This is a genomic window from Streptomyces sp. NPDC037410, from assembly GCF_055602235.1.
In genome coordinates this window covers 472,997-530,374 of the sequence record NZ_JBVJWR010000002.1, presented here as the reverse complement: position 1 = coordinate 530,374, position 57,378 = coordinate 472,997, and the positions used below count along the sequence as shown (strand labels likewise).

43 protein-coding genes and 3 pseudogenes (1 of these 46 running past the window's edge) are annotated in these 57,378 nt (G+C 71.6%); 28 read left to right on the top strand and 18 right to left on the bottom strand.

The window, feature by feature from the left end:
- The 6 genes in view from ACZ7HT_RS05250 to ACZ7HT_RS05225 are tightly spaced (at most 44 nt apart) and all read left to right on the top strand, a layout consistent with a single transcriptional unit that may run on beyond the window.
- Positions 1–120, top strand: partial view of an amidohydrolase family protein gene (locus ACZ7HT_RS05250; RefSeq protein WP_471159954.1) — the final stretch only. Its footprint begins 906 nt before the window's first position; the window shows 120 of its 1,026 coding nt (coding positions 907–1,026); the start codon falls outside the window, past its left edge; it ends in the stop codon at positions 118–120.
- A 44-nt stretch (positions 121–164) separates the two neighbouring features.
- The gene (ligK, locus tag ACZ7HT_RS05245; RefSeq protein WP_471159951.1) at positions 165–854 is read left to right on the top strand and encodes a 4-carboxy-4-hydroxy-2-oxoadipate aldolase/oxaloacetate decarboxylase; all 690 of its coding nucleotides are present in this window, start codon (positions 165–167) and stop codon (positions 852–854) included.
- Between the two features lie 9 nt (positions 855–863).
- The gene (locus ACZ7HT_RS05240) at positions 864–1,784 is read left to right on the top strand and encodes an amidohydrolase family protein (protein ID WP_471159950.1); all 921 of its coding nucleotides are present in this window, start codon (positions 864–866) and stop codon (positions 1,782–1,784) included.
- A gap of 24 nt (positions 1,785–1,808) precedes the next feature.
- Positions 1,809–3,113: a protocatechuate 4,5-dioxygenase subunit alpha gene (gene ligA, locus ACZ7HT_RS05235; protein ID WP_471159947.1), complete on the top strand. Its 1,305-nt coding sequence runs from the start codon at positions 1,809–1,811 to the stop codon at positions 3,111–3,113.
- Position 3,114: 1 nt separating this feature from the next.
- Positions 3,115–4,089 carry a Gfo/Idh/MocA family oxidoreductase gene (locus ACZ7HT_RS05230; RefSeq protein ID WP_471159944.1) on the top strand — a complete coding sequence of 325 codons (975 nt, stop codon included), beginning with the start codon at positions 3,115–3,117 and terminating at the stop codon, positions 4,087–4,089.
- Positions 4,086–5,093, top strand: a complete 1,008-nt coding sequence (locus ACZ7HT_RS05225; RefSeq protein WP_471159942.1) for an aldo/keto reductase — start codon at positions 4,086–4,088, stop codon at positions 5,091–5,093. Before ACZ7HT_RS05230 ends, ACZ7HT_RS05225 begins: the two co-directional genes overlap by 4 nt.
- Before the next feature lie 55 nt (positions 5,094–5,148).
- Here ACZ7HT_RS05225 and ACZ7HT_RS05220 read toward each other — a convergent pair whose 3' ends face one another.
- Complete coding sequence (locus tag ACZ7HT_RS05220) at positions 5,149–6,234, bottom strand: tyrosine-protein phosphatase (RefSeq protein ID WP_471159939.1); 1,086 nt, start codon at positions 6,232–6,234, stop codon at positions 5,149–5,151.
- Between the two features lie 168 nt (positions 6,235–6,402).
- On the opposite strand from ACZ7HT_RS05220, the gene ACZ7HT_RS05215 reads away from it, so the two are divergent.
- Entirely contained in the window at positions 6,403–7,134 is a 732-nt protein-coding gene (locus ACZ7HT_RS05215) for a hypothetical protein (protein WP_471159936.1), read from the top strand.
- The gene (locus ACZ7HT_RS05210; protein WP_471159934.1) at positions 7,131–7,457 is read left to right on the top strand and encodes a transcriptional regulator; all 327 of its coding nucleotides are present in this window, start codon (positions 7,131–7,133) and stop codon (positions 7,455–7,457) included. Before ACZ7HT_RS05215 ends, ACZ7HT_RS05210 begins: the two co-directional genes overlap by 4 nt.
- On the opposite strand, the gene ACZ7HT_RS05205 is transcribed toward ACZ7HT_RS05210, so the two are convergent.
- A complete protein-coding gene (locus ACZ7HT_RS05205; protein ID WP_471159931.1) occupies positions 7,454–8,134 on the bottom strand; it encodes a DUF6445 family protein in 681 nt (226 codons plus the stop codon). The genes ACZ7HT_RS05210 and ACZ7HT_RS05205 overlap by 4 nt on opposite strands.
- A gap of 130 nt (positions 8,135–8,264) precedes the next feature.
- Positions 8,265–9,347 carry a hypothetical protein gene (locus ACZ7HT_RS05200; RefSeq protein WP_471159929.1) on the bottom strand — a complete coding sequence of 361 codons (1,083 nt, stop codon included), beginning with the start codon at positions 9,345–9,347 and terminating at the stop codon, positions 8,265–8,267.
- Positions 9,348–9,924: 577 nt separating this feature from the next.
- Between ACZ7HT_RS05200 and ACZ7HT_RS05195 the strand changes: the two genes are divergently transcribed.
- The 7 genes from ACZ7HT_RS05195 to ACZ7HT_RS05165 are packed head-to-tail and all read left to right on the top strand — an operon-like array spanning position 9,925 to position 18,178.
- On the top strand, positions 9,925–11,706 hold the full coding sequence (locus tag ACZ7HT_RS05195; protein WP_471159927.1) for a GMC family oxidoreductase: 1,782 nt from the start codon (positions 9,925–9,927) through the stop codon (positions 11,704–11,706).
- Entirely contained in the window at positions 11,699–12,454 is a 756-nt protein-coding gene (locus ACZ7HT_RS05190; protein ID WP_471159924.1) for a hypothetical protein, read from the top strand. Before ACZ7HT_RS05195 ends, ACZ7HT_RS05190 begins: the two co-directional genes overlap by 8 nt.
- Positions 12,451–12,951: an NAD(P)-binding protein gene (locus ACZ7HT_RS05185; protein WP_471159922.1), complete on the top strand. Its 501-nt coding sequence runs from the start codon at positions 12,451–12,453 to the stop codon at positions 12,949–12,951. The genes ACZ7HT_RS05190 and ACZ7HT_RS05185 overlap by 4 nt, the downstream gene beginning before the upstream one ends.
- Complete coding sequence (locus ACZ7HT_RS05180; RefSeq protein ID WP_471159920.1) at positions 12,930–14,399, top strand: GMC oxidoreductase; 1,470 nt, start codon at positions 12,930–12,932, stop codon at positions 14,397–14,399. Before ACZ7HT_RS05185 ends, ACZ7HT_RS05180 begins: the two co-directional genes overlap by 22 nt.
- 5 nt (positions 14,400–14,404) lie before the next feature.
- Positions 14,405–15,541, top strand: coding sequence for a ferritin-like domain-containing protein (locus ACZ7HT_RS05175; RefSeq protein WP_471160081.1), 1,137 nt, complete (start codon positions 14,405–14,407; stop codon positions 15,539–15,541).
- The gene (locus ACZ7HT_RS05170) at positions 15,538–16,482 is read left to right on the top strand and encodes a hypothetical protein (RefSeq protein ID WP_471159917.1); all 945 of its coding nucleotides are present in this window, start codon (positions 15,538–15,540) and stop codon (positions 16,480–16,482) included. The genes ACZ7HT_RS05175 and ACZ7HT_RS05170 overlap by 4 nt, the downstream gene beginning before the upstream one ends.
- Positions 16,472–18,178: an NAD(P)/FAD-dependent oxidoreductase gene (locus tag ACZ7HT_RS05165; RefSeq protein ID WP_471159915.1), complete on the top strand. Its 1,707-nt coding sequence runs from the start codon at positions 16,472–16,474 to the stop codon at positions 18,176–18,178. Before ACZ7HT_RS05170 ends, ACZ7HT_RS05165 begins: the two co-directional genes overlap by 11 nt.
- Positions 18,179–18,234: 56 nt before the next feature.
- On the opposite strand, the gene ACZ7HT_RS05160 is transcribed toward ACZ7HT_RS05165, so the two are convergent.
- Positions 18,235–19,716: an FAD-binding oxidoreductase gene (locus tag ACZ7HT_RS05160; protein WP_471159912.1), complete on the bottom strand. Its 1,482-nt coding sequence runs from the start codon at positions 19,714–19,716 to the stop codon at positions 18,235–18,237.
- Positions 19,717–20,135: 419 nt separating this feature from the next.
- Between ACZ7HT_RS05160 and ACZ7HT_RS05155 the strand changes: the two genes are divergently transcribed.
- Positions 20,136–21,419, top strand: coding sequence for an extracellular solute-binding protein (locus tag ACZ7HT_RS05155; protein WP_471159909.1), 1,284 nt, complete (start codon positions 20,136–20,138; stop codon positions 21,417–21,419).
- 142 nt (positions 21,420–21,561) lie between these two features.
- Here ACZ7HT_RS05155 and ACZ7HT_RS05150 read toward each other — a convergent pair whose 3' ends face one another.
- The 3 genes and pseudogenes from ACZ7HT_RS05150 to ACZ7HT_RS05140 all read right to left on the bottom strand — a co-directional run.
- Positions 21,562–22,146: an SMI1/KNR4 family protein gene (locus ACZ7HT_RS05150; RefSeq protein WP_471159907.1), complete on the bottom strand. Its 585-nt coding sequence runs from the start codon at positions 22,144–22,146 to the stop codon at positions 21,562–21,564.
- An 18-nt stretch (positions 22,147–22,164) separates the two neighbouring features.
- Positions 22,165–22,578, bottom strand: a pseudogene (locus tag ACZ7HT_RS05145) (DNA/RNA non-specific endonuclease); the annotation flags it as partial.
- A 46-nt stretch (positions 22,579–22,624) separates the two neighbouring features.
- Positions 22,625–25,978, bottom strand: a pseudogene (locus tag ACZ7HT_RS05140) (DNRLRE domain-containing protein); the annotation flags it as partial.
- 514 nt (positions 25,979–26,492) lie between these two features.
- Between ACZ7HT_RS05140 and ACZ7HT_RS05135 the strand changes: the two are divergent.
- From ACZ7HT_RS05135 to ACZ7HT_RS05115, 5 genes and pseudogenes are all read left to right on the top strand, one after another.
- Positions 26,493–27,179, top strand: a complete 687-nt coding sequence (locus ACZ7HT_RS05135) for a VanZ family protein (RefSeq protein WP_471159904.1) — start codon at positions 26,493–26,495, stop codon at positions 27,177–27,179.
- 45 nt (positions 27,180–27,224) lie between these two features.
- The gene (locus tag ACZ7HT_RS05130; protein ID WP_471159902.1) at positions 27,225–27,902 is read left to right on the top strand and encodes a response regulator transcription factor; all 678 of its coding nucleotides are present in this window, start codon (positions 27,225–27,227) and stop codon (positions 27,900–27,902) included.
- Positions 27,895–28,974, top strand: coding sequence for a sensor histidine kinase (locus ACZ7HT_RS05125; RefSeq protein ID WP_471159899.1), 1,080 nt, complete (start codon positions 27,895–27,897; stop codon positions 28,972–28,974). The genes ACZ7HT_RS05130 and ACZ7HT_RS05125 overlap by 8 nt, the downstream gene beginning before the upstream one ends.
- An 85-nt stretch (positions 28,975–29,059) precedes the next feature.
- Positions 29,060–30,280: an NAD(P)/FAD-dependent oxidoreductase gene (locus tag ACZ7HT_RS05120; protein ID WP_471159896.1), complete on the top strand. Its 1,221-nt coding sequence runs from the start codon at positions 29,060–29,062 to the stop codon at positions 30,278–30,280.
- A gap of 12 nt (positions 30,281–30,292) precedes the next feature.
- A pseudogene (locus tag ACZ7HT_RS05115) lies at positions 30,293–31,251 on the top strand (sigma-70 family RNA polymerase sigma factor).
- A 15-nt stretch (positions 31,252–31,266) separates the two neighbouring features.
- Here ACZ7HT_RS05115 and ACZ7HT_RS05110 read toward each other — a convergent pair.
- Together ACZ7HT_RS05110 and ACZ7HT_RS05105 are read right to left on the bottom strand one after the other, a co-directional pair.
- The gene (locus ACZ7HT_RS05110; RefSeq protein ID WP_471159893.1) at positions 31,267–32,427 is read right to left on the bottom strand and encodes an amino acid aminotransferase; all 1,161 of its coding nucleotides are present in this window, start codon (positions 32,425–32,427) and stop codon (positions 31,267–31,269) included.
- Entirely contained in the window at positions 32,420–33,532 is a 1,113-nt protein-coding gene (locus tag ACZ7HT_RS05105) for a DMT family transporter (protein WP_471159891.1), read from the bottom strand. Before ACZ7HT_RS05105 ends, ACZ7HT_RS05110 begins: the two co-directional genes overlap by 8 nt.
- Before the next feature lie 157 nt (positions 33,533–33,689).
- Here ACZ7HT_RS05105 and ACZ7HT_RS05100 point away from each other — a divergent pair, with 157 nt between their 5' ends.
- Positions 33,690–34,178, top strand: a complete 489-nt coding sequence (locus ACZ7HT_RS05100) for an Lrp/AsnC family transcriptional regulator (RefSeq protein ID WP_471159888.1) — start codon at positions 33,690–33,692, stop codon at positions 34,176–34,178.
- 87 nt (positions 34,179–34,265) lie between these two features.
- Entirely contained in the window at positions 34,266–37,640 is a 3,375-nt protein-coding gene (locus ACZ7HT_RS05095; protein ID WP_471159885.1) for a pyruvate carboxylase, read from the top strand.
- Between the two features lie 48 nt (positions 37,641–37,688).
- Here the strand turns inward: ACZ7HT_RS05095 and ACZ7HT_RS05090 are convergent, their stop codons facing one another.
- Positions 37,689–39,296, bottom strand: coding sequence for a multicopper oxidase family protein (locus ACZ7HT_RS05090; RefSeq protein WP_471159882.1), 1,608 nt, complete (start codon positions 39,294–39,296; stop codon positions 37,689–37,691).
- A 75-nt stretch (positions 39,297–39,371) separates the two neighbouring features.
- Complete coding sequence (locus tag ACZ7HT_RS05085; protein WP_471159879.1) at positions 39,372–39,845, bottom strand: hypothetical protein; 474 nt, start codon at positions 39,843–39,845, stop codon at positions 39,372–39,374.
- Between the two features lie 178 nt (positions 39,846–40,023).
- Here ACZ7HT_RS05085 and ACZ7HT_RS05080 point away from each other — a divergent pair, with 178 nt between their 5' ends.
- On the top strand, positions 40,024–41,823 hold the full coding sequence (locus ACZ7HT_RS05080) for an ATP-binding SpoIIE family protein phosphatase (RefSeq protein ID WP_471160078.1): 1,800 nt from the start codon (positions 40,024–40,026) through the stop codon (positions 41,821–41,823).
- 46 nt (positions 41,824–41,869) lie between these two features.
- On the opposite strand, the gene ACZ7HT_RS05075 is transcribed toward ACZ7HT_RS05080, so the two are convergent.
- Entirely contained in the window at positions 41,870–44,086 is a 2,217-nt protein-coding gene (locus ACZ7HT_RS05075) for an RICIN domain-containing protein (RefSeq protein ID WP_471159876.1), read from the bottom strand.
- Between the two features lie 207 nt (positions 44,087–44,293).
- On the opposite strand from ACZ7HT_RS05075, the gene ACZ7HT_RS05070 reads away from it, so the two are divergent.
- Positions 44,294–45,328 (top strand): LacI family DNA-binding transcriptional regulator, encoded by a 1,035-nt coding sequence (locus ACZ7HT_RS05070; RefSeq protein WP_471160076.1) that lies wholly within the window; start codon positions 44,294–44,296, stop codon positions 45,326–45,328.
- A 46-nt stretch (positions 45,329–45,374) separates the two neighbouring features.
- Here ACZ7HT_RS05070 and ACZ7HT_RS05065 read toward each other — a convergent pair whose 3' ends face one another.
- The 3 genes from ACZ7HT_RS05065 to ACZ7HT_RS05055 all read right to left on the bottom strand — a co-directional run bounded on the left by ACZ7HT_RS05065 (position 45,375) and on the right by ACZ7HT_RS05055 (position 49,446).
- Positions 45,375–46,586 carry an esterase-like activity of phytase family protein gene (locus ACZ7HT_RS05065; RefSeq protein ID WP_471159873.1) on the bottom strand — a complete coding sequence of 404 codons (1,212 nt, stop codon included), beginning with the start codon at positions 46,584–46,586 and terminating at the stop codon, positions 45,375–45,377.
- A gap of 89 nt (positions 46,587–46,675) precedes the next feature.
- A complete protein-coding gene (locus ACZ7HT_RS05060; protein WP_471159871.1) occupies positions 46,676–48,277 on the bottom strand; it encodes a M4 family metallopeptidase in 1,602 nt (533 codons plus the stop codon).
- A gap of 188 nt (positions 48,278–48,465) precedes the next feature.
- On the bottom strand, positions 48,466–49,446 hold the full coding sequence (locus tag ACZ7HT_RS05055) for a LysR family transcriptional regulator (RefSeq protein WP_471159868.1): 981 nt from the start codon (positions 49,444–49,446) through the stop codon (positions 48,466–48,468).
- 238 nt (positions 49,447–49,684) lie between these two features.
- Here ACZ7HT_RS05055 and ACZ7HT_RS05050 point away from each other — a divergent pair, with 238 nt between their 5' ends.
- The 3 genes from ACZ7HT_RS05050 to ACZ7HT_RS05040 all read left to right on the top strand — a co-directional run bounded on the left by ACZ7HT_RS05050 (position 49,685) and on the right by ACZ7HT_RS05040 (position 53,756).
- On the top strand, positions 49,685–50,329 hold the full coding sequence (locus ACZ7HT_RS05050; RefSeq protein WP_471160073.1) for an L-threonylcarbamoyladenylate synthase: 645 nt from the start codon (positions 49,685–49,687) through the stop codon (positions 50,327–50,329).
- A 240-nt stretch (positions 50,330–50,569) separates the two neighbouring features.
- On the top strand, positions 50,570–52,120 hold the full coding sequence (locus tag ACZ7HT_RS05045; protein WP_471159865.1) for a FadD3 family acyl-CoA ligase: 1,551 nt from the start codon (positions 50,570–50,572) through the stop codon (positions 52,118–52,120).
- A 13-nt stretch (positions 52,121–52,133) separates the two neighbouring features.
- Positions 52,134–53,756 carry a flavin-containing monooxygenase gene (locus tag ACZ7HT_RS05040; protein WP_471159862.1) on the top strand — a complete coding sequence of 541 codons (1,623 nt, stop codon included), beginning with the start codon at positions 52,134–52,136 and terminating at the stop codon, positions 53,754–53,756.
- Here the strand turns inward: ACZ7HT_RS05040 and ACZ7HT_RS05035 are convergent.
- The 3 genes from ACZ7HT_RS05035 to ACZ7HT_RS05025 form a co-directional block, all read right to left on the bottom strand.
- Positions 53,737–54,609 (bottom strand): alpha/beta hydrolase, encoded by an 873-nt coding sequence (locus tag ACZ7HT_RS05035; RefSeq protein ID WP_471159859.1) that lies wholly within the window; start codon positions 54,607–54,609, stop codon positions 53,737–53,739. The genes ACZ7HT_RS05040 and ACZ7HT_RS05035 overlap by 20 nt on opposite strands.
- Before the next feature lie 173 nt (positions 54,610–54,782).
- Positions 54,783–55,547 (bottom strand): glucose 1-dehydrogenase, encoded by a 765-nt coding sequence (locus tag ACZ7HT_RS05030; RefSeq protein WP_471159856.1) that lies wholly within the window; start codon positions 55,545–55,547, stop codon positions 54,783–54,785.
- A gap of 49 nt (positions 55,548–55,596) precedes the next feature.
- Complete coding sequence (locus ACZ7HT_RS05025) at positions 55,597–57,276, bottom strand: FAD-dependent oxidoreductase (protein ID WP_471159854.1); 1,680 nt, start codon at positions 57,274–57,276, stop codon at positions 55,597–55,599.
- Positions 57,277–57,378 lie beyond the last annotated feature (102 nt).

Below are 57,378 nucleotides of genomic sequence, written 5' to 3'. Positions count from 1 at the left end.
AAGCGCTACGTCGACGCCACCGAGCACCTGTCGGACGAGGAGCGTGCCGCCGTCTACTCCGGCAACGCCCTGCGCGTCTACCCCCGACTCGCCGCCCGCCTCGCCGCGGCCGGCCGCTGACCCCGTCGCCGACCCCGTCGCCCCTGACACCAGGAGAAGTACGCATGGAACACACCGAGATCGGCGTCGTCCACACCAAGGTCGACCGTGCCGACCCCGCGGCCGTCGCGGAGCTGTCGACGTTCGGCGTCGCGACGATCCACGAGGCGATGGGCCGGGTCGGCCTGATGCGCCCCTACCTGCGCCCGGTCTATCCGAAGGCCCGGATGTGCGGCACGGCCGTCACCGTGCTGCTCCAGCCCGGCGACAACTGGATGCTGCACGTCGCCGCCGAGCAGATCGAGGACGGCGACGTCGCCGTCGCGGCCTGCACGACCGAGAGCGAGGACGGCTTCTTCGGCGAGCTGCTCGCCACCTCGTTCCGCGCCCGGGGCTGCCGGGGCCTGGTCATCGACGGCGGTGTCCGCGACGTCGCCGACCTGGAGGGGATGGACTTCCCCGTCTTCTCGCGCGCGGTCAACGCCAAGGGCACGGTCAAGGCCACCCTCGGCTCGGTCAACGTGCCCGTGGTCTGCGGCAACGCCCTCGTCCGGCCCGGTGACGTGATCGTCGCGGACGCCGACGGCGTCGTCGTGGTGCCGCGCGAGCGGGCCGCCGAGGTGGCCGCCGCCTCGGCCGCGCGCGAGGCGAACGAGGAGGGCAAGCGCGCGCATTTCCGGGCGGGCAGGCTCGGCCTGGACATGTACGGCATGCGCGGCCCGCTGGCCGAGCTCGGACTGCGGTACGAGGACTGAGGACGACTCATGACCACGAGTTTCGAGAAGACCCCCGGCTGGCTCGACTGGTACGCCGGTCCGAGCCGGCCGCAGTTCCGGCTCCCGGAGGGCGCCGTCGACGCGCACTGCCACGTCTTCGGCCCCGGTGCCGAGTTCCCGTACGCGCCCGAGCGCAAGTACACGCCGTGCGACGCCTCCAAGGACCAGCTCTTCGCACTCCGCGACCACCTCGGCTTCGCCCGTAACGTCGTGGTGCAGGCGACCTGTCACGGCGCCGACAACACCGCCATGACCGACGCCCTGCGGGCCTCCGGCGGGCTTGCCCGGGGCGTGGCGACGCTGCGGCCCGACGTCACGGACGCACAGGTGCGGGAGCTGCACGAGGCGGGCGTCCGCGGGGTGCGGTTCAACTTCGTCAAGCGTCTTGTGGACGCGGCGCCGCGGCAGGACCTGTGGGACGTCGTCGAGAAGATCGCGCCGTACGACTGGCACGTCGTCGTCTACTTCGAGGCGGCCGACCTCGCCGACCTGCGGGACTTCTTCCTCTCGATACCGGTGCCACTGGTCATCGACCACATGGGCCGGCCGGACACCGCGAAGGACCCGGACGGGCCCGACTTCGAGGCGTTCCTGAACTTCATGCGGGCCCGCCCCGACATCTGGTGCAAGGTGACGTGCCCGGAACGCCTCTCGGTGAGCGGCCCGCCGGCCCTCGACGGGGAGCAGCGGGCCTACCGCGACGTCGTCCCCTTCGCCCGCCGCGTGGTCGAGGAGTTCCCCGACCGGGTGCTGTGGGGAACCGACTGGCCGCACCCGAACCTCACCGACCACATGCCCGACGACGGGCTGCTCGTCGACTTCGTCCCGCACATCGCGCCGACGCCGGAGCTGCGGCGGAAGCTGCTCGTCGACAACCCGATGCGCCTGTACTGGCCCGACGCCGACTGACCCTCCCCCGATTGGAGCCCCAGCATGTCGCTGGACAAGACCTACAAGCTGGTACCGGGGACGACCGTCTTCGACTCCGAGCAGTCGGCCAAGGGCTACCACCTCAACCAGTTCTGCATGTCGCTGATGACGGCGGAGAACCGCGCGCGCTACCTCGCCGACGAGCGCGCCTACCTGGACGCCTGGCCGCTGCGGGAGGAGCAGAAGCAGGCGCTGCTCGACCGCGACCTCAACGCGGCGATGCGCGAGGGCGGGAACATCTACTTCCTCGCCAAGTGGGGTGCCACGCTGGGCTTCTCGTTCCAGCAGATGGCGGGCTCGATGACCGGCATGACCGAGCAGGAGTACCGCGACATGATGGTCGGCGGCGGACGCCCGGTCGAGGGCAACCGCATCGACCACGCCGTACTCGAAGCCGCCCACGCCCCGGCCGCCCCCGCCGAGCACGCCGCGATCACCGGTGCCGTCTTCACCTCGCACGTTCCGGCGATCGGCGCGGCGATGGACCACGGCAAGACCGACGAGCCGTACTGGCAGCCGGTCTTCGCGGGGTACGAGTACTCCAAGGCGTGGGAGCGGGAGAACGTCCCCGACGTGATCTTCCTGGTCTACAACGACCATGCCAGCGCCTTCGACCAGTCGGTGATCCCGACCTTCGTGCTCGGCACCGGCGCCTCCTATCCCATCGCCGACGAGGGGTACGGGCCCCGCCCCGTGCCCGGCATCGAGGGCGACCCCGACCTGGCCGCGCACATCGCGCACTCGCTGATCCGGGACGACTTCGACCTGACCCTCGTCAACGAGATGGCCGTCGACCACGGTCTGACCGTCCCGCTGTCGCTGATGTTCGGCGACGTCGAGCAGTGGCCGTGCAAGGTCATCCCGTTCCACGTCAACGTGGTGCAGTACCCGGTCCCCTCCGGTGCCCGGTGCTTCAAGCTCGGCCAGGCCCTGCGCAGGGCCGTCGAGTCGTACGACCGGCCGCTCAAGGTGCAGGTGTGGGGCACCGGCGGCATGAGCCACCAGCTCCAGGGGCCTCGCGCCGGACTGATCAACCGGGAGTGGGACAACGCCTTCCTGGACCGGCTGGTCGAGGACCCCGCCGGTCTGGCCGGGGTCCCGCACCTGGAGTACGTCGAGGAGGCCGGCTCGGAGGGCATCGAGCTGGTCATGTGGCTGATCGCCCGCGGGGCGCTCAGCGATGTCGACGGTTCCGGCGAGGTCGGGGTCAAGCACCGCTTCTACCATGTGCCGGCGTCGAACACCGCCGTCGGCCACCTGATCCTGGAAAACCGCCCCCGGGCCGAAGAGCCCGCCGAGAAGGAGTGACATGACTGACGACCGGACCCTGCGGATCGCCCTGGCCGGGGGCGGCGCCTTCGGCGCCAAGCACGCGGCCGCGCTGAAGCGGATCGAGGGCGTCGAGGTGGCCGCCGTCGTGAGCAGCAGCCTCGAACGCGCCCAGAAGTTCGCGGCGGAGCAGGGCGTGGGGCGCGCCGTCGCCTCGCTGGACGAGGTCCTGGCGATGGACGACATCGACGCCGTCATCCTGGCCACGCCCACGCAGATGCACGCCTCGCAGACGCTGGCCTGCCTGGAGGCGGGGAAGCACGTGCAGGTGGAGATCCCGCTCGCCGACTCGCTCGGCGACGCCGAGGCGTGTCTGACGGCGCAGGAGCGCACCGGGCTCGTCGCGATGGTGGGCCACACCCGGCGCTTCAACCCCAGCCACCAGTGGGTGCGGCGGCGGATCGAGGCCGGCGAGTTCACCCTCCAGCAGATGGACGTGCAGACGTACTTCTTCCGCCGGAAGAACCTCAACGCGCTCGGGCAGCCGCGCTCCTGGACCGACCACCTGCTGTGGCACCACGCCGCGCACACCGTCGACCTGTTCGCCTACCAGGCCGGTTCGCCCATCGTGCAGGCCAACGCCGTCCAGGGGCCGGTCCACCCCGAGCTCGGCATCGCGATGGACATGTCGATCCAGCTGCGCGCGGCGAACGGCGCGATCTGCACGCTGTCGCTGTCGTTCAACAACGACGGCCCGCTGGGCACGTTCTTCCGCTACATCGGCGACACCGGTACGTACATCGCCCGGTACGACGACCTGTTCACCGGCAAGGAGGAGCCGATCGACGTGAGCGGCGTCGACGTGTCGATGGACGGCATCGAGCTCCAGGACCGCGAGTTCGTCGCCGCGATCCGCGAGGGCCGCGAGCCGAACTCCTCGATCGCCCAGGTGCTGTCCTGCTACCGGACGCTGGCGGCCCTGGAGGAGCAGCTGAACGCGGTCGCGGGCTCGTGAGCGTGCCGACGCCCCGCCGGATCGGGCCCTTCGAGGTCCCGGCCGTCGGCCTGGGCTGCATGAACCTGAGCCACGCGTACGGTGTGGCGCCGACGCCGGAGGAGGCCGAGCGGCTCCTGCTCACGGCCGTGGAGGAGGGCGTCACGCTCTTCGACACCGCCGCCCTGTACGGCTTCGGCGCCAACGAGGAGCTGGTCGGCCGGGTGCTGGCCGGTCACCGGGACCGGATCGTGCTCGCCGGCAAGTGCGGGATGACCGGGGTCGACGGCCGACGGGTCATCGACGGACGCCCGGAGACGATCCGGCGCACCGCCGACGAGGCGCTGGCCCGGCTCCGTACCGAGGTCATCGACGTCTACTACCTGCACCGGCTCGACCGGAAGGTGCCGGTCGAGGAGAGCGTCGGGGCGATGGGCGAGCTGGTCGCGGCCGGGAAGGTGCGCGCGCTCGGCCTGTCGGAGGTGTCGGCCGCGACCCTGCGCCGGGCGCACGCCGTGCATCCGATCGCCGCGCTGCAGAACGAGTACAGCCTCTGGTCCCGCAATCCCGAGGAGGGCACGCTGGCGGCGGCCCGCGAGCTCGGGGTGGCGCTGGTGGCCTTCAGCCCGCTGGCCCGGGGCGTCCTCACCGACGCCCCGCCGGACCTGGACGCCCTGCCGGCCTCCGACATCCGCCGGGGCATGCCGCGCTTCGACGCCCGGCACTATCCGGCCAATCTGGCCCGGCGCTCCGAGCTGGCCCGGCTCGCCGGGCAAGCCGGCATCAGCCTCCCGCAGCTGGCCCTGGCCTGGGTCCTCTCCCGGGGTCCCCACGTCATCGCGATCCCGGGAACCCGGTCGGTGGCGCACCTGCGGGAGAACCTGTCGACGCTCGACGTCGACGTGCCCGCCGAGGTGCTCGACACGGCGGGGCGGCTGCTGAACAGCGCGACCGTGCACGGTCCCCGCTACAACGAGGCCACGCTCGCCGAGATCGACACCGAGCGCTGCGGACGCGCGGGCTGAGCGAGGCCGGTCCGTGGTCCTGGCACCGGCCGTGGGGCGGTGCCAGGACCCGGGCTCAGCCGATGAGGAGGCCCTTCCTCAGGCGCTTCAGCTCGCGGTGGTCGATGCCGAGGGCGTCCTTGAGGTAGCGGTCGAAGGAGCCGTACGTCGCGTCGACCTCGTCGTAGCCGGAGTTGAGGTACTCGGCGCGGACGTCGAGGAGCGGTTTGTAGACGGCGGCCTGCTGGGGCGGGAGGTGGCCGAGGAGGGCGTCGTTGGCGGCCTTGCGGTAGGTGTTGCTGGCGAGGTAGTCGGCCATGACGGTGTCCCGCGGCACGCCGAGGGCGGTCAGCAGGGCGGCGTTGGCCCACCCGGTGCGGTCCTTGCCGGCCGTGCAGTGGAAGAGCACGGAACGCGCGTCGTCCTCGCCTATCGCGTCGAGCACCTGGCTGTAGGCCTTCTTGCCGCCGTCGCCGCTGACCATGACCTTCTCCGCGTCGGTCATCATCCGCTCCGCCTCGGCCGGGGTCCTCGGCATGCTCTGGAAGGCGCCCGAGCCGGCGAAGACGTCCGCGACGACGTAGTCGGCGCCGGCGGGGACCTGGTCGGGGTCCTTGGTGCGCTCGTCCTCCATGCGGAGGTCGAAGACGGTCTTGATGCGCAGGCGCCGGAGCCTGGCCTGGTCCTCGGCGGTCAGGCGGTTCAGGGCGTCCGAGCGGTAGACCTCGCCCATCCTGACCCACTGGCCGTTCTCGGTGCGGTAGCCGCCGGCGTCACGGAGGTTGACGGTGCCGGAGAGCTTGACGAGCCGGTCGGCGAGCCGCAGGCCCTGACCGTGGTCGGCCTCGAACCAGAACCACTGGCGGTCGGCGGCGGGCAGACCGGTGACGACCGCGCGGCCCGTGGCGGCACCGCGTGCGACGACCCTGCCGTTCGCGCGGATCTCGACGCGCGTGACGCCGTCCGCCTTCCAGGCGAGGGTGAAGGAGCCGTCGGCCTCGGCCGTGACGGTCGCCTCGGTGAACGGAATCGTCCGGCCGGAGTGGTGCTGTTCGGGGATCCGCGGCAGGTCCCGCCCGGCGGCGGTGGCGGCCGGCGCGAGGGGCAGGCCGAGGACGAGAGCGGAGGCGACGACGGTCGCGGACAGAGTTGCCTTGTTCATGGCCGTGAGACTGGGCCGCCGGGGCGAACCTCGCATGAACGCGACATGGCTGGATCACGCCCCACCGAAGACAAGTGACACAACGTGTCATCCATGCAAGGCGTGCAGCTAGTGGGCGACGACGCCGACTCTCTTGTCACAACTGGTTTGTGATGCAAAGCTGACGCCATGACAGACGCATCGATGCCCTCACCCGGCACGCCCCGCGACGTCCTCTCCGGCCTCGGCGATCTGACCCGCCAGGTCCGGGCCGCTCAGCGCGGCACCTGGTTCCCCCTCCTGCTGATGGGACTGCTCACCCTGGGCGGGATCCTCGTCGGCCGCTTCACCACGGAGGTCAAGACCGTCCCCTGCCCGACGGGGGGCAGCTGCACCCTGGTCAGCCAGGGCTCGCCCGTCTACTGGCCCGTCGCGCTCGCCCTGGCCTACACGGCGACGGCGTTCTTCTACGTCAGCCGCTCCCGCTCCCGTGGCGTCGGCACGCCGGTCCGCCCGTACATCCTCACCGGCATCGCCCTGGTCGCGCTGTCGAGCGCCACCGCCCTCTGGACCCTGCGCCACGGGATCCCGGGCCCCGGCCAGCAGGTCGACCTGTGGGGCCTGCACCTCGACCCCGGCTCCGACATCACGCTGTTCCTCGAACGGCTCGCCGGGAACGCCATCGCCGTGGGGCTGCCGCTCCTCGCCCTGGCCTGGGTGGAGCGCAGCCGCGCCCTGCTGCTGCTCGCCGTCGGCTACCTGGCCGTCGAACTGGTGCCGCTGCCGACCGGCTGGGCGGGGATCCCCGCCACCTCGGCCTGGTCCTCCCTGCCCCACTTCGCCGTCCCCGGCGTGCTCCTCCTGCTCGGCGCCCTCGGCTTCGGCCTGGCCGAGCTGAACGGACGGCGCAGCGCGTCATGACCGATCAGCCCGAACCGCACCCCGTCACCGGCCTGGACGACGTCGTCCACCAGCGCGTCCGCCTCGGCATCCTCACCGTCGCCCACCAGGCGCGCCGCGTCGAGTTCGGCTTCCTGCGCACGGCGCTCGGCCTCACGGCGGGAAACCTCAGCCAGCACCTGTCCGTTCTGGAGAAGGCCGGACTGATCGACATCGAGAAGGGCTACGAGGGAAAGCGCGCCCGCACCTGGCTCTCCCTCACCACCGCCGGCGACCGCGCCCTCAAGGACGAGGTCACCCAGCTCAAGCGGCTCATCCACCAGATCGAACAGGGCGGCTCCTAGGCCATCCAGAAGAAGACGGCCGTCATCCGCTTGTCCTCCAGGGTGGTGCCCGTGTACGCGGTCGCCGTGTGGATGAGGTTGGCCGAGTACAGCAGCAGGCGGTTGTAGCGGGGCGGGACGCGCAGGTCCTCGGTGAAGGAGTCCGCGGGGACGAAGCGGGTGCCGAGCGCGTCGACCAGGTTGTTGCGCGGTGCCAGCACCTGATTGCCGCCGAGGACCCCGCCCGGCAGGTTCTGGCGGTAGAAGCTGGTGCCGCAGTCCTTGGGCAGGGCCGGGCTCAGGTACAGCACCGCCGCGTACCGGCACAGGCTCCGGGAGTCGGTGTGCGGGCGCGGTTCGCACTCACCCTCGCCGACGACCCGGACGCAGTTGTGGTTGAACGTGCCGCCGCCGACGGGATCCACGGTCCAGAGCCTCTGCACCCCGACGGTCTTCCGTACCAGCTTCTCCACATGGGCGAGTTCGGCCGGTTCGAGGCCCGGCATCGTCCGGAGGCCCGGCCACGGCTCGGGCTTGTGGGGGTAGCCCTCGACCCAGTCGTCCCGTTCGAACATGCGGGCCCGTACGGCGTCGGGGTCGGGCAGGACGTCGTCGAGGATCCAGTAGTCGCGACCGCGCGTGGGCTTGCGGTACGGCAGGACCTGGGGCCTGCCGCCGTGTGGGGGGTGTGTCGGCATGACGCGAACGCTAGTGCGGGGGCCGGTGTCGTCCGCCAAAGCGTCGCCAAGACTGCGGCAAGACCTCGTCATGCAGGCAATCCGCAGGAAAAGACGGCCCAGGTCCCGTGCGGGACCGGAACGGTTCAGGTCACTGGAAGCTGAGCCGGTGTGGGTGGTTCGAGTCTGTCGGGCAGGTATGGATCCGTAGGAGACCGCGGCCCAGGTAGACGCCGACCGGGTCGAAGATCCGCGGGTCGTCCGTCGCGTCGCGGTCCTCGACCGGCAGCCAGCTCCGCGAGGCGGCGTCGCACTCCACGCCGGCGACGGTGAGCAGCGGCGGCATCGGCATCCCGCACGTGGTGCAGTCCACGGGCCTGGGGTCGGTCACGTGCCAGGAGGCGAAGCCGCCGACCTTCCAACCGGGGGCGATCGAGAGGTCGCCCATGTAGTCGATCTCTTCGGGCTCCTGCGCGCGGGCGGCGGCCATGGCGGCCTCGTACTCCTCGTACGTCGCGTAACTGGCGGGCGAGGACGGGGCGTACGCGTCTTCGTCCTCGCCCTCATCGAGGAGGCCTTCCTCCCACTCGGCGATCTCCTCCTGGAGCTCCTCCCCGAGCAGCCCGAGGTACTCGTGCTCGACGACCCGCTCGGGGTGGACGACGCAGGAGGTGGGAACGCACTCCTCGCGCCCGGCGACCGGCGGTTCGGGCTGCGGGGCGAGCACCGTGCCGACGTCGACCGAGCGGCGCCACCGCAGCCTGACGTCGATGGTCCGCTCGGGGCCGTGGACCTCGAAGGGACACCAGAAGACCTGGAGCAGATCGTGCCCCTCGGGCCCGACGAGGTCCGGGACGTCCCGGCTGTGGAGCTGGGCGACGGCGAGCATCGGCAGCGGGTCCTCGTCGCGGAGCTCGGGGACGTGCGTCGCCCGCGCCATCCCGTCGAGGAGCCGCCGCTCCTCGTCGGTGAACTCCCGCCCGCGGGCCTCGTCCTGGATGCGCCGACGGAGCCGTACGTCGGAAAGCAGGTGTCCCGTGCCTTTCGGGTGTACGACGGTGCACACCGGCCACGGCTCGTCGGCGGGCCAGAGAAGCGGCCCCGCCACCGAGCTCTCCTCCGGCTTCGCGGTGCCCTGCCGGGGGTGCAGTCGCGTCGTCGTCCGCCGGTGCCGGGCAAGGGCGGGGAACACCGCTTCGATGTCGAGGGGGCGCGAGGGCGTGGAGCGGGTCATGCGCGGATCCTCCAGGGGGCGGTTCGGGTCATGCGCGGATCCTCCAGGGGCGGTTCGGGTGCGAGATGCTATCGGCGCACCCTCCCCGAACGCCCGGGGAGGACCGGCCGCTCGGCCGGGGCCCCGCATTCCGCCGTGCGTGTCCTGCGCGACGGACGGCTGGCCGCTCCCTCGCTCTGGGCCGCCTGTCTTCACGCCGGAACGTGGGCCACGGAGCGTAGCGATTCGATGGATGTGCACAATCCTTTCTTCTCATCTGCAATGCGAATCGCGGGCGATCAGAACTCGGGCACGCGACGCGCCTCACTCCCGGACACGCGTTCTGGTTGAACCTCGAAGGAGTCGATGCGTGACGCACACCCATACGAATGGTCACCCTCAGGTGTGAAGTTCCGAACCGGACGGCCGACATCCACGACTCCAGGAGAATCGCTGCATCCGCCCGGGGGTCGGACCCCAGCACGGAATCCGGACCCACCCCCTCCCTTTGAATTTGCAATCGACACCTTTACCGCGGATCGAGAATGTGACAGAAAGTAATCACCGGCGACCATCGCCGGCCCTGAGGAGGCGTCACATGCCCGAACCGAACCCCGAACACAACCCCACGGCCACCACCCTCTCCTGGGCGGACCGGTACGCGGACTCCGATGCCGTCATCCCCGACGGCACGACACTGCTCGACGTCACGGGCACGCTCGCGAGCATCCCGCCGCCCGTTCCCGCCGACAAGGACCCGATGGCGACGTACTACTGCAAGACCCTCAAGAGCGTCGCCGACAAGACGTACGACGTCGTGATCGTCGGTGGTGGAGCGGTCGGCGTGGCCGTTCTCGACCGTCTCCTCCACAACAAGGGGACGGGCCGGAACCTCAGCGTCCTGGTCCTGGAGAAGGGCGGCTTCCTGCTGCCCGAGCACGTGCAGAACCTCGACCCCCGCTACCAGCGCCTGATGATGGACGCCGTCGCGCGACCGTGGCGCGCGGAGAACACCGGCGGGCGGTCCTTCGACCTCGCGCCGCAGATCCCCTACCTCGGCGGCCGGGCGCAGTTCTGGAGCACCTGGATCCCCCAGCCGTCGAACACGCAGATGCCGACCTGGCCCGAGAAGGTCAAGGAGGACATCGCCCACTACTGGAACGACGCCCGCCGCTACCTTGGGGCCGTACTCCCCTCCGCCATGGGAGTGCAGTTCACGAAGCTCCAGCCCGAGCTGGTCAAGCGGCTGGACGCCGACCTGGACCAGAAGGTGTTCGACCCGAAGATCCAGGCCAAGCACTACGAGGTGGAGCTCGCCTGCCGGGACACCACCTCCACCCTGGGCTTCCGCAAGTTCAGCCCGGTACCGCGCCTGATCGCGGCCACCCAGAGCCACCCGGTGCACGTGGACATCGTGACCGGCTGCGAAGTGCAGGAGATCCGGCACAAGAAGGAGACGACGGGCCAGAAGCTGCACAAGGCCACCGAGCTCGCCACCACCCAGGGAGTCCTCCGGCTCGGCAAGGACACCAAGCTCGTCCTCGCCAACGGCATCGTGGAGCCCACGGGCCTCCTGCAGAGCTCCTTCGCCGGCGTACTCCCCGACTTCACCGGCACCAACCTCGGCGGGCACGTCGCCTCCTGGTTCTCGGCCCGGGTGCCACGGGCCGCCTGGCCGAACCAGCAGGCCACCGACGGCCTCCAGATCGGCTGCCTCTACCTGCGCGGCCAGGTGGAGGTGGACAGCAGCAAGCGGGACTTCCACATCCATCTGATGGTCGTGTCCAACCCGCAGCCCGGCCCGTCCGAGGCGGATCTGTACCGGCTGATCCCGGACTCCTTCGACCAGGAGTTCCTGAAGCAGCTCGCGAGCAAGGACCACATCGGCTTCATGGTCCACACGCTCGGCGAGTGGCGCAGCAGCCCCAAGGACCTGCAGGGCAGCCGCGTGTACGTCGATCACGACACCACCGTGCTCAGCTTCGCGCCTTCCACGACGGACCTGAGCGTGCGCTCCAAGATGGACGAGGCGGCGCAGAAGCTGGTCAAGGACGTGCTCGCCAAGGGCCATGCGGACAAGATCCAGTACTGGCGTCCCTCGACCGACGGGCAGCCCGGCGGCTGGCAGTCGACGATCCCGGACACCCGGCTCAAGGACGCGCTCGTGCACGAGTCCGGGACGCTGTGGATGGGCACCGACCCCACGACGTCCGTGACGGACCTCGACTGCCGTCTGCACACGGTGAGCAACGTGTACGTCGGCGGTGCCGCCACCTTCCCCACGTCCGGGTCCTGGAACCCGACACTGGCCGCGGTCGCCCTCGCGCAGCGCATGGCCGACCACCTGCTTCCCCCGGCCGGAGGAGGCGGCCATGAGTGACGTGACGATCAGCGGAGCGGCCGACGCGAGCGCCGACGCCGACCCCGGGGTGTCCTCGGCGGAGCTGACGCGCTTCGTCCTGCTGTGCGTGCCGCTCACCGGGTTCGCCGCCTTCGACCTGCACGGCACCGGCATGGCCCCGCTCTACCTGGCCACGGCCCGGCGGGAACTCGGCGGGGGCAACCTCGACGCCTTCCTCTCCACATGGGAGAAGGCTCAGGGACAGGGGAAGGGCCCCGCCGAACTCCCCTCGAAGGAACGGGAGATCGCCCGGGCCCTCGTCTACCTCTGGTACACGGGTGCCTGGCCGCGCATCGCGCCCGCCATCCACGCGGAGCTGCGCCGCGACCGCCCCAACGGCGAGTTCATGGCCTCGGACACGAGTTATGCGGAGGGCCTGGTCTGGCGGGCCTTCGGCGGCCACCCTGGAGGGGCGAAGCCGCCTGGTTTCGGCACCTGGGCGTATCCCCCGCCGAAGCTGCCGACGGAGAAGGAGATCGCCGACTCGATCACGCCACCGGCCCTGATCACGGAGGCCGAGGTGTACGAGGCGGAGGCGGAGCCCTCCGCGTACGACCCGACGGGCTACGGAGCCCTGTCGGACGTGCTGGACGAGGAGTCGGTGCCCGCGCATCTGCTGCCCGGTGCGTGGGGGTCGCGCGCGGTGCCCCCGTCCGTCGTCCCGTCCGCGGCGCCGCCCCCGGAGGCCGGCACCGGATCCTCGCAGAAGGATGTGAGCGAACGATGACCGTCACGACCACCGGATCCGCCGTCGACGGGCGCCACTACGACGTCGTCATCGTCGGCAGCGGCTGGGCGGGGAGTCTCCTCGCCCGGCATCTGGGCCGGCAGAACTGGCGCGTGCTGGTTCTCGAGGCCGGCAACGGCGGCACCGACTCCTGGGAAGGGTTCCAGGACACCGTCCGTACGTTCTCGTCGGCGGTCATCAAGGTGCCGAACGCGGCGTACCGCAAGAACACCGCCGCCCCGTTCCCCGATGTTCTCGACCTGCGCTCGACGGGAGAGTCCACCTACACGGCCTCGGGCCACTTCAAGCAGACGGGGCCCTTCCCGTACGGCACGGACTACATCCGGGCCCTCGGCGGCGCCGCGATGCACTGGCTGGGCGCGGTGCCCCGCATGTTCCCCGAGGACTACGCGACCAGGACCAACTTCCGCTACGGCGCCGACTGGCCGGTCACGGCCGAGGCCCTGGAGCGGAAGTGCGCGAGGCCGAACTACTGATCGGAACGGCCGGTGACGGCGCCGCGCAGCACCGCCTCGGCGTCGTGAAGGACCCCGACTACCAGTACCCGATGGAGGAGATCCCACCCAGCTACCAGGACCGTCGCTTCCGTGAGCTGCTCAAGGGCAAGAGCGTCACGGACAAGACCGCGGGAATCACCTACCCGCTCCAGGTCTACGGGCTTCCGCAGGGCCGGAACAGCACGCCGAACCCGGCCTGGGACGACGGCAGCGGAAAGCCGTACCGGCCGCGCGGCGCCGTCGGCGTGCCGAACTTCGGCGAGCGCTGCGTGGGCAACGCGAGCTGTACGCCGATCTGCCCGGTGCAGGCCAAGTCGCTGCCCCTGAAGCTCCAGCAGGACTTCACCGACTCGGTGCACGTGGCCACGCGCTGCGTCGTCAGCAGGGTGCTCCCGGGTCGTGGCAACGCCGTGCGCGGTGTGGAGTTCCGTGAGTACGGCGACCCGGCCACCGCCACCAGCCGGCCGTACAGCGTGGAGGCCGACATCGTCGTCCTGGCCGCCCACGCCATCGAGAACGCGGTGCTCCTGCTCGCCTCCGGGATGGCCAACAGCAGTGACAACGTGGGCCGCCACCTGATGGACCACCCGACTCTGCTGGCCTGGGCGGAGATGCCGGAGAAGGATCCGATCGGTGCGTTCCGCGGGCCCGGCCACACCTCGGGCCTTGAGTGCTTCAGGACGGGTCCGGGACGCCGGAAGCGCGCCCCGTTCCGCATCGAGATCGGGAACTGGGGCTGGGGCTGGGCGACCGGCGCCCCGCTCAGCAGCGTCGCCCGGATGCTGGGTATCGGCGGCGACGCCAGTGGCGAGGTCCTGGACGCCGGCTACTTCGGTCCGAAGCTGCGCCGCGACCTCGGGCAGCAGGTCAACCGCCAGGTGCAGCTGCAGATCGCGGTGGAGCAGCACGCCGACCGCGACAACCGGGTGACCATCGATCCGGCCCGGCACCGCGACGGCATGGGCAACCCGCGGCCGATCATCCATTACGACCTCGACCAGCGGGTCAAGGACGGGCTGTACGCGGCGCGCGCGGCGTCCGTGGACATCTTCACGTTCCTCGGCGCCAAGGACTGCACGAGGCTCGGCCGTCAGGAGGACGGCTCCTATCCGCTCGGGTACTTCAGCCACAGTCCGGGCGGCGGCCTGCCCTCGCTTGACCTCGGCTATCACGGGGCGGGGCACGGCGCCGGCACGCACATCATGGGCACGCAGAGGTCGACGTCCGTGGTCGACGCGTACCAGCGCACCCACGACCATCCCAACCTGTACGCGGTGGGCTGCGGCAGCATGCCGTCGATCGGCACCAGCAACCCGACGCTCACGATGGCCGCGCTCGCGTTGCGCAGCGCCGAGCGCATCCACCGCGACCTCGCGGAGCTGCACCAGCCCGTGACGGTGGCGGCCGGGAAGGCGGCGGCCAAGTGACGACGATGTACGAGCTGGCGCAGCAGGAGTACAAGGAGCCGAAGGACGTCCCGGAGCTCCGGAAGTACCTCCAGGCGGCCCTGGAGGTCGAGCACCTGACCATTCCCGTCTACATGACGGGCTTGTACTCGATCAAGCCCGGGACCAACGCGTACGCGTGCGACGTGATCCGGAGCGTCCTCCTGGAGGAGATGCTCCACATGGCGCTGGCCGCGAACCTGCTCACAGCGGTGGGCGGGAAGGCGAGCGTGTCGACGTTCGTCCGGAAGTACCCGGCGAAGCTGCCGTTCGCCGACAAGAGCGTGCCCGAGGTCCATCTGCGGCACTACTCCCCCAAGGCGCTGTCGACCTTCCTGGACATCGAGCGGCCGCGGTCGTTCGTGTCGCCGAACGGGCAGAAGCCGACCGGGTGGACGTCCATCGGCCAGTTCTACGACGCCATCCGGCGCGGTGTGACCACCCTGGAGAAGGAGGCGCGCAAGAAGAATCCGCCGACGACCATCTTCACGGGCGAGAGGAGCGACCAGATCGGTCCCCGTGACTTCTACAACTCCGGTGGCGAGGTGTTCGCCGTCACCGACCTCACGACCGCGCTCCTCGCCATCGAAGTGATCAGCGATCAGGGCGAGGGCGCCCACGACACCATCTGGGACAGCGACGACAAGATCTTCGGCGAGGAGCGGCAGGTCGCCCACTACTTCCGCTTCAACGAGATCTACAAGGGCCGCCGGTACGGCAGACACGATCTGCCCCGGACCTCTCCGAGCGGCCCGCTCCTGGACATCACCTGGGCGGACGCCTATCCGATCGATCCGGAGGCGAAGGTCGAGGACTACGGCGACAGTCCCCACCTCAAGGCGCAGGCGGTCCTGTTCAACGAGACGTACGCCAAGCTCATCGCCGTCCTGGAGAAGACGTTCCAGGGCCGGAGCGAGCTGATGCACCACGCGGTCCCGCTGATGCTGGAACTGCGTGACGCCGCTCAGCGCCTGTACCGCAACCCGCACCCGAAGCCGGCGAGCGCGGTCGAGGGCCTGCACGCCTCCCCGACCTTCGAACTGACCGACGCGCTGCTCGCCAAGGGGCGGACCTACGCGGACGAGCTGGCGAAGAACACGAAGAAGAAGGAGTTCCAGTCATGAGTACGACGGCCAACGGCGCCGATCTCCCGGATCCGCTCCAGAAGTACAGCCTGCCGTTCTTCTACGGCAGTTTCACCAACTTCGGCCTGGACTACCTCGTGGACGCCGTGCCCGTCCGGGAGCTCCTGAAGAAGTCCAGCGGCGGCGACAAGGTCTCGGCGGGCATCTTCGACGGCGGCAAGGCGCTGGTGTCCCTCAACTACCAGCAGTACTTCGCCCAGTTCCGACGCGGTTCGGGCATCACGCAGGAGATCGAGCTGAACGTGGTGGCGTTCCCCACGAAGGACTCCACTCTGACACCGAAGCTCACGTACAAGGAGTACGCGTTCGGCGAGGATCAGACCCGCTTTCTGGGATTCTGGCGCACCCAGGTGGACTGCGACAGCCAGGTCGCCATCGATGCGGGCAAGGCGCTGTTCGACGAGCCGAAGCACAAGTCGGGTTTCGTCTACACCCTGCCCGTGGCCAACGGGACGACGCCCGCGGCCGTACCGCCGGCGGAAGCCCAGAAGCGGGCGGACGCCGTGGACGTCTGGCACGTGGACTGCGGAGTGTTCGGCTCGGAGGTCAACGGCGCCTTCCCCGCGGACAAGATCTACTACACGATCGACGCCAACCTGCGGGGCCTGTCGCCGCAGCCGGTCAGCGCGGCACCGTTCACGGAGTACGGTTCCCGCTCGGTCAAGGTGAACGGGCAGCCGAAGAAGAGGCCGGTGGCCGCGCCGCTGAACGTGTTCGGTCCGTACACCTGGTACGACCTGAGCAGTGCGAAGGGAAAGGTGACGGTGAAGCTCGGCCAGGCGCCGCAGCACCCGGGTTCGTACACGGAGACGTTCATCAAGCTGATCACGGGCCAGGACCCCGTCGGGGCCTGGGTCTACCAGTCGCCGCCGGTGGCCGTCCAGAACCGTCCGTACTGGATGCACGCCGATGTCTCGTAACGGCGAGGAGCCACCCGTACAGAAGGATCACCGCGACATCATCCTGCTCGTGCAGTCGGATCCCTGGCGAGGTTCCGCACTCGCCGAGCGGCTCAAGGAGCATTTCCACGACGCCTATCTCGTGCTCCGCGCGGCCGGCCGGGCGGACGCCGAAGGGACGCTGACCGCCGCCGCGGAGAGCGGACGCCGGATCGCCGCGGTCATCTCCGACGACGAACTTCCCGACGGGTCGGGGCGGGAGCTCCTCCGGGCCGCCGCCGTCGACGCGGCCCTGCCCGAAGGGAGCAGACTCGTGCTGTCTTCCGCGGCCCCGCCCGCGGGCGGGGCCGACGGCGGACTCCGGCTGCTCCCGCTGTCGCCCGCCGACGAGGGCCTCTGGCCGGCCGTGGAGGAGATGCTCTACGACTCGGCGGGGCCCGACGCGGTCAAGGCCGTCGTCCACGGTGACCGCCGGAAGAAGGAGGTCTTCCGGGTCCTGCGCTTCCTCCAGCTGAACAGCGTCCGGTACAAGGTGGCCCCTCCTCTGTCGGGCTGCACCGTCGCCGTCAGGGTGGGCGTCGACACGTTCCGCGACCCGAAGCTGATCGAGCTCGCCCGCCGGCTCAAGCTGGTGTCACACAGCGGGCGGTCCGCCTATGACCTCATCGTGGTGGGCGGTGGGCCGGCCGGCCTCTCGGCGGCGGTGAACGCGGCGGCGCTCTTCCTCGACCACGTGCTGGTCATCGAGAACGTCGCCCCGGGCGGCGCGGCGGGCACCGCGAGCAACGTGATCGACAACTATCTGGGCTTCCCCGACGGCGTCAAGGCCGACGAACTGGCCCAGCGGGCGATGCGTCAGGCGCTCAACCGCAAGATCGACTGGATGCCCGCCCATGCCGCCACGAAGCTGGAGACGACCGTACTCGGCGGGCTGACCCTGCCGACGGTCTACAAGGTCACCGTCACCACGGACGACGGCAAGTCCGCCGCGTACACCGCGCCCGTGGTGGTCGCCGCCTGCGGCGTCGCGCCGCGTCGACAGGGCGGGAAGAACGAGAAGACCTACGAAGGGCAGGGGGTGTACTACACGGCTCTGCCCAGCGACGCGAGAACGGTCGAGCAGGGCGACAGGATCGCGGTCGTCGGCGCGGGCGACACGGCGGGACGCGCCGCCCTGATGTTCGCGAAGGCGGGCGCCCACGTCACCATGATCATCCGCAACAAGCTGGACAAGGACATGCTTTCCCGCCTCGTGAAGATGATCAGGGCGGAGAAGCGCATCACGGTCCTGGAGGACAGCAACATCTCCGAGTACAAGGGCAGCACGGCAGGGCAGCTGACCGGAGTCGTCGTCAACCCCGGCGCCAAATCGCTCACCGTGACCTCCGCCTATGTGCTGATCGGGGCCGATCCGGACACCGAGTGGCTGGAGAAGGCCGGTGTGAAGGTCAAGCGCCGCAAGGAGACGGACAAGACCGGTTATGTGACGACCGACGTCGACGTGAAGCTCGAGTCCGGCCAGAAGACCCCGCCTCCCCTGGGCACCAGCCTGCCGGGGGTCTTCGCCGCCGGCGACGTCCGCTACCGGGGCGTCCGCCGGATCTCGATGGCCGCCGGTGAGGGGGCCTCGGCCGCGCTGTCCGTGCACAACTACCTGAAGGACCAGGTGGGCGTACCGTTCGCCGAGGACGACCCGCTGTCGGCCTACTACGCGTAGGGCAGGTCCCCCCGTACCGGAGGCCGCTCACGAAGTGGGCGGCCTCCGGGAGGGGTTCACGCGCGGGGGCGGCCGACGGCCTGCTGGTAGCGGAACAGACCGGCCGGGTCGTAGCGCCGCTTGACGGCGACCAGACGGTCGTAGTTGGGGCCGTAGTAGGCGTGTTGCCAGTCGCGCAGGTCGGGGTCGGGGAAGTTGACGTAGGCCGCGCGGGTGGCGAGGCGGCGGCCGAGCATGTGGTGGGCGGTGCGGGTCTGTTCCAGGAGGGCGCGCACCTCGCCCGGCGGGGTGCCGGGCTTCCAGTGGGTGCCGATGTCGATCACGAAGGTCGCGCCGCGGTGCGGATAGGCCGTCTCGTCCGGCCGGGGTGCGGCGCTGTCGCCGCCCATGGCGAACAGGGTCACGTAGCCGGTGGCCCGGCCGGGGCCCGGGCGCCAGCCGCGGGTCCAGTCGACGACGGCGGCCACCGTGTCGGGGGCGGGCCACCGGTCGGGGACGAGGGACTTGGAGGCGTAGGCCTCCTTCGGTCCGAGGGGTTCCATGAGGTAGTCCTGCGCCTGCCAGAAGCCGCGCTCCTCGATGAAGGTCCGTGTCGGTCGCAGCTGCAGAAGGGGTCTGAACAAGCGCCGCAGGGTGTCCTCGTCGCCGAGCCGGTGTCCGAGGAGCCACAGGGTGGTGGTGCCGTCGCCGGCGTGCTTGAAGCCGATCCGGACGTCGAAGTCGTTGTTCCGGTCCGCGTCGACGATGTGCCGCAGCTCCTCCATCACGCGGACGCCGGCGTCCAGGGCGAAGGTCAGGTCGAAGACCGTGGCGCGCAGGCGGGCGACGGACACGGCGTCGAAGACGAAGCCGGTGTTGATGCCGAAGTTGCCACCGGCTCCGCCCCGGCAGGCCCAGAACAGGTCGGCGTTCTCGTCGTCGGCCGCCCGTACCAGCGTCCCGTCGGCGAGCACGACCCGGGTCTCGACGAGCCGGTCGCAGGTCAGGCCCCACTTGCGGTCGTTGAACCCGAGGCCGCCGCCGAGGGTGAGCCCGGCGACGCCCACTTCCGGGCAGCGGCCGCCCGGGAAGTACAGGTCGGCCGCGCGGGCCGCGTACACGTCCGAGTTCGTGGCGCCGCCCCCGAGGCGCAGCCGACGTCCTCGGGGGACCACCGCGTTCAGGGCGCGCAGGCTGATCACCAGGCCGGGAGTGGTGGAGTAGCCCGCGTAGTTGTGACCTCCGGAGCGGGGCGCGAAGGGCACGCCGTGCTTGGCGCACCACCGGATCGCGGTCACGACCTCGCGGTCGGTCGCGCAGGCGAGGACACCGGCCGGGCGGACGAATGCGTAACGCTGGTTGTCGGGGGTCGCGCGCTCGTCGTACTCCGCGCTCCCGGGGCGGTAGAGACCGGCGCCCGGGCTGAGGCGCCGCCTCAGCTCACGCCAGGCGGCCGGCTCGACGTCGTCGCCCGCGAACGGCGCACGTGCGGCGGCCACGGCGACGGGAGCGGCACCCGCGCGCCCGCCACCGAGCCCGATCAGACTTCCGGCGGTCACGACGGCCGCCCCGGTGCGCAGTAGTTCTCTTCGGCCGGTCTCCACAGGCGATCCCCTTCGAGGTGAGTCCGGGCAGCGGGCGGCAGACCCGGGCCCGGGCGGCAGCGGCCCTGATGGCCGGGCCGTGTCCACCATGCGGGCAACCAGGGATGGTTACTCACCGTGACACCGTCGAAGGGTGGCAATTCACGCGACCGGCGGCAGCGGCGTCTCCTCCGTCAATAGTCCTCAGCGGAGCAGCGCAGGACATCGCGTAGGGTTCTACGCGCGTCATAATTGCCGCCGCTTTATCGGAAAACACCACTGGGAATGCCTGCGATTGGAGCAATGGCATAACCGCCGGGTAAGGGGGCGAAATATGCCCCTGGCCGGGAGAGAATTCCGGACGCACTGTCCAAAAAGAGCAAGAGGAATGACCCGTGCGACCGAGACTCTTCGGCATGACCGCCTCCGTGGCCGCTTTCGGCCTCCTGGGTTCCCTCGCCACCGCCTGCGGCTCGTCCGAGGGCGACGGATCCACGCTGCGCCTGGTGGCCCCCGAGTACGGCGACGGCCCGGCGACCAGTTCCAAGGCGTACTGGGACAAGCTGACCGCCGCCTTCACCGCCGCCCACCCCGGCAAGAAGGTGGAGGTGACGCTGTACCCGTGGGCCGACGTCGACCGCGAGGTCACGCGCATGGTCCAGGAGAACAACGCCCCCGACGTCGCTCTGATGGGCGCGTACTCCGACTTCGCCGCGCAGGGCCGCCTCTACTCCGCCGACGAGCTGCTGTCGATCAGGGCGGAGGCGAACTTCCTGCGGCCGCTCGCGGCGGCGGGCTCGGTCGACAACACGCTCTTCGGGCTGCCCTTCGTGGCCAGCAGCCGGCTGCTCTTCTACAACGAGGAGCTGTTCGACAAGGCCGGCGCGAAGCCCCCGAAGACCTGGTCGGACCTGAAGAACGCGGCCGAGGAGCTGAAGAAGGTGGGGGTGCGCTATCCGTACGCCCTGCCGCTCGGCCCCGAGGAGGCCCATGCCGAGGCCCTGATCTGGGAGCTGAGCAACGGCGGCGGGTACACCGACGTCAGCGGCGGCTACAGCATCGCCTCCGAGCAGAACACGCAGACCTTCCGCTGGATCAAGGAGAACCTGGTCGTGCCGGGTCTGACCGGCCCGGTTCCGCCGGCGCAGCTCAACCGTCAGGACGCCTTCGCCGCCTTCCTGCGCGGTGACGTCGGCATGGTCAACGGCTATCCGTCGCTTCTCCACGAGGCGAAGGCACGGGGCATGAAGGTCGGCACGCTCAGCATGCCGGTGTCGGACACGCTGGGCGAGGGGAAGAAGCCGCCGGCGGCGGGCGTCGCCGACTGGATGATGGCCTTCCGCCACGACGGCAATCGCGAACTGGTCGGCTCGTTCCTGGACTTCGTCTACCAGGACAAGAACCTCAGCGAGTTCGCGGGGCGCTACCACCTGCTGCCGGCGACGGTGTCCGCCTCCGAGGCGTCCGAGAGCTCGGCCGTGGACGACCACAGCACCGAGCAGTTCCTCGCCGCGCTGAACAGTGCCCAGCTCTACCCGGTCAACGAACCGTCCTGGCTGAAGGTCAGCAACACCATCAAGCGGAACATCGGCAAGGCCGTCGCGCCGTCCGCCGACCCGAAGGCCGTCCTGGAGGACATCGCCGACCAGGCCCGGGAAGCGCAGCAGGAGCAGCAGTAGCGCTCCCGGGTCTCCCCCGCTCACGGCAGCACCGCTCACAGCAGTAACGCTCACTGCAATACCCCTCACGGCAGTACCGGGCGCCGATGCCTTCGGCGCCCGGTACCGGACTCACTGATCGGCGCTCAGGCCGTGTGCCGGCCTAGCGCTTCCCCTCCCAGGGGTCGACGCCCTGCGACCAGAGGCGCCGCTGCTCGGCGTCGCCGAGGAAGAGCGCCGGTGCCCTCCCCCACAGGGCGAGGTCGCCGAACGGGCACTCGTCGAACTCCCCGCGCAGGACGCGCACGAGGAACTCGACCATCCCGCAGTCGTAGCGCCGCCACAGGTCGTCGTCCCGGTTGCGCACCAGGACCGGCCACGCGTCGGGGTCGTCGCCGGACGCGTCCCAGCACACCAGGTCCGAGCTGCCGGTGACCCCCCAGGTGATCAGCAGGGGCTCAGCGCCGTCGAGCTCGGGGGACTTCTTCTCCCGCGCCCAGGCGTCCTCCGCGTTGACCGTCTCCAGGAGCATGCCCCCGAACGGGGACGCCGGTTCGGCGCCCTTGTACTCGGGCTGCTCGATCACGAGGTAGGCCTGGATCGAGCCGGCGCCGTAGGCCTCGATGAACCGCCGGTAGTCGGTGGGGAACCCACGGCCCCACGAGGTGCCCATCCGGTCCCAGTCGATCGATACGCCGCCTTCGCCCGGCGGCGGCACCAGGCGCCGGAGCGCCTCCCATTCGGCCACCTGACTCACTCTCTCCTCTCATTCCATCGATCCGGTCGGGACCTGCCGACCGGTGTCAGGATCGTTGAACATGCCGAGATTCCGGCCTGCCAGGGTGTTCGACACGAAGGTGTCGATCCTGATGCCCGCGGACCCGTCCGGGTTCGTACCGTACGCGGTGATCTTGAACCCGAGCGAAACGGTTCTCCGGCCGCTGTAGGTGGGTGTCACCGAGTACAGGACGTCCTGTCCGGCCGCGACCGCCGCGGCGACCCGGTTCTCGTGGTTCTTCATGTTGTTGTCACCCTGCTGGGAGCCGGTCTGCCAGTCGTTGGCACCGCGCGCGCACGTCGCCAGGTTGTTCAGGTCGGTGCCCGAGCCGCTCAGCTGCTTGCCGAGGAGGTGGCAGGCGTTGATGTTCTGGTCCACCGGGTGCGCCCCGAGGAAGCCGGCCGTGCGCTGCGCCCACCGGTAGCCGGGAGGCGCGACCTTGGAGACGTCCGTCTTGGTTGCGCTCGGCGTCCCGCTTCCACAGCGGGTAGCCGGTCCGCTGGTCGTAGCACGACACCGTCTTGGCGCCGTTGGCCTCTTCCAAGTAGACGACGTTGTTGTCGGCGTCCCAGGACAGCTTGCTGACCTGCGACTTGGCGTTGGTGGTCTGCACCGGACGGCCGAAGTCGTCCGTCACGTAGTCCGTGGCACGGTTCTCGGCGTCGGTGACCCTGGTGGCGGTGAACTTGGCGTTCACGGCGTCCGGGGCGTACATGAAGGAGGTGGTGCCCTGCCGGCGGTCGGTGATCGCCTTGGTCCACCAGTGGTACTTCGGGTCGTCACCGGCCTGCGGGGCGTGGTACGCGAGCTGGGTGGCGTTGCCGCGGGGGTCGGTGACCTTGACCAGCTTGACGTTCTTGTTGCCCTGGGTGGCGTCGTACTCGAAGGCGAAGACCTTGGGCTGGGACGAGCCGGTGCCGTCGGTCAGCTGGGTGAGCAGGCCCTTGTCCGAGTACGCGAAGGTGAGCCTGCGTCCGAGATGTCGGTCATCGACTTGACGTGGTCGACGACCTTGGGGCCGGCGCCGTCGGCCTTGCCGTAGTACGTGACGGTCGGCGTCTGCCGGCCGACGGGGTCGGTGATGTAGGCGAGGAACTTGGTGGGCTTGTTGTTGGACTTGCGTTCCTCGTACGTGTAGGTCTGCGTGTTGCCGTTCTTGTCGACGACCGACGTCATGTAGCCGTCGCAGCCGAACACGAACCGGGTGCCGTCGGGGCGCGTGAGCGTCCAGGCGTCCGTGATCGGGCCCTTCTCCGGGGTGCAGTCGAGGCCCGGCTTCGGCGTGATCTTGAAGTGGACGCCGGCCGGGGCCTTCCACGAGCCGTCCGGCTGCTTCCGGAAGACGTGGGTCGTGCCGTCGCCGTCCGGGAGGCGGATCTCGGTCGGGTTCGGCTTGGGGTGGAACTCCAGCGGGGCGCCGAGGCGGATCGGTCCGGCGGCCTGGCCGGACCAGCCGGCCCCGAGGACGGTGTCCGAGGTGTCCAGGGAGTTGTAGGAGAACCGGACGAAGGTGTTGAGACCGCGGCCCGGGTTGGAGAACGCGTTGTAGTGCCAGACGGTGTTGCCGGAGGCCGCGTTGTTCATGACGGTCGAGCCGGCGCCGGTGTTCTTGCCGGCGAAGAAGTAGAACTTCTCCAGGCCGAGCGTGTCGGAGGTCGGGTCCTCGACGGCCACGTTCGCTGGAGGCCGGGGATGCCCGCCGTCGCGGACGCCCAGGTCCCGGCCGTCCTGTCGTAGACGTCCCAGGTCAGCGCGTAGTCGGTGCGCTTGTTGCCCGAGTCCGAGTTGATCGGGGTGCTCACCTGCGCCTGGAGCGTCACCGAGTCGCCGGGTGCGACGTCCCGGGGCAGGGCGGTCCTGATCTGGTTGCCGCCGTTGGTGACGTCCGTGCCCTCGGGCAGCGTCCACCGGTAGGTGAGGACCTGGTCGGCGGCCGTCCAGGTGGCGGCGGTGGTGTTGGTGAGGGTGACGTCCACCGTGTAGGTGGTGTTCGGGGTCATCCGGGCCGGGGTCTGCGGCGCGTAGTACGTCGACTCGGTGGTGGAGTCGACGTACGTGAGGACGATCCTCGGGCGGAGCCGCTGCTCGGCGCCCTCGGAGGAGAGGAACAGCGTCCGCTCCTGCGCGGCGGTCTCGTCGGCCGTCCTGACCATGACGCCCTGCTGGGAGGCGGGGGTGGTCACCCAGGACTGGGCGAGCGAGGTGACGTTCCACTCGTGGCGCGCCGGGTCGTTGCCGATGGACCCGTTGTCGGCCACCGGGGCGCCGGAGTCGCCGCCCTGACTGGTCCAGTCCGTGGTGGCGTTCGCCTTGGTCCAGGTGGCGGTCTCGTCGAAGTCAAGGGTGAGCGGCCGGAGTTCGTAGACCGCGCCCGCGGCGTCCATGGTGGTCTGCGTGCTCCACAGGCGCACGTCCGCTTCGAGGACGCGGGCCGTGGTGGGGATGCCGAGCGCCGGGAACCCCAGCAGGGCACGGGTCCTGCCGTACGTCGCCGAGTTGTTGCCGACCGAGAGCCAGGTCTGCGCCCGCCGCCGTCGAGGGTGTCGTGCGGGGCGGTGGGCTGCGTCGAGGACAGGGTGGTGTCCTGGGACGCCTCCAGGTTCTTCGTCGTGCGGCCGGCCTTCGGCAGCCGTACGAGCTGCGTCGGGGCGGGACGACCTGCCCGTCCTTCGTCTTCACCGCGACCATGTAGTAGTACGCGCGCCCGAACGGTGTTCAGCTCACCGGCCTTCTTGGTGACCACACCGCCCTTGGTGAACCGGACGGCGTCCGCGATCACCGAGGTGGTCGTCGACGCGGGACCGTCGCCGAGGACGATCTTGCCGAGCGTTCCCGCCTTGAACGGGTGGGAGCCGAGCGTCTTCCACACGCCGGCCGTGCCGGCCTGCTGGTTGACCGTGTACGTCTTGCTGCCACCGTCGTACGTGACGGTGTAGTCGTACGTGACGGTGTAGGGGGCGTTGGTGGCGCGGTCCGACGCGGGTATGGAGTGCGTCTCGACCTGGTAGGTGCCGTCCTCGGGGAGGCTGGGCTGCCAGGTGTACGTGTCGCCCGCGACCGAGTCCTTGTTGTACAGGTAGTCCTGGTTCACCGCGTACTGCGTGTACGCCGTGTTCCCCGAGGCGGGCCAGGCGCCGACGGCCGCGGTGCGGCCGGTGTCGCCGTCGTCGACGACGACGGCCGTGCCGGACAGCTCGCCGGTGATCGCGCCGGCGCTGTTCCAGGTCGCCGTGGACTCGGTCCAGGACTGGGTGGCGCGGTGGGCCTCCAGCTGCACCTCGGTGTCACCCGTGGTGTGCGTCTGGTCGTAGTAGAGCCGCAGGTCGGCGGAGTCCACCGGGGTGCCCGCGGGGATGCTGCCGAGCGGGAACCTGACCAGGGCGCGCGAGGCGCCGGTGCTGGTGTTGCCGACGGACAGGCGCCAGTTGTCGTCGTAGTTCGTCGTCGGACCGTCCGACGAGATCATCAAGTCCTGGGCGGTGGTCGGCGTCGGCGCGATCGCGATCGTCGGATCGACCGTGACGGAATACGTCCGCTCGGGGGCGGCCAGCCATTTCGCGTCCGGTGTGACCGTCAGCTTCCAGCCCTTGCCGGCCCGGGTGAGCTTCTGCTCGACGGACGTGCTGTAGGCGGCGCCGTACGGCGAGGAGGCGTCCTTCCTCGCGTCCGTCATGAACGCGGCCGGGATCACCAGGACCGGCTGCGCGGCCTCGCCGTAGAAGGCGACCGAGCCGTCCTTGCCGGCCTTCGGCGCCAGGCCGCCGGCGTCGAGGGTGAAGGTGAACGAGACCGGCCCGGCGGGCCGTTCGTGGGGGTGCCGCCGGTCGAGGCCTGCGGCGCCCGGGCGTCACCGGCGTCGTCGTCCTCGTCGGAGAACCAGCCCTTGAAGGTGTCGAACACACCCCCGTCACCGCTGTCCGACGCCGGCGCGGCAAAAGCCACGCCCGGCATCATGGAGGCGGTGACCGCTGAAACCCCACGAGGCAGGCCAGGGCCCGCCCGAATCTCACTTTCACGCCATTCCCTTCGTTCGCGCCCACCCGCGCATAAGCGAAAGGGGCGCACCGGTGCTTGGCGGGAGGGTTTCTCACCAAACGCGGAGAGCAGTGTCAACCGACTTCATAATTAGGACATTTGACGGTGCGACATAGGCCGTAGGGCATTTTCGACCGGAATGGCCGCGCCCTTGCATTCGCCGGTCCGAATGATGTACGCCTCTGTCGCATTCCCGCCGTCGGGCTGCGGGAATGCGTATATCGCGGGCGTATCGAAAAGCGCATACGCCGCCGCGACGGGCCTTCGTCTTCCATGGCGGCATGAACCACGACACGCCTCTGTCCGCGTCACCCCGCCGGATCGTGCTCCTCGCCCTGGCGGTCCTCGGCCTGACGAGCGCTCTGTTCGCGGTGCGGAGGCCGCTCATGATGTCCGCTCCGAGGTGCCTGGCGGGGCGGTGGCACGGCTGCTTCGACACGTTCAACGGCGTCGTGCTCCTCACCCTGGCCGCGCTCCCGCTGTCCGCCCTGGTGGTGTGGGCCCTGGCCCGCCGCCGGCGGGCCGCCGGTGCCGAGGCGCCGTGGCGCAGCTCGCTGGCCGAGGTGGGCCTGGTGCACGGGACGGTGCCGTTCCTGTGGCTGACGCTGATGCCGGGCGCCGGGGCCGGCACCGTCCCCGGCCGGGTGAGCCTGGTACCGCTGCGGGACCTGGTCACGATGGGTGCGCTCGGGATCGCCGGGAACCTGCTGGTCTTCGCGGCGCTCGGGGCCTTCGCCCCGATGCGGTTCGCTGCCGTGGCGTCCGTTCCACGGGTCCTGGCGCTCGGGGCGGGCTGCTCGGTCCTGGTCGAGACCGCGCAGTACGTGCTGCGGCTCGACCGGGTGTCCTCCGTGGACGACGTCCTGGTCAACGCCGCCGGCGCGCTGCTCGCCGCGCTGGCGACACGCCGCTGGTGGCGCACCGGGGCACGCACCGGGGCGGCGGAAGCGCCGGCACGGGCCGCCTGAGCCGCGCATACGTCGGCGATAGGTCGGGTTGCCTAGGCTTCAGCCATGCGCGTACTGATCGTGGAGGACGAGCCCTACCTGGCCGAAGCCGTACGGGACGGTCTGCGGCTCGAGGCGATCGCCGCCGACATCGCGGGCGACGGCGACTCCGCCCTTGAGCTGCTCGGCGTCCACTCCTACGACCTCGCGGTCCTCGACCGCGACATCCCCGGCCCCTCCGGCGACGAGGTCGCCCGGCACATCGTCGCCTCCGGCAGCGGCATCCCGATCCTCATGCTCACCGCCGCCGACCGCATCGACGACAAGGCCTCCGGGTTCGCGCTCGGTGCCGACGACTACCTCACCAAGCCGTTCGAGCTGCGGGAGCTCGTGCTGCGGCTGCGGGCGCTCGACCGCCGGCGCGCGTACGCCCGGCCGCCGGTCCGCGAGATCGCGGGCCTGCGCCTCGACCCGTTCCGCCGGGAGGTGTTCCGCGACGGGCGCTATGTCGCGCTCACCCGCAAGCAGTTCGCCGTGCTCGACGTCCTCGTCGCCGCCGAGGGCGGGGTCGTCAGCACCGAGGAGCTGCTCGAACGGGCCTGGGACGAGAACGCCGACCCCTTCACCAACGCCGTCCGCATCACCGTCTCCGCCCTGCGCAAACGGCTCGGCGAGCCGTGGATCATCGCCACGGTGCCGGGCGTCGGCTACCGCATCGACGCCGACGGGCACGCGGATGCCTAGACGCCCCGGGCTCAGTGTCCGCCTGAGGCTCACGCTCAGCTATGCCGGGTTCCTCGCCGTCGCCGGCGCTCTCCTGCTGGCCGTGGTGTGGGGCTTCCTGCTGCGCTACGTACCCGACAACGCGCAGGGCCTGCTCGGGATCTCGCCCAACCGCTACCTCCTGGTGCGCACCTTCGGCCCCGCCGCTGCCGTGGCGATGGCGTTCCTGCTCGTGTTCGGCCTCGTCGGGGGATGGTTCCTCGCGGGCAGGATGCTCGCGCCGCTCACCCGGATCACGGCCGCGGCGCGGACGGCCGGGAGCGGATCGCTGTCCCACCGGATCCGCCTGGAGGGCCGCCAGGACGAGTTCCGCGAGCTCGCCGACGCGTTCGACTCGATGCTGGAACGGCTCGAATCGCACGTCGCCGAGCAGGAGCGGTTCGCGGCGAACGCCTCCCATGAACTGCGCACCCCCCTGGCCGTCTCGCAGACGCTCCTCGACGTCGCCCGCAGGGATCCGACGCGGGACCGGGACGAGCTCCTGGCGCGCCTCGCGGCCGTCAACACGCGCGCGATCGACCTCACCGAGGCCCTTCTGCTGCTCAGCCGCAGCGACCAGGGGGCCCGCCGCGAGAGCGTCGACCTGTCCCTCGTCGCCGAGGAGGCCGCCGAGACCCTGCTGCCCCTCGCCGAGCAGCGGGGGATCACCCTCGACGTCACCGGGGAAGCGGCTTGGGCCGGCGGCTCCCCGGAGCTGCTGCTGCGGATGGTGACGAACCTCGTCCAGAACGCCGTCGTCCACAACCTCCCCGCCGGTGGCACGGTGACGGTCCACACCGAGGCGCGGGGCGAGACGAGCGTGGTACGGGTGGAGAACACGGGCCGTCCGGTCCCGGCGGAACTGGTGCCGACCCTCACCGAGCCCTTCCAGCGCGGTACGGAACGGGTGCGCACCGACGAGCACGCCGGGGTCGGCCTGGGCCTCGCCCTCGTGCACGGCATCGTCCGCGCCCACGACGGGACCCTCGACCTCGTCCCTCGCCCCGACGGCGGTCTCCTCGTCACGGTCCGACTCCCCCACATTCCCGTGTGACGCAGGTCACATTCCCCTCTTGTCAGGAATCGCGCCGCCGCCCCGGTCAATCCACGGAAGGCAAGCGAACCGACAGGAGCACACCATGAAGCACCGCATCGTCGTCCTCGGCGCCGGTTACGCCGGGAGCTACGTGGCTGGGAACCTCGCACGTCGGCTGTCCCCGGCGGACACCGAGATCACCGTGGTCAACGCCGTGCCGGAGTTCGTCGAGCGGCTGCGGCTGCACCAGCTCGCGGCCGGCCAGGAGATCGCGGCACCGCGGCTCACCGACGTCTTCGCGGGTACGGCGGTACGGCTGCGCCTGGCCCGGGTCACCGCCGTCGACCCCGACCGCCGGGTCGTCACCGTGGCCGACGCCGACGGCGGCGGCGAGCTCGGCTACGACACCCTCTTCTACGCGCTCGGCAGCCACGGCGACGACCGGCGCGTCCCCGGCGCCGCCGAGCACGCCTTCGACGTCAGCAGCCGCCCGGCGGCACTGCGCCTGCGCGAGCGCCTGGACGGCCTGGACGGACGGAGCGGAGGCGGCAGCGTGCTGGTCGTCGGCGACGGTCTCACCGGCATCGAGACCGCCACCGAGATCGCCGAGTCCCGGCCCGGACTCCAGGTGACGCTGGTCGCCCGCGGCGAGCTGGCCGCCCGGCTCTCCGCCGGAGCCCGCGACCACCTGCGCCAGGCCTGCGCCCGCCCGGGCGTCACCGTCCTGGAGCACACCACGGTAGAGGCCGTCGAGGCGACGCGGGTGCTGTGCGCGGACGGCACCGCCGTGACGTCCGACGCGACCGTGTGGACGGCGGGGTTCGCGGTCGGCCCGCTTGCGGCCGCCGGCGGCCTCGAGGTCACCGAGGACGGCCGGATCGTCGTCGACCGCACCATGCGCTCGGTCTCGCACCCGGAGGTGTACGCCGTCGGCGACAGCGCGTACACCCTCGGCGACAACGGCCTGCCCCTGCCGATGTCCTGCGCCTCGGCCGGCTACACCGGCATGCAGGCCACGGAGGCGTTCGTGGGACGCATGACCGGCCGCAAGATCGGGAACACCAAGCTGGAGTACGTGGGCAACCACATCAGCCTCGGCCGGCGGGACGGGATCCTGCAGCTGGTCGACCACGAGGGGCGGGCGAAGCCGAAGTACCTGGGCGGCCGGAAGGCCGCGCGGATCAAGGCGGGCATCCTCAGGATGTCGCTGTGGACCACCTCGCACCCGACCTTCGGCCTGCCGAAGCGCAGCCTCCACGGCACGGCCGCGACGGAGGAGTCCGCCCGGAGGACGGAGACGTCCGCCCAGAAGGCCGTCGCCTAGCCACCCGAGGACATCCCCGTGGACAGCATCACCATCGACGGCTCCGACATCAGCCGGTTCGAGGCCGGCCGCAACCGGCTGGCCTCCCTTGCGTACCGGATGCTCGGCTCCGCCGCCGACGCCGAGGACGCCGTGCAGGACGCGTTCCTGCACGGCGTGCCGCCGACCGGCAGCGGATCAAGGTGCCGGAAGCCTGGCTGACCAAGGTCGTCACCCACCTGTGCATCGACCGGCTCCGCTCGGCGCAGGTCCGTCGCGAGCGCGCCGCCGGAGCCTGGCTGCCCGAGCCGCTCCTGGACGGAGACCCCATGCTCGGCCCCGCCGACACCTTCGAACAGCGCGAGTCGGTGTCCCTTGCCGTGCTGACCCTCATGGAGCGCCTGTCGCCGGTGGAGCGGGCGGTCTACCTGCTGCGCGAGGCGTTCTCGTACAGCCACGCCGAGATCGCCGAGATCCTCGACGTCTCCGAGTCCGCGAGCCAGCAGCACCTCCACCGGGCCCGGGGCCGGATCACCGCCGCGCGGCGGCGCGGCGGTGAGGTCGACCCGGCGTCCGCCCGCAGGCTCGTCGAGGAGTTCTTCGACGCCGCCTCGTCGGGCCGGACCGAACGGCTCGTTGCGCTGCTCACGGACGACGTGACCGCCGTCTCCGACGGTGCCGGGCTGAGCGAGAAGCTGCTGCGGTTCGACACTCCCCAGCGCGTCGCCGCCGTCGCCCGGGGCGGGTTCAAGCCCAGTCCGGCGAAACGGCGCCTCGCCGGTGGCACACCCGCCGTCCACACGGCGCGCGTCAACGGTGCTCCCGCCCTCCTGTTCACGCTCGGCGACCAGGTCATCGGCGCCGTGACCTTCGACATCGCCGGCGGCAGGATCGCCACCGTGCGCGGCATCGCGGCCTCCACCCGCCTCGTCCGCCTCAACGCGGCCTGGCGGCGGCAGGAACCGGGCACGCCGCTCCGCGCCCGGTGGTGACGCGACCGAGCCGAGTCAGAGGGCGTCGGCGATGCCTCCCGCCAGGTACGGGATCCGGTGCGCGGGGACGCCCGCGATGTTGATGCGGCCCGCGGTCGTGCCGTAGATGCCGGACCGCCGGCGCATCCGGCTCATGCCCTCGGGGGTGAGGGGCAGCATCGAGAACATGCCCTTCTGGCGGGCGAGGACGCTCGCCCGCTCCTCGTGGCCGAGCGCGCCCAGGTGGGCGACGAGGTCCGTCCGGTTGGCGGTGATGCGCCGGCGCATGACGTCGAGTTCGGCGAGCCAGAGGCCCTTGAGCCGCTCGTCCTCCAGGACGGTGGCGACGACGGCGGCGCCGTGGTCGGGCGGCATGGAGTACAGGGTGCGGGCGGCGTTCTGGAGGGCGGTCTCGACGTGCCGGAGCGCGCGCGCCGAGGAGCCGAGGACGATGGCGCAGCCGGTGCGGTCGCTGTAGAGGCCGAAGTTCTTGGAGCAGCTGACGGCGATGAGTACTTCGGGGAGCCGCTCCGCCAGCATCCGGGTGGGGGCGAGGTCGGCTTCGAGGCCGTCGCCGAGGCCGTGGTAGGCGAGGTCGACGAAGGGGACCCAGCCGTTCGCCGCCGCGAGCGCGGCGAGCTCCTCCCAGGTCTCGGCGGTGGGGTCCGCTCCGGTGGGGTTGTGGCAGCAGCCCTGGAGCAGGACGACGTCGCCGGGTCCCGCCGCGCGGAGGTCGTCGAGCATGCCCTCCGGGTCGAGCCAGCGGAACGCGCGGACGGTGAGGCCGGCGCCTTCGAGGATGGGGCGGTGGTTGACGTACGCGGGGTCGCTGATCCACACCGTGGTGCCGGGGCGCGTCTGCCGTACGAGGTCGGCGAGGAGGCGCAGGGCGCCGGTGCCTGCCACGGTCTGGACGGCCGTCGCCCGTGCGGTGAGGGCTTCGGTGCCGAGGACGGTGGTGAGCATGGCGCGGTTGAAGGCCGTGTTGCCCGACAGGCCGAGGTACTCCTTGGAGCCGGAGCGTTCCGCCAGGCGTATCTCGGCCTCCTTGACGGCCGCCATGACGGGGGTGACGCCGGTGTGGTCGCGGTAGACGCCGAGGACGAGGTTGAGGCGCTCGGGGCGCGGGTCGGCGGCGTACTCGGCCGTCAGGTCCCACAGCGGGTCGACGGGCGGGGCGGGGAGGAGCTCAAGCATCGGCGGAGACCTTGGTTCGGGCGGGGTGGTCGGCGGGGGCTCCCGGCAGGGAGCCGTCGGCGGGGGCTCCCGGCAGGGAGCCGTCGGCGGGGGCTCCCGAGAAGGAGCCGTCGGCGGGCGCGACGGTGCGGCGGCGTCGGTTGGCCAGCGCGACGCCGAGGGTGATGAGGGGGACGCCGACGACGACGGGCAGCGTCGGCCTCTCGTCGAGGAGGGGCATGGCGAGGAGGACGACGGCGACCGGGCTGAGGCTGCCGACGACGGAGCTGCGCTCGGGGCCGAGGCGGCGGATGGCGAACGCGTACATCAGCCCCGCGCACAGGCCGACGCCCAGGCCCTGGACGACGAGGAAGAGCGCGATGTCGTGGCCGGCCGCGTGGGCGATGCCGGTGGGCAGGACGCCGCTCAGGACCAGCAGCGCGATGACGGCGAAGGAGGGCAGACAGAGCAGGCCGATGGACCCGATCGGGTCGAGGTCCACCTCTCGCAGGCCGACGGTGTAGAGGGCCCACAGGCCGCTGGCGACGAGCAGCGTGCCCGTGCCGAGCAGGACGTCCGCGTCGAGGGCCGCGGTGTAGCGCCAGACCAGGGCCACGACGCCGGCGACGATGAGGGCGAGGCCGGCCGCCTGGGTGCCGCGCGGGGCGCTCTTGCCGCCGGCGACCATGAGGGCGGAGACGAACAGCGGGACCATGCCGGGCACGATCGCCCCGACGAACGCGGCCGAGGTCAGGGAGCCGCCGTACATGGCGGCGAGGAAGAACGGGACCCCGGCGCCGCAGACGATCTTGGCCGCGGGGGCGAACCGGACGGCGGCAAGCCGCCGCCTGCGCCGCCACAGGGCGGGGGCCAGGACCACGAGCGGCACGCCGAAGCGGAGCAGCGCCGCGTCGGCGGGCAGCAGCGTGGAGCTGCTCAGAGCACGGGCGCTGAGGGCGAAGGCGGCCCAGACGGCCACGGTGAGCAGCAGCGCGATCATGCCCACGCCCTGCGGGGAGAGCCCGCCGAACCGGCCGGCACGGGGCTTCCCCTCGTACCCCTCGGACGGAGTGCGCGTCTCGCGCGCCTCCCCCGTTCCCGCCCCCACCGATTGCGTCGCGGCCACCGGCCGTACCTCCCACTCGAAGCCGTTCGGGCGGAGCCGATGTCCGGCTTCGCCCCGTTGGCAACGGTAGAGCTTGGGGCGGGGCAGCCGATTGCCAGTTCTGCCCTCCAGACATAGCGTGGGGGCAGAATCTGCCAAGATCCGCCAAGGAGAACCGATGGACGCCGTGGACTTCCAGATCATCCATGAGCTGCAGAGCGACGGCCGCCTGTCGAACCAGGACCTCGCCGACCGGATCAGGCTGTCCCCGTCCCCCTGTCTGCGCCGGGTGCGCCGCCTGGAGGAGTCGGGTCTGATCGGCGGCTACACGGCCACCGTCGACCAGGTGGCCTTCGGTCTGCCGATCACCGTCTTCGTACGGATCCGCCTGGAGCGCCACACGGCCGAGGCGGTCAACGTGTTCGAGCACCACGTGGGCCTCATCGACCACATCCAGGACTGCTATCTGATGGCCGGCAGCAGCGACTACCTGCTGAGGGTCGTCATCGAGAGCCTGGAGGCGTACGAGGCCTTCGTCCGCACCCGGATCCACGCCATCCCGGGCATCGCGTCGATCGAGTCGAGCTTCGCCTTCGGCAGCGTCAAGCAGTCGAAGGTCTACCCGCGGCCGGGGGTCCCGTCGAAGCGGCCGGCCGAACCGCGATGATCCATGTCACTGGCGCCGGATCTTCAACAGGCCGTCGCACAGCCCGTAGCGTTGCCGCGACGAGCCGGGCACGGTGAAGGGATCAGAATGTTCCGCAAGGTGCTGGTGGCCAACCGCGGCGAGATCGCGATTCGCGCGTTCCGCGCCGGCTATGAACTGGGGGCTCGGACGGTCGCCGTCTTCCCCCACGAGGACCGCAACTCACTGCACCGGCTGAAGGCCGACGAGGCCTACGAGATCGGTGAACCCGGCCATCCGGTGCGGGCCTACCTCTCCGTGGAGGAGGTCATCCGGGCGGCCCGCCTGGCCGGCGCCGACGCCGTCTACCCGGGCTACGGATTCCTGTCGGAGAACCCGGAACTGGCGCGCGCCTGCGAGGAGGCGGGCATCACCTTCGTCGGCCCGTCCGCGCAGACCCTGGAGCTGACGGGCAACAAGGCGCGTGCGGTGGCCGCCGCCCGCGAGGCCGGGGTGCCCGTCCTCGGGTCCTCGGCGCCCTCCACGGATGTGGACGAACTCGTCGCGGCCGCCGAGGAGATCGGCTTCCCGGTGTTCGTCAAGGCCGTCGCCGGTGGCGGCGGCCGCGGCATGCGGCGGGTCGAGGACCCGGCGACGCTGCGGGAGTCCATCGAGGCGGCGGCCCGCGAGGCCGAGTCCGCGTTCGGCGACGCCACCGTGTTCCTGGAGAAGGCCGTCGTCGACCCGCGCCACATCGAGGTGCAGATCCTCGCCGACGGCCGGGGCGATGTCATCCACCTGTTCGAGCGGGACTGCTCGCTGCAGCGCCGCCACCAGAAGGTGATCGAACTCGCCCCCGCCCCGAACCTCGACCCGGCGGTACGTCAGCGGATCTGCGACGACGCGGTGAAGTTCGCCCGCCGGATCGGCTACCGCAACGCGGGCACCGTGGAGTTCCTCCTCGACCGCGAGGGCAACCACGTCTTCATCGAGATGAATCCGCGCATCCAGGTCGAGCACACGGTGACCGAGGAGGTCACCGACATCGACCTGGTGCAGTCGCAGCTGCGCATCGCCGCCGGAGAGACCCTCGCCGACCTCGGGCTCACCCAGGAGTCCGTCGTCCTGCGCGGCGCCGCCCTGCAGTGCCGGATCACCACCGAGGACCCGGCCAACGGCTTCCGCCCGGACACCGGCATGATCAGCGCCTACCGCTCGCCCGGCGGCTCCGGCATCCGGCTCGACGGCGGAACCACCCACGCCGGTACGGAGGTCAGCGCCCACTTCGACTCGATGCTGGTCAAACTGACCTGCCGGGGACGGGACTTCAGGACCGCCGTCGACCGCGCCCGGCGCGCGGTGGCCGAGTTCCGCATCCGGGGCGTGTCCACGAACATCCCCTTCCTGCAGGCCGTGCTCGACGACCCGGACTTCCAGGCCGGGCAGGTCACGACGGCCTTCATCGAGCAGCGGCCGCACCTGCTCACCGCCCGCCACTCGGCCGACCGCGGCACGAAGCTGCTCACCTACCTCGCCGACGTCACCGTGAACAAGCCGCACGGTCCACGCCCCGTGCTGATCGCCCCCGCGACCAAGCTCCCCCGGCTGCCCGCGGGCTCGCCGCCCGCCGGATCCCGGCAGCGGCTCACCGCGCTCGGCCCGGAGGGCTTCGCGCGCGGCCTGCGCGAGTCGCCGACCCTCGGCGTCACCGACACCACCTTCCGCGACGCCCACCAGTCCCTGCTCGCCACCCGGGTCCGCACGAAGGACCTGCTCGCCGTCGCCCCGGCGGTCGCGCACACCCTGCCGCAGCTGCTGTCCCTGGAGTGCTGGGGCGGCGCCACCTACGACGTCGCGCTGCGCTTCCTCGCCGAGGACCCCTGGGAGCGCCTCGCCGCGCTGCGCGAGGCCGTACCGAACATCTGCCTCCAGATGCTCCTGCGCGGCCGCAACACCGTGGGGTACACCCCGTATCCGACGGAGGTGACCGACGCCTTCGTGCGGGAGGCCGCCGCCACCGGCATCGACATCTTCCGGATCTTCGACGCGCTCAACGACGTCGACCAGATGCGGCCCGCCATCGAGGCCGTACGGGAGACGGGCACGGCGGTCGCCGAGGTCGCGCTCTGCTACACGTCCGACCTCTCCGACCCGGCGGAGAAGCTCTACACCCTGGACTACTACCTGCGGCTCGCCGAGAAGATCGTCGCCGCCGGTGCGCACGTCCTCGCGGTCAAGGACATGGCCGGGCTGCTGCGCGCCCCCGCCGCGGCCAGGCTCGTCTCCGCGCTGCGCCGCGAGTTCGAGCTGCCGGTGCACCTGCACACCCACGACACCGCGGGCGGCCAGCTCGCCACGTACCTGGCGGCGATCCAGGCCGGCGCGGACGCCGTGGACGGTGCGGTGGCCTCCATGGCCGGCACCACCTCGCAGCCCTCGCTGTCGGCGATCGTCGCCGCCACCGACCACTCGGACCGGCCGACCGGCCTCGCCCTCCAGGCGGTCGGCGACCTGGAGCCGTACTGGGAGAGCGTCCGCAGGATCTACGCCCCCTTCGAGGCGGGCCTGGACTCGCCGACCGGCCGCGTCTACCACCACGAGATCCCCGGCGGGCAGCTCTCCAACCTGCGCACCCAGGCCGTCGCGCTCGGCCTCGGCGACCGCTTCGAGGACGTCGAGTCGACGTACGCGGCCGCGGACCGGATGCTGGGCCGCCTGGTGAAGGTCACGCCCTCGTCGAAGGTGGTGGGCGACCTCGCGCTGCACCTCGTCGGCGCCGGGGTGGCACCCGCGGACTTCGAGGCGGCACCGAACCGGTACGACATCCCCGACTCCGTCGTCGGCTTCCTCCACGGCGAGCTCGGCACCCCGCCCGGCGGCTGGCCCGAGCCGTTCCGCAGCAAGGCCCTCGAAGGCCGCGCGGGTCCCAAGCCGACGCCGGACCTCACCCCGGAGGACCGCACCGGCCTGGAAGAGGACCGGCGCGCCACGCTCAACCGCCTGCTCTTCCCCGGCCCGACGACGGTGTACGAGGCGCACCGGCAGGCGTACGGCGACACCAGCGTGCTCGACAGCAAGGACTTCTTCTACGGGCTGCGCCCCGGAAAGGAGTACAGCGTCGACTTCGGGCCCGGCGTGCGGCTGCTCATCGAGCTGGAGGCCATCGGCGAGGCCGACGAACGCGGCATGCGCACGGTCCTGTCCACCCTGAACGGTCAGCTGCGGCCGATCCAGGTCCGCGACGAGGCGGCCGCGGCCGATCTGCCGGTGACCGAGAAGGCCGACAGGTCCGACCCGGGCCATGTCGCCGCGCCGTTCGCCGGTGTGGTCACGCTGGCCGTCGCCGAGGGGGACGAGGTCGAGGCCGGGGCGACGGTCGCCACGATCGAGGCGATGAAGATGGAGGCCTCGATCACCGCCCCGAAGGGCGGCCGGGTGTCCCGACTGGCCATCACCAGGATCCAGCAGGTGGAGGGCGGCGACCTCCTCGTCGAGATCCGGTAGGCCGGAAGGCGGCCGGGACACCGGGTCCGGTGTCCCGGCCGGGGCCTCCTACTTCAGGTAGCCGAGGACGGTCATCATCCCGGACTCGGCGTGGTAGACGTTGTGGCAGTGGATCATCCACAGGCCCGGGTTGTCGGCGTCGAAGTCGACCTCGATCCGCTTCCCCGGCAGCACGATCGAGGTGTCCTTGCGCGCCCCGCCGCCCGCGTGCGCGTAGGTGTGCCCGTGCAGGTGCATGGGGTGCCACATCGTCGTGTCGTTCACGAACGCCAGTCGGACGCGCTCGCCCGAACGGACGGGGTAGCGCTGGGCGGGGTCGTACTTCCTGCCGTTGATGGCCCAGTCGTACTTCATCATCGAGCCGGTCAGACTGAACTCGATGGTGCGGTCGGGCCGGCCCTGCTCCAGGCGCACGGACTCCGCCGCCTTGAGCTGACCACCGTGCACGACCCTGCCGTCCAGCTCCTTCGGACGCGCGGAGGCGGTGGGCGCGGCTCCGCCGCCGGTGCGCAGGACGGCGAGGGCGGTGCGGCCCTTGCCCTCGGCGAGCGCGGTCAGGGGGAAGGCGCCGCTTCCGACGGTGACGAGGGCGTCGACGCGCTCGCCCATGCCGAGCAGCACCGCGTCCGCCTGCGCGTGCTCGACGGGGAAGCCGTCGGTGTGGGTGACGGTGAGCCGGTGCCCGCCGAGCGCGATCCGGAAGGCGGTGTCGCCGCCGGCGTTGATGATCCGGAGCCGGATCCGGTCGCCGGGCCTCGCCGTGAAGGTCCCCGGGTTCTGCGGCGTACGGCCGTTGATCAGGTAGTACGGGTAGCCGACATCACCCGCGTCACCGCCGAGGAGATCGCTGCTCGCGCCCATGAGCATGCGGGAGGGGGCAGGGGACGGTGACGTCCGGGTGGTCATCGACATGTTCGACATGTCGTGGCCCTCCGTACCGCCGGATCCGCTCATGTCCATGCCGCCGTGGTCCATCCCGCCGCCGCCCATGCCCTTGCCGAGCTCGGCGAGGACAGCGTCCGGGGTGGAGCCGTCGACGCCGTCGACCCAGTCGTCGAGGACGATCACCCACTCCTTGTCGTACGTCAGCGGCTCCTTGGGGTCCTCGACGATCAGCGGCGCGTACAGGCCGCGGTCCTGCTGGACCCCGGAGTGCGGGTGGAACCAGTACGTGCCGGGGTGGGAGACGGCGAAGCGGTACGCGAAGGAGCCGCCGGGCTTGACGTCACGCTGGGTCAGGCCGGGCACGCCGTCCATGTCGTTGCGCAGCGCGAGTCCGTGCCAGTGCACGCTCGTGGCCTCGGGCAGGTGGTTGGCCAGGGTCAGGGCGAGGGTGTCACCGGCGGTGACCCGCACCTCCTTGCCGGGGAGCGCGTCCCCGTACGCCCAGGTACGGACGGTGCGTCCGCCGCCGAGGTCGAGCGGGGTCTCGACGGCGGTGAGCTTCACCTTCCGCTCGGGGCCGGGCTTGCGCAGTGCCTCGGTCGCCCCGATCTCCTTGCTGTCGGGGGTGATGTAGCCGGCGGTCGGCGTGGTGCCGGTGCCGCTCGCGGAATGGTCCATGCCGCTCATCGAGCCGGAGCAGGCGGTCAGCAGGCCGGTGCCGGCGGCGGCGAGTCCGGCGCCGAGGACGGTACGACGGGTGGGTCGGTTCATGGCTGAGGAACCTCAAGACGTGGTCGTTGCGGGGGGGGCGGTTTTCCGCTCGCGGTGAGGAGCGGCCGAGCCCGCCTATATGCGCAACAGCGAAAGACGCGTCAGGAGGGAGCCGGGCGGGGCGGGCGGCGGGATCGCGCGGAGCGCGTACGCGAGACGTGCCGTCGGCGGCAGCAGGTCGCGTACGGGCGTGCGCCGTCCGATGACACGGGCCAGCAGGGCCGCCCCGATGCCGACGCCGAGCACGGCCAGGCAGACGGCGGCGGCTCCGGCGCCGTGGGCGGGTGCGGGGTGCGTCGAGTGAGGTGTCGGAGCGACGGCCGGGTGTTCCGCCGGTGCGGCCGCCATGACGTGGCCGGCGTGAGTGACGTGGCCCGCATGAGTGACGTGGTCGGCGTGAGAGACGTGGTCGGCGTGAGAGACGTGGGTGTCGGTGGCGGCGTGCGCGCCGGGGTGGCCGAGGGCGTGCATGAGCACGATGCCGAAGAGCAGCGCGACGGAGAGCAGACACCGGCTCGTCCAGGTCGCCGTCTTCGGGCGTACTGCCACGTCGGTCTCCTTCCTCGCTCCGGTACCGGCCGACCGAACGCAGCCGATGATACGGGGTGGGGGTATGAAGCTCGATCCGGCCCGGCCAAGAAGGTGCCTGACAACAGGAGGCACGGATGAGGTTTACGGTGCAGACTGGGCACGAAATGGCGTCGAGTCCTGCTTGGGGGCCGAAAGAGTGAACGGCGGCAGCGGCGGACGGCGCCTGCCCGGCCGCGGCTCGGCCGGGCAGGACCCGGCGGGAAGCCGCTCGACCTGGGAGAACGCCCGCTTCCGACGGGGCAGAGGCGTTCTGCCACCGGACAGGTTCACCCTGCGCAGCCGACTCGCCTGGCTGAATTCCGCCAGCACCAGGATCGGCACGACCCTGGACCTGGAGCGCACCGCGCAGGAGCTCGCCGAGTTCACCGTGCCCCGCTTCGCCGACGGGGCGGCCGTGGACATCCTGGAGAGCGTCCTGCGGGGCGACGAGGGCAGCCGGTGGACGGAATCGGGCATCCCGGCCATGCGGGCCACGGCGCTCTGCGCCATCGAGGAGCTCACCTCCCTGGAGCCCACACCGGTGGGCGAGACCTTCGTCCATGCCGAGAAGCCGCACGAGACCCTGCTCCACCGCTACTGCCTCCGGCAGCGCAAGCCGGTCCTGCTGAGCCGCATGCGCGACGAGGACTTCAACCGCGTCGCGCCGACCGTCAGCGCGGCGGAGAAGATGCGCGCCGCCGGTGTGCACAGCTATCTGGCCGTCCCCCTCATCGCCCGTGGGCTGCTCCTCGGCAGCGCCGACTTCGTGCGTGCCCCGGGCACCCCGCCGTTCTCCTCCACCGACCTGGCCCTGGCGGAGCAGCTCGCCTCCACGGCGGCCGTCTTCATCGACAACGCGCGGCTGTACGGGCGAGAGCGCGAGCACGTCGTCTCGTTGCAGCGCAGCCTGCTGCCACGCGTGACTCCGGCGACGCCGGGCCTGCTGGTGCACTCCGAGTACGCGCCCGCGGCCGCGCATCACGGCGTGGGCGGCGACTGGTACGACGTGATGGCGCTGCCGGGCGGACGGACGGCCCTCATGGTGGGCGACGTGATGGGGCACGGGCTGCCGGCCGCCGCCACCATGGGGCGGCTGCGGACCGTCGCCCGCACCCTGATGACCCTGGACACGGCCCCCGAGCGGATCCTGGCGCGGCTCGATCTGGCCACCCGCGACCTGGAGGACGAACAGGTCGCCACCTGCCTGTGCGCCGTGTACGACCCCGCCGACTCCACCTACACGCTGGCGAGCGCCGGGCATCTGCCGCCCCTGCTCCTCGACGGTCAGGGCGGTGCCTCGTACGTCCCGGTGCCGACCGGCGCGCCGCTGGGGGCGGGAGTGATCCCGTACGACCCGCTGCGGCTGCGCGTCCCGGACGGCGCCCATCTCGTCATGTACACGGACGGACTGGTGAAGTCGCGGGATGTGGACGTCGACGCCCAGCTGGACCGGCTGCGTTCGGCGGCGCTCGGACTGACCCCCGAGGCGCTGGAGCAGGGCGGTCTCGTGGAGTGTGCTCCGGCCACCGCAGCCCGCTTCGACGAGGCGGTGCTCCTGGTGACGGCGGATGCCCCGCTTCCGGCCGGCGATCTGCGGGTGTGGCAGCTGCCGCAGGACGGGCGGGCCGCCTCGGTCGCCCGGGGTCTGGTCACCGACCAGCTCGCCGCGTGGGGCCTCGACGAGCTGGCCGACGTCTCCGAGCTCGTCGTCTCCGAGCTGGTCGGCAACGCGCTGCGCTACGGGAACGGTCCGGGCGAGCTGCGTCTGCTGCGCGGGGAGCGGCTCGTCGTGGAGGTCTCGGACACCGGCCCCGACCTGCCGCAGATCCAGCACGCGGACCTCAGCGACGAGGGTGGCCGGGGGCTTCAGCTCATCAACATGCTGTGCCGCAGATGGGGTTCCTGTCGCACCGTCACCGGCAAGGTGGTCTGGGCCGAACAGAACATGCCGTCCTGAGACGGGAGCGGGCCCCGGGCGGATGCCCGAGGCCCCTCGCGAAGGTTCAGGCGATCGTCCACCGCTGGAGGGCGGAGCCGGTGTCGGCCTGCTGGGTGAGCGTGGCCCCGTCGGCCGTGGAGGCCGTGGTCATCAGGAGGCCGCTGCGGGCCGAGGTGACGGTGTAGCCGCCGGAGGCCTGCCGGACGAGGTTCCAGCGCTGGTTGGCGCCGCCGTGGCAGGTCCACTGGATGACCCGTGCGCCGGCGGTGAGGGAGCCGTTCTCGATGTCGGCGCACTTCCCGGACGAGCGGTTCTTGATCTCGTACGTGCCGTCGGTCTGCTGGGTGAGCGTCCAGCTCTGGTTGGCGCCGCCGTTCGGGGTCCAGGTGATGAGCTGGGTGCCGTCGGTGGCGCTGCTGCCCGGGTTGTCGAGCGCCTTCCCGCCGGTGGTGAGGGTGTGGACGCCGTTGAGGGAGGCCGAGACCGCGGTCAGCGTCAGCGACTGCTCGCCCGGCGTGCGGCCGCCGCCGACGGGGTTCCCGGTGGTGTCGCTCCAGCTGCGGGCGGGGGTGGTCTCGCTGAGGCGGCCGGTGGTGCCGGAGAGGCCGAGGACGAGGCCGCTGTATCGGTTGACCAGCTTGTACGTGCCGGTGGGGCTGTTGTCCGTGGCGGAGGCGCCGCGGATGACGAACCACTCCTGTCCCGGGCCCGTGGTGGCGGGGGTGGCCGTGGGTCTGGTGCCCCAGGCCCGGGTGGCGGTGCCGGAACCGTCGACGCCGAGCAGGTTCCCGGTGGAGGCGTTGGCGATGCGGTAGGAGCCGTCGCCCTGGGCGGTGAAGGTCCACGCTTCGAGGTCCGAGCCGGTGGCGGCGGGCACGGACGTGGTCGCCGAACCGCCGGGGACCTGGGCGAGGACGCGGCCGCCGGCGCCGGCGATCCGGTAGGTCCTGCCGGAGTCGACCGGGGCGGCCGGCTCGTTCGTGCCGACGCTCAGGTTGACGTACTCGGAGCTCGCTCCGCCGGAGCAGCCGAAGGAGCAGTAGGCGCGGAAGTCCTTGCCGACGATGCCGGAGCCGGTCCTGTTGCCGCTGTCGAGGAACCAGCGGTACCAGGAGGCGGTCCTGTAGCCGCCGGTGTCGCCGAGCCGGAACCACTTCTGGGTGGTCAGGTCGTCGGTGGCGTAGATCTCCTGCGGGGCGTTGCCGCTCTGGTCGACGGCCTGGGGCTCGCCGAGGTAGAGGCCGAGGTAGGCGTTGTAGGTGATGTCCATGACGAACAGCGGTGACGTCGGGGGCGTGAGGCCGGCGGCGACCTGCTGGCTCACGGAGCCGCTGTTGGCCGGGTCGTACTCCTTGGCCGTCGGCACGTATCCGGTCGTGCTGCTCGCGCCGACCGGGACCATGGTGCTCTCGCGGCCGCCGACGCCGGGTTCGGTCCAGGTGCCGTCGTACCACTTCTTCCAGGTACCGGGGGCCATCTTCCCGGAGAGGGGGGCGCGGGCGACGTGCCCGTAGAACGCGGCCCAGCCGCCGCCCTTGTTGACGATCCGGGAGCCGTAGAAGGCGTAGAAGTAGCCGGAGGCGGTGTCGACGAAGAGCCTCGGGTCGCCGGTGCCGTAGTCGTAGGTCTGCTGCGGGAAGGCGGCGTTGTCGCCGCGCCTGGTGCTGTACCGCGAGGTGATGACGTGGTCCTTGACGGTCCAGGTCTTCCCCTGGTCCGTGGAGACCGCGTAGTCGATGCCGTCGTAGTGGATGCCGTCGCCGAAGGGCTGGGGGGTGAACTCGTTGTGGACGAGCCCGTACCAGTCGCCGGTGTCGGGGTCGACCCACATGCCGGTGAGGTCGCAGTAGTTGCGGTGCGCGTAGCCGCTGCCGGCCGGGGCCTGGGTGGACTCCAGGCCCGTGGGGCTGTTGTCGCAGCGCCATGTGGTGTCGTTGTTGCGGTCCGCGGTGTTGTTCGGGTTGACCGCGTCGCTGAGGGCGGCGGACCGGTTGGCGGTGTCGAAGTTCGACCCCGTGTAGAAGGTCCAGCTCCGGCTGTCCTTCGCTCCGTAGAGCGCGTGCGCCTGCTGGTAGTAGAAGGTGCCGTCCTTGTCGATGTAGGGGCTGGCGGGCGTGTCGTCCGGGCGGGTCCAGGACCCCTTGGCGCCGACGGTGACCGTGTACGTGGCCGTCGACGGGACGGCCGAGGCCGCGGGCGGGGCCGCGAGGGTGCTGCCGCCGGTGACGGCCAGGGCCGCCGCGGCGAGCAGGCTCACCGTTCTGCTGCGCGGAGATCTCACACGTACTCCTCAGCTCGTGGGGGCGCACGCCGGGGCGGCGTGCAGGAGGTACGGCTGACGCAGGCACGGACCCTAGGGCTTCTTTGACCGGTAAAACAAGACCTGGGCGACGGGGAGGTGCGGGCCTCGGGCGCCTTGACCGGGGGTGGTGGCCGCGTTACGTTGCGAGCCCATCCTGACCGGTACTTCGGGGGCGCCATGGTCACCATGAGGGACGTGGCCGAGCGCGCCGGCGTCACCAAGCAGACCGTCTCCAACGTCGTCACCGGACGGGTTCCGGTACGCCCCGCCACAGAGGCGCGGGTCCGTGCCGCGATCGCCGAACTCGGCTACGTGCCGAACCTCGTGGCGCGTTCCCTCGCCACCGGCAGCACCCGGACCGTCGGGCTTTTCGTCCCGACCGTCCGCGCCCCGTTCTACGCCGAACTCGTCGAGCACGTCGAGGACGTCCTGGAGGAGCGCGGCCACCGCTTGCTGCTCTGCACCACCCGGCTCGACGGGGAGCGCGCCCGCCGGCACCTGGCGGGGCTCACCAGCCGCTCGGTGGACGCCCTCCTGATCGCCGGGGACCAGGGCCTGACGGGTCATCTGCCGCTGCTCTCGGGGGCCCGGTTCCCCGTGGTCCTGTGCGCCTGGGAGGCCGGACTCCCCGACGGTCTCCCGGACGGCTTCCCCGTCGTCACGATCGACTACGAGCACGGCGGGCACCTGGCCGGCCGGCACCTCCTCGGCCTCGGGCACGAACGGGTGGCGGTGCTGGCCAGCCCCGCGCACGGGGTGCGCGTGGCGGGCTTCCGGCGCGCGTTCGAGGAGGGCGGGATCGCGCTGCCCGACAGCGCGGTGCACCTGGCCGCGGAGCCCACCTTCCGGAGTGGCCTGGAGGCGGCGGCCGCGGCCCTGCGGGCGGCTCCCGGCACGACGGCGCTGTTCGCGACGCACGACCTCCTGGCGGCGGCCGCGGTGGAGGCCGCGCGGACCCTGGGCCGCTCGGTGCCGGACGACCTCTCCGTGGTGGCTCACGACGACACCCCGGAGGGGCTGTTGTCCCGTTCCCCGCTGACCTCCGTCGTCCTGCCCAAGCGGGACCTGGCCCGGCAGGCGGTCGAGGTCGCGCTCGGCGCCCTCGACGCCCCCGCCTCCGCCGATCTCCGGCCGAGGCTCCTGCGCCCCGAACTCGTCCCCGGCGCCAGCACGAAGCGGGCGCCGGAGCACAGGGGCGCACGCCGAACGGTCCGCCCCTGAGGACGGACCGTTCGACGCCTACGGCCTGGTGACGCTCGGACGGAGGTCAGCGCACGGCGAGGGCGACGATCTGGGTGACCGCGTCCTCGGCGAAGTTGTCGTCGCTGACCAGGATCAGCGACCGCTCGCCCGACGGCAGCCTCGGGCCCCACGTCATGCCTTCGGTGTTGTCGACGGTGGAGAGGCCGAGGGTGTCGAAGTCCGCGACGAGCGTCTTGCGCATCGCCACGACCGGCTGCCCCGCGAGGGATTCCCTCGCCTGCACGTCGGTCGCACCGCGCGTGGTGGCGTCGAAGAGGCGGATCTTGTAGCCGGCGCCGGCGACCCAGGTGCGCTCCAGGACGAGGTAGCGGTCCGGGTCGTCGGGGAAGGCGAGGATCGACGGGACGCCGGTGTCCGGGCCCCAGGGGCTGTTCGGGTCGTTCACGGCGAAGATCTTCTCGACGGGGTACGCGAACTGCCCGAGGACCCGGCCGTCGCGCGTCTGCTTCGTCACGCGGACGAGCGCGCCGTGCTCCACGGTGGGCTCCGGGCCGTCCTGGAGCAGCGGGCCCTCGATCGCGCTGGTCAGGACGCGGCCCCGGTCGCCGAAGGTGATCGCCTCGATCGCCTGGTTCCGGCGCGGCCCGCGGTCCTCCATCGTGATCTCGTAGTTCGCCGGCAGCGGCAGCTGCCCGAGGTAGGCGCCGGTGGGGCCGGCGAACTGGATGGACGGCTGGATGACCGGCGGGCCGACCGTCTTGGGCCGGTCGCCCTCCTGCGCCCACCAGTAGTCGCAGGAGCGCGGGTCGACGCGGATCTCCTCCGGGTCGACGGCCTTGCCGTCGCCGAGCGTCGGCGCGGGGTAGACCGAGCCGTCCGGCTGGAGGAAGGGGTGGGTGCCGGTGAAGTCGACGGCGTGCACGCCGCTCGCGTCGACGTCCAGCCTGGCGGTGTAGAAGCGGGCGGGCTGGATGTACGAGCGGTCGTCGCTGATGAACACGTACTCGCCGGTGCACCGGTCGCGGTCCACGCCGGAGAGGCCGCCGACGGTGGTGCCCTGGAAGTCGAGCTTGTGGGGGACGATCTTCTCACCGAGCAGACGGGCCTGCGCGGCCCGCACCGGCCGGTGGTCGTGTCCGCCGGGCTGGGCGGCGACGGCCACGGCGGGGGCCAGCGTCGAGGTCAGGAGCAGGGCCGCGGCGAGCGCCCGGCGCGTCAGGGATGAACTCATGGAGTTGATCTTGCCGTCGTCCGCCCCGGCGCCGCAGTCACCCATCCGGGTATTCCTGCGGGTACACGACCGACGGGCCCCGCCGTGACGGCGGGGCCCGAACTGGTCATCGGTTCACTCGGTATGACTATACGTCAGAGGACGTTGACCCCGGTCCAGGCGGCGGCCACGGTGGCGTACTCGGGGCTGGTGGCGCCGTACAGGTCCTTCGCCGCGTTCAGGGTCGCGGTGCGGGCGCCCTTGTAGTCCGTGGTGGAGGTCATGTAGACGGTCAGCGCCCGGTACCAGATGGCGGAGGCCTTCTGGTTGCCGATGCCGGTGACGGTGGAGCCGTTGTACGTCGGGCTGTTGTAGGTGACGCCGTTGATCGTCTTGCTGCCGCTGCCCTCGCTGGCGAGGTAGAACCAGTGGTTGCCGACGCCCGAGGAGTTGTGCACGTCGAGACGGCCGACGGACTTCGACCAGTAGTCGGCGGAGCGGCCGTCCAGGGAGGGCTTGTCGAAGCGGCGCAGCCACGGCGGGGTGGACTGGTCGCTGAAGAGGTAGTCCGGGGTGTCGATCGGGTTGTTGGCGTACCACTCGACCATCGTGCCGAGGATGTCGCTGGTGGCCTCGTTCAGGCCGCCGGACTCGCCGCTGTAGCGCAGGTTCGCGGTGGCCGAGGTGACGCCGTGGGTCATCTCGTGGCCCATGGTGTCGAGGTCGACCTGCTCGGGGTCGGTGACACCGTCGCCGTCGCCGGTCATCATGCAGAAGCAGGCGTCCGACCACTGGGCGTTGTCCCAGTTGGTGCCGACGTGGACGAAGACGGTGGCGCCGCGGCCGTCGTTCTTGATGCCGTTGCGGCCGAAGGTGCTCTTGTAGTAGTCGAAGGTCTTCGCCGTGTTGGCGTGCGCGTCGACGGCGGCGGTGGCGCGGTCGGTGGAGAACTTCTTCCCGTCGCCCCAGATGTTGTCGGCGTCCGTGTACAGGGTGCCGGAGGAGCTGTTCAGGGACGAGGACGAGACGTTGTGCGCGTCCTTGGTGATGTGGCCGCGGACCGGGTCGATCAGGGCGTAGGTGCCGTTGGCCTGGAGCGTGGTGTCGAGCGTGATGTCACCGGTGTACTCGGAGTGGCCGGTGCCGGTCGCCTCGCGCTCGGTGTCGTAGTTCTCGATCGCCGCGCCGGTGGTGGCGTCGGTGACGAAGACCTCGCCGTGCGGCTGGCCCTTGTCGCCGAGGCCCTGGACGGTGGTGCGCCAGGCGAGGCGGGGGGTGCCGTCGGCGGCCCACACGACCAGCTCGGGGGTGGACCTGGCGCTGCGCACGAGGCCGTTCGAGCGGTTCAGCGCGCCGGCCGAGGCGCCCTTGGCGTCGACCGCCGGGGTGACGGAGCCGAGCGCGACCTTGTGGGCCTTGGCGTGGGTGGAGCCCTTGAGCGAGCCGTCGGCCTTCTGGTGGACGACGAAGTCGCCGCCGACGACGGGGAGGCCACGGTAGGTCCGGTCGAAGCGGACGTGCTGGGTGCCGTCGGCGTCGATGACGACGTCCTTGACCTGGAGCGCCTGGCCGGCCCCGAAGCCGAAGGTGTCGGCGTGGCGGGTCACGTTGGCCTCGGCCCGGGCTATCGCCGTGTCGCGGACGGAGGTGACGTGCCGGGTCGCATCGGGCTGCGAGTACGCCGGTGCGGCGAGCGTGCCCGTGGTGATGACGGCGGCGGCGACCATCGTGGAGAGGGCCAGCAGAGGACGGGTCATGACGGGGTGTTCCTTCGCTCGTCGTGGGGGGTGACGACGTCCTGGGACGTTGACGCGAAGTGTTCACCAGGTGACATGTTCCTGACGTGATCCCATGTGGGATATAGCTGGGGAGCTATAGGGGGGTGGAGGGCCACGGCCCGGCCGGCCGCCCGGCCGCAGCCCTCGGGCCCGCCCCGCGGGAGCCGTCAGCCGTCCGCTCCGAGCGCGAACTCGGCGCCGCCGTCCTCCCACCAGGCCAGGTACTGCGGCCGCTGCCGCACCAGCGAGAGGTACTCCGCGAGGAGGCGCTCGCCCACCGCGTCGGCGAGCTCGGGCGGGACGGACTCCGTGTTCCAGGCCAGCTGCAGCCGCCGGTGGAACGGAACGTCCACGAGCGGCCGCTGCACGGTGCCCTGCGCGGGCACGTCGGCGCTCGGCCACACCCCGCAGACGGCGCGCCGGCCGGCGACCAGGATCTGTGCCACGGACAGGTCCGGCGTCACGTGCGCGATGCGCGGGGTGAACCCCGCCGACTGGCAGGTGAGGTGGAGATAGGCGTGCACCCCGCTCTCGTCGGCCTCCGGCATCACCCACTCCTCGCCGCGGAGGTCGCGCAGGAAGACCCGCTCCTGGCGCGCCAGCGGATGGTCCTCGGCGAGCAGGACGAAGACCGGTTCGCGCAGCAGCGTGCGCGTCACGACCGACTCGCCGACGGACAGGGGAAAGCCCGGGAACTCGCCGAAGACCGCGATGTCGCATTTCGACTGACTCAGCGCCTTCACCAGGGTGTCCACGGAACGGCGGGCGTCGATGGTGACCCGGTTCTCCGGGACGAGTTCGAAAAGGGCGGATATGAGCAGTGACACCAGGGGGCCTGCGGTGCCGCCCGCCCGCAGTGGCACCGTGGCCCCCCGGTCCGTCTCGGCGGCGGACCGCGCGTGCTCGCGCAGCCGGTCGAAGCCGGCCACGAGGTCGCGCGCGCAGCGCAGGACGTACTGGCCGTGCTCGTTCGGTCTCACCCCCTCGGCGCTGCGGGTGAAGAGGGGGCCGCCCAGTTCCTGCTCTATCCGCTTCAGTTGAGCGCTCGTGGCGGGCTGGGAGAGCTGGAGGCGCGCGGCGGCTTTGCGGATGCTGCCGGCCTCGGCGACGGTGAGCAGGACACGGAGGTGCCGGAACTCGAGGTGCATGTACATTCCCCGCTCAGGGCGGAGGGCCCTTGCGCACCCCCCGTGACCAGCAGTACCAGCTGCCCGGGGGCATGGTCACCAAGCCTCTGACGGGCCTGTCGGGGCGGCAACCACGGGAGGGCAAAATCTACGTGCCCATGCCAGGCTTTGCAGCGGCATCGCGCGGCCGGGCCGGTCGGGGTCCGGTCGGAAACGGCTCGTTAGAGTAGGTGGCATGCCCCGCACCTCTCCCGACCCCATGGCACGGCGTTTCGACTGCTCCGACCCCTCGGCCCGCCGGGCCGGCCTCGACGCGGCGGTGGCCGCCCTCCGGCAGGGGCGCCTCGTCGTCCTCCCGACGGACACGGTCTACGGGATCGGGGCCGACGCCTTCGATCCCCGGGCCGTCGCCGGTCTGCTCGCCGCGAAGGGACGGGGCCGTCACAAGCCCTCCCCCGTGCTCGTCGGCTCGAAGGACGCGCTCCACGAGCTCGTCGGGGACCTGCCGCGGACGGCCGAGGACCTGATCGGGGCGTTCTGGCCGGGCGGTCTGACGCTGGTGCTCCGCCACCGGCCCTCGCTCTCCTGGGACCTCGGCGAGACCGGCGGGACGGTGGCCGTGCGGATGCCCGATCATCCCCTGGCGCTGGACCTGCTGGCCGCGGCCGGCCCGATGGCCGTCTCCAGCGCGAACCTCACCGACCGGCCCTCGCCGGAGGACTGCGACGCGGCCTTCGGGATGCTGGGCGACTCCGTGGCCGTGTACCTCGACGGGGGCAGGACCGCGGGTCCGGTGTCCTCCTCGATCGTCGACCTGTCCGGCGACACCCCGGTCCTCGTACGGGAGGGCGTGCTGTCCGCCGCGCGGCTGGCGACGGTCGTCCCCGGGCTGCTCGTGCCCTGACCGCTTCCCCACCACCGGCGCCGCCGCCCTCGTTCCCGGGGGCGGCGGCGTCGTATGTCCCTCACGTCGTATGTCCCCCACGTCGTATGTCCCTCAAGAACAAGTCCCGTCACCTTCCCGGTGAGCGGGAACCGCCCCCTGCGCCGGGGCGCCTCCCCCTGCCAGGCTCCGGTCCGCCGTGGTTCCACCGCCCGCGCCCCGCCCGGGGAGGGCGGTGCGGCAGGGAGGACGTGACAGATCATGAGGGGCGCGCAGACCATCGCCCGGCTCGCGGACTGGGCCGCCGAGCGGTACGGGGATGAGGAGGCCCTCGTCTTCGGCGAGGAGCGCTGGACGTTCGCGGAGCTCCGCGACCGGGTCGACCGGGCGGCACGCGCGGTGATCGCCCAAGGGATGCGCCCGGGTGACTCGGTCGCCGTGTGGGCGCCCAACAGCGCGCGCTGGGTGGTGGCCGCGCTCGGCGCGGTGGCGGCCGGCGGGGTCCTCGTCCCGGTGAACACCCGCTACAAGGCCGCCGAGGCCGCCGACATCCTGCGCCGCTCGCGCACCCGCCTGCTCTTCACCGAGCACGACTTCCTCGGGACGGACTACCGGGCCCTGCTCGCCGACTCGGGAGAGGAACTCCCGCTCCTGGAGCGGACGGTGGCCCTGCACTCGGCGGAGTGGTCGCGGTTCCTGGCGGGTGCGGACGGGGTGACCGGGGAGCAGCGCCACGCCCGTACCGCCGCCGTGGGCCCGGACGACACCGCCGACATCCTCTTCACCTCCGGCACCACCGGCCGCCCCAAGGGCGTGCCCACCACCCACGGCCAGAACCTGCGCGTGTACGACGCCTGGGCCCGCACGGTCACCCTCCGGCGCGGCGACCGGTACCTGCTCGTCAACCCGTTCTTCCACACCTTCGGCTACAAGGCGGGCGTCCTCGCCTGTCTGCTGCACGGGGCGACGATCGTCCCGGAGCGGGTCTTCGACGCCGACGCCGTGCTCGGCCGGATACGGGACGAGCGCATCTCCGTCCTGACCGGAGCTCCGACGGTCTTCACCTCGCTCATCCACCACCCCGAGCGTGCGGCGTACGACCTGAGCTCGATGCGGATGGCGGTGACGGGCGCGGCGAACATCCCCACCACGCTGATCGAACAGATCAGGACGTGCCTTTGCGCGCGGAGCGTCAACACCGCGTACGGGCTGACCGAGTCGACGGGCGTGGTCGCGATCTGCCCGCCGCACGAGTCCCCGGAGACCCTCGCCCGCACCTCGGGGACGGCCCTGGAGGGGACGGAGCTGCGCATCGACGCCCCGCCCGGGGAGCCGGGCGAGATCCTCACCCGCGGCTACCACGTGATGCACGGCTACCTCGACGACCCCGAGGCCACCGCCCGGACCGTCGACGCGGACGGCTGGCTGCACACGGGGGACGTCGGCGTGCTCGACGAACGGGGGTTCCTGCGGATCACCGACCGGCTCAAGGACATGTTCGTCGTGGGCGGGTTCAACGTGTACCCGGCGGAGGTGGAGCAGGTGCTGCGCGGCCACCCCGCCGTCCGGGACGCGGCGGTCGTCGGCGCGCCGGACGCGCGGCTCGGAGAGGTCGGCGTCGCGTACTGCGTGCCGGAGGGCGGGGCCGGCATCGACGCGGCCGAGCTGACCTCTTACACGCGTGAGCGGCTTGCGAACTTCAAGGTGCCGCGCTCCTTCCGCTCGGTGCCGGCGCTGCCGCACAACGCGGCGGGCAAGGTCGACAAGAAGGCGCTGCGGCGGTCGGCGGGCACCACCATCACCCCTCGATGAGGAGAGTACGAACGTGAACGAAAGCAACACCGAGTCCGCCGACGTCGTCGACGTGGTCGTCGTCGGCGCGGGCGTCACCGGCCTGTACGCCGTGCACAGGCTGCGCGGTCTCGGCCACCGCGTGCGCGGCTTCGAGCGCGGGGACGACGTGGGCGGCGTCTGGTTCTGGAACCGCTACCCCGGCGCCCGCTGCGACGTGGAGTCCGTGGACTACTCGTACTCCTTCGACGAGGAGCTGCAGGAGCAGTGGGACTGGAGCGAGAAGTACGCGACGCAGCCGGAGATCGTCCGCTATCTGAGCCATGTGGCCGACCGCTTCGACCTGCGCCGCAGCTACACCTTCGGCGCCTCGGTGCTCTCCGCCGAGCTGGACGAGGAGACGCTGCGCTGGACGGTCCGCACGGACGGCGGCGAAGTGGTGTCGGCCCGGTACTGCGTGTTCGCCGTCGGCTGCCTCTCCAGTACGCACGTACCGGACATCCCGGGCGCCGAGGAGTTCAACGGCGCCACCCACCACACGGGGGCCTGGCCGCGCGAGGGCGTGGACTTCGGCGGGCTGCGGGTCGGCGTGATCGGCACCGGGTCCTCCGGCATCCAGGCCATCCCCCTGATCGCCGAGCAGGCGGCGCACCTCACGGTCTTCCAGCGCAGCGCCAACTTCAGCATCCCGGCGGGCAACGCGCCGCTCGACGAGGAGACGCGCCGGCGGCAGAAGGCCGGCTATGCCGAGCGGCGGCGGCTCTCGCGGCTCAGCGGCGGCGGCTCGCCGCACGCGGCGCACCCGTCGGCGACGTTCGACGTGTCGCCGGAAGAGCGGCGGGCCGCGTTCGAGGAGCGGTGGGAGCTGGGCGGCGTGCTGTACTCCAAGACGTTTCCCGACCAGCTCACCGATCTGGCGGCGAACGAGGCCTCCCGCGCGTTCTGGGAGGAGAAGGTCCGCGCGCTCATCGACGACCCCGCCGTAGCCGACCTGCTCGTGCCCACGGACCATCCGATCGGCACGAAGCGGATCGTCACCGACTCGCGCTACTACGAGACGTTCAACCGCGACGACGTGACGCTCGTGAGCCTGCGGGAGAACGCGATCGAGCGGATCGACGCCACCGGCATCGTGCTGGCCGACGGCACCCGGGTGGAGCTCGACGCGCTCGTGTTCGCGACCGGTTTCGACGCGATGACCGGGGCGGTCGACCGGGTGGAGGTGCGGGGGCGGGGCGGCCGACGGCTCAAGGACGTCTGGAGCGGGGGTCCCCGCACCTATCTGGGCCTCGGCGTCGACGGCTTCCCGAACCTCTTCCACCTCACCGGCGCCGGCAGTCCGTCGGTCATGGCGAACGTCGTGCTCTGCGCCGAACAGCACGGCGACTGGCTCGCCGACTGCCTGCGCCATCTGGACGAGCACGGCCACCGGGCGATCGAGGCGAGCGAGGAGGCCGTCGAGGAGTGGGTCGCGCAGTGCAGGGACCGGGCGGCGGCCACGCTGTTCCCGGCGGCGAACTCCTGGTACCTGGGGGCCAACATCCCGGGGAAGCCGCGGGTGTTCATGCCGTTCATCGGCGGCTTCGGGGTGTACGGGGAGATCATCGCGGACGTCGCGGCCTCGGGCTACAAGGGGTTCACCCTGATAGGCTCCTGATACCGGCCGTGAGCCATGAAAGCGCACCGGCCCTCACCCGATCGGGTGAGGGCCGGTGCGCATGCGCGCGCGTGTGCCTGGGGCAGTCCTGGGCGAGGGCCTCGCGCAGGGCGGCGAAGGCGGTCTCGCGGGCCTCGTTCGCCGCGGGCAGGGCGCCCGCCATGGAGAGGAAGCCGTGGAACATCCCGGCGTGGTGGTGGGCGGTCACGGGGACGCCGGCGGCCGTGAGGGCCTCCGCGTACGCCAGGCCGTCGTCCCGCAGCGGGTCGAAGCCCGCGGTGACGACCTGGGCCGGTGGAAGCCCGGACAGGTCGGCGCCCGCCAGCGGGGCCGCGTAGGGGCTGGTGCGGTGCGCCGGGGCCTGCAGATAGCCGTCCCAGTACCACCGCAGGTGGTCGGCGGTGAGGAAGTAGCCCTGGGCGTTCTCCCGGTGGGACGCGCGTGAGCGGGTGGGGTCGAGCATCGGGTAGTAGAGCGCCTGGCAGGTGATCTCGGGGCCGCCGCGGTCGCGGGAGAGCAGGGTGAGGACGGTGGCGAGGTTGGCGCCCGCGCTGTCCCCTGCGACGGCGATCCGCCGGCCCGGGTACGTCGCCGCCGCCCACAGCAGGGCCGTGTAGGCGTCCTCGGGGGCGGCGGGGAAGGGGTGCTCGGGGGCGCGGCGGTAGTCGACGGAGACGACGAGCGCCTCCGTGGCCCGGGCGAGGGAGCGGCAGAAGCCGTCGTGGCTGTCGAGGTCGCAGAGGACGAAGCCGCCCCCGTGACAGAACACGATCACGGGGGCGGTCTCGTGGACACCGGGGTCGTAGACGCGGACGGGCACGCCGTCGGCGTCCGCGTCCGCGACCCGGGCCACGGGGGGGCTGGGGGACGGCGGGCCGGGGGCGGGCGGCGAAGAAGGCACGCACCTCGGTGATGTCCGTCATCTCCGTCGCCAGCGCGGGGAACCCGGCGGTGGCCAGGTCGATGACCGCCTGGACGTCGGGGTCGGGTCGGTTCACGTGGCGGCTCCGTTCGGGGGCGGTGGGTTCACGCATGGGTCTCCTGCGGCGTGAGGAGCGGCGTGCGGCCCGCCGACGCGCCGCCGTCCACGGCGAGTTCGGCGCCGGACAGGTAGGAGGAGTCGTCGGAGGCGAGGAAGGCGACGAGGTGCGCGACCTCCTCGGGCTCCCCGACCCGTCCGAGCGGGGCGCCCGGATGCTCCTTGGTGCCGAGGTGGGCGGTCATGGCGGTGGCGATGGCCCCCGGGTGGACGGAGTTGACCCGGATGCCGTCCGGTCCGAGTTCGAGGGCGGCCGTCCGGGTGAGGCCCCGGAGCCCCCATTTCGCGGCTCCGTACGCGCCGTGCCCCCAGATGCCCTGGAGGCCGGCCTGCGAGGAGATGTTGACGACGGAGCCGCCGCCGCTCGCCCGCATCGCGCCGGCGACGGCGCGGACGCCGAGGAACGGGCCGATCAGGTTGACGCGGAGGATCGCCTCCAGGCGGGCCGGGTCCTCCTCGGTGATGGGCGAGGTGGAGTAGATCGCCGCGTTGTTGACGAGGACGTCGAGCCGGCCGAAGGCGTCCAGGGCGGCGGTGACGGCAGCCGCCCAGGACTGCTCGTCGGTCACGTCGTGGCGTACGAAGCGGGCGGCGGCGCCGAGGGAGGCGGCCGTCGCCTCGCCTTCCGGTACCAGGACGTCGGTGAGGACGACCTGCGCGCCGAGGGCGGCGAAGAGGCGGGCCTCGGCCTCGCCCATGCCGCGGGCCGCGCCGGTGATCAGCGCGACTTTTCCGGTGAGATCGACGGGCATCAGGGGTTCTCCTCGCTCGGGTCCTCGATCGGTCGCAGCGTCGGGCCGGTCACCGCGGATCGGCTGAGCGCGTACGGGCGATGTGGTCGGCCGCGAGCCAGCTGAAGGTCATCGCGGGGCCGATGGTCGCGCCGGGTCCCGGGTAGGTCTCGCCCATGACGGCGGACGACACGTTGCCGGAGGCGTACAGGCCGTCGATGGGCGTGCCGTCCTCCCGCAGGACGCGGGCGGTGGCGTCCGTGACGAGGCCGCCCTTGGTGCCGATGTCGCCGGGGTGCACGGGGACCGCGAAGTACGGGCCCTTCTCCAGGGGCGCCAGGTTGGGGTTGGGGAGCGTCGGGTCTCCGTAGTAGCGGTCGTAGACGCTGTCGCCCCGGTGGAAGTCCTCGTCGCGGCCGGCGCGGGCGAAGCCGTTGAAGCGGTCGACGGTGGCCCGCAGCCGCTCCGGTGCGACGCCGATCAGGGCGGCGAGGTCCTCGACGGTCGGGGCCTTCTTGACGAAGCCGCTCTCCAGCCACGGCTTGGGGAACGGCTGGCCCGGGAAGAGGCCCATGAAGAGGTAGCGGGCCTTGGCGGTGGCGTCGAGGATCAGCCAGGAGGGGACGGTGGTCGCCCCGGGCTTGTCGTTCGCGTACATGGCGTCGACGAACTCGTGGTACGGGGCGGCCTCGTTGGCGTAGCGCTCCCCCGCCGCGTCGACGATCACCATGCCGGGGATGCCGCGGTCGGCGACGAGGAAGAACGGCTTGCCCTCGGGAGGCACCACCGACGGCGCGCCCCAGACCCGGTCCATCAGGTCGGTCGCCGCGCCGAGGGCCAGGGCCGGCTCCAGGGCGTCCCCGGTCTGGCCGTCGGACGCGGAGCTCCACTCGGTGGAGGTGGGCGCCGGCAGGTACTTCTCGCGGAGCCGCTGGTCGTGGGAGAAGCCTCCGGAGGCGAGGACGACGCCGCCGGTCGCCCGGACGGTGAGCGCGCGGCCGTTCCGGTCGATCCGGACGCCGGTGACCCTGCCGTCCTCCTCGACGAGTCCGGTCAGCGGGGCGGAGAGCCACAGGTCGGCGCCGAGGGCGTCGAGGGAGTGCCGCATGCGGGCGATCAGCGCCTCGCCGAGGGAGAGCAGCTCCTGACCGGAGAGCCGGGCCTTCACGGCCTGGGCGCCGACCTTGACGGCCGTGCGGCGGCCGGACCAGGTGCGTCCCACCATGTTCAGCTGCCGGAAGTCCTTGGAGGTGATGGTGAGGCCGTACGTGGGCAGGCCGGCACGGCGCATGGTGGCGCGCTGCTCGGGGCCGAGCTTCTTGAAGTCGAAGACCTGCGGTTCGACGGAGCGGCCCTGCGGGTAGCCGCCGAGCCGCTCGGGGTAGTAGTCGGAGTAGCCGGGGGTGTAGACGAACCTCACGGCCGTGCGGTCGTGGAACTCCCTTACCATGCGCGGTCCGTGGGCGATGTAGGCGTCCTTGCGCTCGGCGGGGACCCGGTCGCCGACGGTGGCGTCCAGGTAGGCGCGGGCCTTCTCGGGGGTGTCGCCGAGCCCGGCGTCGTCCAGGTGGAAGGTGGCGGGGACCCAGATCGCGCCGCCGGACAGGGCGGTCGAGCCGCCGTAGACGTCGGTCTTCTCCAGGACCAGGGCGGTGAGGCCGCGCAGCCGGGCGGTGAGGGCCGCGGCCATGCCGGCGGCGCCGGAGCCGACGACCACCACGTCGTACGTGTGGTCCCACTGGTCGTTCATCGTGTTCTCCCTGGTTGTCTCGGGTGGGTCGGGGGGGGGGGGGGGGGGGGGGTCTCCCCCCCCCCCCCCCCCGCGCTGGGGGGGGAGGGCGGGAGACGCTCG

What these genes read in the sequence shown, in the direction of transcription:
- ACZ7HT_RS05090 (WP_471159882.1), bottom strand. Translation starts at nt 39,296, where the DNA reads ATGAACCGACCCACCCGTCGTACCGTCCTCGGCGCCGGACTCGCCGCC.
- ACZ7HT_RS05240 (WP_471159950.1), top strand. Translation starts at nt 864, where the DNA reads ATGACCACGAGTTTCGAGAAGACCCCCGGCTGGCTCGACTGGTACGCC.
- ACZ7HT_RS05050 (WP_471160073.1), top strand. Translation starts at nt 49,685, where the DNA reads ATGGCACGGCGTTTCGACTGCTCCGACCCCTCGGCCCGCCGGGCCGGC.
- ACZ7HT_RS05215 (WP_471159936.1), top strand. Translation starts at nt 6,403, where the DNA reads ATGACAGACGCATCGATGCCCTCACCCGGCACGCCCCGCGACGTCCTC.
- ligK (WP_471159951.1), top strand. Translation starts at nt 165, where the DNA reads ATGGAACACACCGAGATCGGCGTCGTCCACACCAAGGTCGACCGTGCC.
- ACZ7HT_RS05120 (WP_471159896.1), top strand. Translation starts at nt 29,060, where the DNA reads ATGAAGCACCGCATCGTCGTCCTCGGCGCCGGTTACGCCGGGAGCTAC.
- ACZ7HT_RS05190 (WP_471159924.1), top strand. Translation starts at nt 11,699, where the DNA reads ATGAGTGACGTGACGATCAGCGGAGCGGCCGACGCGAGCGCCGACGCC.
- ACZ7HT_RS05185 (WP_471159922.1), top strand. Translation starts at nt 12,451, where the DNA reads ATGACCGTCACGACCACCGGATCCGCCGTCGACGGGCGCCACTACGAC.
- ACZ7HT_RS05205 (WP_471159931.1), bottom strand. Translation starts at nt 8,134, where the DNA reads ATGCCGACACACCCCCCACACGGCGGCAGGCCCCAGGTCCTGCCGTAC.
- ACZ7HT_RS05175 (WP_471160081.1), top strand. Translation starts at nt 14,405, where the DNA reads ATGTACGAGCTGGCGCAGCAGGAGTACAAGGAGCCGAAGGACGTCCCG.
- ACZ7HT_RS05055 (WP_471159868.1), bottom strand. Translation starts at nt 49,446, where the DNA reads ATGCACCTCGAGTTCCGGCACCTCCGTGTCCTGCTCACCGTCGCCGAG.
- ligA (WP_471159947.1), top strand. Translation starts at nt 1,809, where the DNA reads ATGTCGCTGGACAAGACCTACAAGCTGGTACCGGGGACGACCGTCTTC.
- ACZ7HT_RS05125 (WP_471159899.1), top strand. Translation starts at nt 27,895, where the DNA reads ATGCCTAGACGCCCCGGGCTCAGTGTCCGCCTGAGGCTCACGCTCAGC.
- ACZ7HT_RS05210 (WP_471159934.1), top strand. Translation starts at nt 7,131, where the DNA reads ATGACCGATCAGCCCGAACCGCACCCCGTCACCGGCCTGGACGACGTC.
- ACZ7HT_RS05230 (WP_471159944.1), top strand. Translation starts at nt 3,115, where the DNA reads ATGACTGACGACCGGACCCTGCGGATCGCCCTGGCCGGGGGCGGCGCC.
- ACZ7HT_RS05170 (WP_471159917.1), top strand. Translation starts at nt 15,538, where the DNA reads ATGAGTACGACGGCCAACGGCGCCGATCTCCCGGATCCGCTCCAGAAG.
- ACZ7HT_RS05095 (WP_471159885.1), top strand. Translation starts at nt 34,266, where the DNA reads ATGTTCCGCAAGGTGCTGGTGGCCAACCGCGGCGAGATCGCGATTCGC.
- ACZ7HT_RS05220 (WP_471159939.1), bottom strand. Translation starts at nt 6,234, where the DNA reads ATGAACAAGGCAACTCTGTCCGCGACCGTCGTCGCCTCCGCTCTCGTC.
- ACZ7HT_RS05045 (WP_471159865.1), top strand. Translation starts at nt 50,570, where the DNA reads ATGAGGGGCGCGCAGACCATCGCCCGGCTCGCGGACTGGGCCGCCGAG.
- ACZ7HT_RS05130 (WP_471159902.1), top strand. Translation starts at nt 27,225, where the DNA reads ATGCGCGTACTGATCGTGGAGGACGAGCCCTACCTGGCCGAAGCCGTA.
- ACZ7HT_RS05025 (WP_471159854.1), bottom strand. Translation starts at nt 57,276, where the DNA reads ATGAACGACCAGTGGGACCACACGTACGACGTGGTGGTCGTCGGCTCC.
- ACZ7HT_RS05060 (WP_471159871.1), bottom strand. Translation starts at nt 48,277, where the DNA reads ATGACCCGTCCTCTGCTGGCCCTCTCCACGATGGTCGCCGCCGCCGTC.
- ACZ7HT_RS05070 (WP_471160076.1), top strand. Translation starts at nt 44,294, where the DNA reads ATGAGGGACGTGGCCGAGCGCGCCGGCGTCACCAAGCAGACCGTCTCC.
- ACZ7HT_RS05165 (WP_471159915.1), top strand. Translation starts at nt 16,472, where the DNA reads ATGTCTCGTAACGGCGAGGAGCCACCCGTACAGAAGGATCACCGCGAC.
- ACZ7HT_RS05065 (WP_471159873.1), bottom strand. Translation starts at nt 46,586, where the DNA reads ATGGGTGACTGCGGCGCCGGGGCGGACGACGGCAAGATCAACTCCATG.
- ACZ7HT_RS05110 (WP_471159893.1), bottom strand. Translation starts at nt 32,427, where the DNA reads ATGCTTGAGCTCCTCCCCGCCCCGCCCGTCGACCCGCTGTGGGACCTG.
- ACZ7HT_RS05030 (WP_471159856.1), bottom strand. Translation starts at nt 55,547, where the DNA reads ATGCCCGTCGATCTCACCGGAAAAGTCGCGCTGATCACCGGCGCGGCC.
- ACZ7HT_RS05135 (WP_471159904.1), top strand. Translation starts at nt 26,493, where the DNA reads ATGAACCACGACACGCCTCTGTCCGCGTCACCCCGCCGGATCGTGCTC.
- ACZ7HT_RS05100 (WP_471159888.1), top strand. Translation starts at nt 33,690, where the DNA reads ATGGACGCCGTGGACTTCCAGATCATCCATGAGCTGCAGAGCGACGGC.
- ACZ7HT_RS05200 (WP_471159929.1), bottom strand. Translation starts at nt 9,347, where the DNA reads ATGACCCGCTCCACGCCCTCGCGCCCCCTCGACATCGAAGCGGTGTTC.
- ACZ7HT_RS05195 (WP_471159927.1), top strand. Translation starts at nt 9,925, where the DNA reads ATGCCCGAACCGAACCCCGAACACAACCCCACGGCCACCACCCTCTCC.